The organism is Pseudoclavibacter sp. CFCC 14310 (assembly GCF_008831165.1).
GTDB lineage: Bacteria > Actinomycetota > Actinomycetes > Actinomycetales > Microbacteriaceae > Pseudoclavibacter_A.
Map to the genome: position 1 here is coordinate 57672 of NZ_WBKC01000002.1, position 57671 is coordinate 115342.

The 57671-nt window shown below is 67.0% G+C and carries 47 protein-coding genes (1 of these 47 only partly in view); 24 read left to right on the forward strand and 23 right to left on the reverse strand.

All coding sequences use genetic code 11. The annotated features are described in order from the left end of the window. Together F8O06_RS04035 and F8O06_RS04040 are read right to left on the reverse strand one after the other, a co-directional pair. Positions 1–16: the beginning of a phage holin family protein gene (locus F8O06_RS04035; protein WP_225733387.1), read on the reverse strand. The gene continues 389 nt to the left of window position 1, outside the view; 16 of the gene's 405 nt are visible here — the first part of the coding sequence; its start codon is at positions 14–16; its stop codon lies beyond the left edge, outside the window. A 5-nt stretch (positions 17–21) separates the two neighbouring features. Further along, the gene (locus F8O06_RS04040) at positions 22–363 is read right to left on the reverse strand and encodes a DUF488 domain-containing protein (RefSeq protein WP_158037649.1); all 342 of its coding nucleotides are present in this window, start codon (positions 361–363) and stop codon (positions 22–24) included. Between the two features lie 90 nt (positions 364–453). Here F8O06_RS04040 and F8O06_RS04045 point away from each other — a divergent pair, with 90 nt between their 5' ends. Together F8O06_RS04045 and F8O06_RS04050 are read left to right on the forward strand one after the other, a co-directional pair. Further along, entirely contained in the window at positions 454–1059 is a 606-nt protein-coding gene (locus F8O06_RS04045) for a hypothetical protein (RefSeq protein WP_158037650.1), read from the forward strand. A 2-nt stretch (positions 1060–1061) separates the two neighbouring features. Further along, positions 1062–2276, forward strand: coding sequence for a glycerate kinase (locus tag F8O06_RS04050; RefSeq protein ID WP_225733388.1), 1215 nt, complete (start codon positions 1062–1064; stop codon positions 2274–2276). A gap of 7 nt (positions 2277–2283) precedes the next feature. Here the strand turns inward: F8O06_RS04050 and F8O06_RS04055 are convergent, their stop codons facing one another. After that, on the reverse strand, positions 2284–3180 hold the full coding sequence (locus F8O06_RS04055; RefSeq protein ID WP_158037651.1) for a LysR family transcriptional regulator: 897 nt from the start codon (positions 3178–3180) through the stop codon (positions 2284–2286). 62 nt (positions 3181–3242) lie between these two features. Here F8O06_RS04055 and F8O06_RS04060 point away from each other — a divergent pair, with 62 nt between their 5' ends. From F8O06_RS04060 to F8O06_RS04080, 5 genes are all read left to right on the forward strand, one after another. Then, positions 3243–4373, forward strand: a complete 1131-nt coding sequence (locus F8O06_RS04060) for a YeiH family protein (protein ID WP_225733389.1) — start codon at positions 3243–3245, stop codon at positions 4371–4373. 25 nt (positions 4374–4398) lie between these two features. Further along, positions 4399–5175, forward strand: coding sequence for an HNH endonuclease family protein (locus F8O06_RS04065; protein WP_158037652.1), 777 nt, complete (start codon positions 4399–4401; stop codon positions 5173–5175). Positions 5176–5462: 287 nt separating this feature from the next. Further along, positions 5463–7067, forward strand: coding sequence for a DEAD/DEAH box helicase (locus F8O06_RS04070; protein WP_158037653.1), 1605 nt, complete (start codon positions 5463–5465; stop codon positions 7065–7067). 45 nt (positions 7068–7112) lie between these two features. Beyond that, positions 7113–8423 (forward strand): metallophosphoesterase family protein, encoded by a 1311-nt coding sequence (locus F8O06_RS04075; protein ID WP_158037654.1) that lies wholly within the window; start codon positions 7113–7115, stop codon positions 8421–8423. Beyond that, the gene (locus F8O06_RS04080; protein WP_158037655.1) at positions 8420–11092 is read left to right on the forward strand and encodes an AAA family ATPase; all 2673 of its coding nucleotides are present in this window, start codon (positions 8420–8422) and stop codon (positions 11090–11092) included. The genes F8O06_RS04075 and F8O06_RS04080 overlap by 4 nt, the downstream gene beginning before the upstream one ends. On the opposite strand, the gene F8O06_RS04085 is transcribed toward F8O06_RS04080, so the two are convergent. After that, positions 11061–12239, reverse strand: a complete 1179-nt coding sequence (locus F8O06_RS04085; protein WP_158037656.1) for an LOG family protein — start codon at positions 12237–12239, stop codon at positions 11061–11063. The genes F8O06_RS04080 and F8O06_RS04085 overlap by 32 nt on opposite strands. Before the next feature lie 225 nt (positions 12240–12464). Between F8O06_RS04085 and F8O06_RS04090 the strand changes: the two genes are divergently transcribed. Genes F8O06_RS04090 through F8O06_RS04100 form a run of 3 tightly spaced genes read left to right on the forward strand, consistent with a single transcriptional unit; the run spans position 12465 to position 15480 of the window. Further along, complete coding sequence (locus tag F8O06_RS04090) at positions 12465–13283, forward strand: N-acyl homoserine lactonase family protein (protein ID WP_158037657.1); 819 nt, start codon at positions 12465–12467, stop codon at positions 13281–13283. Next, positions 13283–13711: a zinc ribbon domain-containing protein gene (locus F8O06_RS04095; protein WP_158037658.1), complete on the forward strand. Its 429-nt coding sequence runs from the start codon at positions 13283–13285 to the stop codon at positions 13709–13711. The genes F8O06_RS04090 and F8O06_RS04095 overlap by 1 nt, the downstream gene beginning before the upstream one ends. Before the next feature lie 35 nt (positions 13712–13746). Next, positions 13747–15480 (forward strand): TCP-1/cpn60 chaperonin family protein, encoded by a 1734-nt coding sequence (locus F8O06_RS04100; RefSeq protein WP_158037659.1) that lies wholly within the window; start codon positions 13747–13749, stop codon positions 15478–15480. Between the two features lie 72 nt (positions 15481–15552). On the opposite strand, the gene F8O06_RS04105 is transcribed toward F8O06_RS04100, so the two are convergent. Continuing rightward, positions 15553–16665, reverse strand: a complete 1113-nt coding sequence (locus F8O06_RS04105) for a YcjF family protein (protein ID WP_158037660.1) — start codon at positions 16663–16665, stop codon at positions 15553–15555. Further along, the gene (locus tag F8O06_RS04110; RefSeq protein ID WP_158037661.1) at positions 16662–16955 is read right to left on the reverse strand and encodes a PLDc N-terminal domain-containing protein; all 294 of its coding nucleotides are present in this window, start codon (positions 16953–16955) and stop codon (positions 16662–16664) included. Before F8O06_RS04110 ends, F8O06_RS04105 begins: the two co-directional genes overlap by 4 nt. A 249-nt stretch (positions 16956–17204) precedes the next feature. On the opposite strand from F8O06_RS04110, the gene F8O06_RS04115 reads away from it, so the two are divergent. Continuing rightward, complete coding sequence (locus F8O06_RS04115) at positions 17205–18860, forward strand: TIGR04028 family ABC transporter substrate-binding protein (RefSeq protein ID WP_158037662.1); 1656 nt, start codon at positions 17205–17207, stop codon at positions 18858–18860. A 122-nt stretch (positions 18861–18982) separates the two neighbouring features. Here F8O06_RS04115 and F8O06_RS04120 read toward each other — a convergent pair whose 3' ends face one another. Then, entirely contained in the window at positions 18983–19966 is a 984-nt protein-coding gene (locus tag F8O06_RS04120) for an NAD-dependent epimerase/dehydratase family protein (RefSeq protein WP_158037663.1), read from the reverse strand. A 136-nt stretch (positions 19967–20102) separates the two neighbouring features. Here F8O06_RS04120 and F8O06_RS04125 point away from each other — a divergent pair, with 136 nt between their 5' ends. Beyond that, entirely contained in the window at positions 20103–20933 is an 831-nt protein-coding gene (locus tag F8O06_RS04125; RefSeq protein WP_158037664.1) for a TetR/AcrR family transcriptional regulator, read from the forward strand. Between the two features lie 51 nt (positions 20934–20984). On the opposite strand, the gene F8O06_RS04130 is transcribed toward F8O06_RS04125, so the two are convergent. From F8O06_RS04130 to F8O06_RS04175, 10 genes are all read right to left on the reverse strand, one after another. After that, positions 20985–21617, reverse strand: a complete 633-nt coding sequence (locus F8O06_RS04130) for a YitT family protein (RefSeq protein WP_158037665.1) — start codon at positions 21615–21617, stop codon at positions 20985–20987. A gap of 11 nt (positions 21618–21628) precedes the next feature. Further along, complete coding sequence (locus F8O06_RS04135; RefSeq protein WP_225733390.1) at positions 21629–22360, reverse strand: PadR family transcriptional regulator; 732 nt, start codon at positions 22358–22360, stop codon at positions 21629–21631. Positions 22361–22524: 164 nt separating this feature from the next. After that, complete coding sequence (gene cls / locus F8O06_RS04140) at positions 22525–23991, reverse strand: cardiolipin synthase (protein WP_158037667.1); 1467 nt, start codon at positions 23989–23991, stop codon at positions 22525–22527. Positions 23992–24125: 134 nt separating this feature from the next. Next, the gene (locus F8O06_RS04145) at positions 24126–25745 is read right to left on the reverse strand and encodes an L-lactate permease (RefSeq protein WP_158037668.1); all 1620 of its coding nucleotides are present in this window, start codon (positions 25743–25745) and stop codon (positions 24126–24128) included. Between the two features lie 242 nt (positions 25746–25987). Next, on the reverse strand, positions 25988–26755 hold the full coding sequence (locus F8O06_RS04150; protein WP_158031145.1) for an endonuclease/exonuclease/phosphatase family protein: 768 nt from the start codon (positions 26753–26755) through the stop codon (positions 25988–25990). A 143-nt stretch (positions 26756–26898) separates the two neighbouring features. Continuing rightward, positions 26899–27774: a hypothetical protein gene (locus F8O06_RS04155; protein WP_158037669.1), complete on the reverse strand. Its 876-nt coding sequence runs from the start codon at positions 27772–27774 to the stop codon at positions 26899–26901. Between the two features lie 54 nt (positions 27775–27828). Next, a complete protein-coding gene (locus tag F8O06_RS04160; protein ID WP_158037670.1) occupies positions 27829–28737 on the reverse strand; it encodes a HEAT repeat domain-containing protein in 909 nt (302 codons plus the stop codon). After that, positions 28734–29327 (reverse strand): TetR/AcrR family transcriptional regulator, encoded by a 594-nt coding sequence (locus F8O06_RS04165; protein WP_192496834.1) that lies wholly within the window; start codon positions 29325–29327, stop codon positions 28734–28736. Before F8O06_RS04165 ends, F8O06_RS04160 begins: the two co-directional genes overlap by 4 nt. Before the next feature lie 114 nt (positions 29328–29441). Further along, positions 29442–30731, reverse strand: a complete 1290-nt coding sequence (locus tag F8O06_RS04170; RefSeq protein ID WP_158037672.1) for an arginine deiminase — start codon at positions 30729–30731, stop codon at positions 29442–29444. 67 nt (positions 30732–30798) lie between these two features. Next, positions 30799–32274 (reverse strand): basic amino acid/polyamine antiporter, encoded by a 1476-nt coding sequence (locus F8O06_RS04175; RefSeq protein ID WP_158037673.1) that lies wholly within the window; start codon positions 32272–32274, stop codon positions 30799–30801. Positions 32275–32406: 132 nt separating this feature from the next. Here F8O06_RS04175 and F8O06_RS04180 point away from each other — a divergent pair, with 132 nt between their 5' ends. From F8O06_RS04180 to F8O06_RS04210, 7 genes are all read left to right on the forward strand, one after another. After that, positions 32407–37119 carry an ATP-dependent helicase gene (locus F8O06_RS04180; protein WP_158037674.1) on the forward strand — a complete coding sequence of 1571 codons (4713 nt, stop codon included), beginning with the start codon at positions 32407–32409 and terminating at the stop codon, positions 37117–37119. After that, positions 37119–37910, forward strand: coding sequence for a DNA-formamidopyrimidine glycosylase family protein (locus F8O06_RS04185; RefSeq protein WP_158037675.1), 792 nt, complete (start codon positions 37119–37121; stop codon positions 37908–37910). The genes F8O06_RS04180 and F8O06_RS04185 overlap by 1 nt, the downstream gene beginning before the upstream one ends. Beyond that, entirely contained in the window at positions 37880–39172 is a 1293-nt protein-coding gene (locus F8O06_RS04190; protein WP_225733391.1) for a polysaccharide deacetylase family protein, read from the forward strand. Before F8O06_RS04185 ends, F8O06_RS04190 begins: the two co-directional genes overlap by 31 nt. Positions 39173–39389: 217 nt before the next feature. Then, positions 39390–40559 carry an LLM class flavin-dependent oxidoreductase gene (locus F8O06_RS04195; RefSeq protein ID WP_158037676.1) on the forward strand — a complete coding sequence of 390 codons (1170 nt, stop codon included), beginning with the start codon at positions 39390–39392 and terminating at the stop codon, positions 40557–40559. Then, positions 40546–41088, forward strand: a complete 543-nt coding sequence (locus F8O06_RS04200; RefSeq protein ID WP_225733392.1) for a MarR family winged helix-turn-helix transcriptional regulator — start codon at positions 40546–40548, stop codon at positions 41086–41088. Before F8O06_RS04195 ends, F8O06_RS04200 begins: the two co-directional genes overlap by 14 nt. A 15-nt stretch (positions 41089–41103) precedes the next feature. Next, positions 41104–41895 carry a CE1759 family FMN reductase gene (locus F8O06_RS04205; RefSeq protein WP_225733393.1) on the forward strand — a complete coding sequence of 264 codons (792 nt, stop codon included), beginning with the start codon at positions 41104–41106 and terminating at the stop codon, positions 41893–41895. Positions 41896–42071: 176 nt separating this feature from the next. Further along, on the forward strand, positions 42072–42860 hold the full coding sequence (locus F8O06_RS04210) for an isocitrate lyase/PEP mutase family protein (protein WP_158037677.1): 789 nt from the start codon (positions 42072–42074) through the stop codon (positions 42858–42860). Positions 42861–42941: 81 nt separating this feature from the next. Here F8O06_RS04210 and F8O06_RS04215 read toward each other — a convergent pair whose 3' ends face one another. The 6 genes from F8O06_RS04215 to F8O06_RS04240 all read right to left on the reverse strand — a co-directional run bounded on the left by F8O06_RS04215 (position 42942) and on the right by F8O06_RS04240 (position 52032). Next, on the reverse strand, positions 42942–43787 hold the full coding sequence (locus F8O06_RS04215; RefSeq protein WP_158037678.1) for a GTP pyrophosphokinase family protein: 846 nt from the start codon (positions 43785–43787) through the stop codon (positions 42942–42944). A gap of 10 nt (positions 43788–43797) precedes the next feature. Next, the gene (gene dnaE / locus F8O06_RS04220; protein ID WP_158037679.1) at positions 43798–47160 is read right to left on the reverse strand and encodes a DNA polymerase III subunit alpha; all 3363 of its coding nucleotides are present in this window, start codon (positions 47158–47160) and stop codon (positions 43798–43800) included. Between the two features lie 5 nt (positions 47161–47165). Beyond that, positions 47166–47507 (reverse strand): DUF6504 family protein, encoded by a 342-nt coding sequence (locus tag F8O06_RS04225; protein ID WP_158037680.1) that lies wholly within the window; start codon positions 47505–47507, stop codon positions 47166–47168. Positions 47508–47550: 43 nt separating this feature from the next. Then, positions 47551–48270 (reverse strand): DUF6226 family protein, encoded by a 720-nt coding sequence (locus F8O06_RS04230; protein ID WP_158037681.1) that lies wholly within the window; start codon positions 48268–48270, stop codon positions 47551–47553. A gap of 89 nt (positions 48271–48359) precedes the next feature. Next, positions 48360–49214 carry an aldo/keto reductase gene (locus tag F8O06_RS04235; protein WP_158037682.1) on the reverse strand — a complete coding sequence of 285 codons (855 nt, stop codon included), beginning with the start codon at positions 49212–49214 and terminating at the stop codon, positions 48360–48362. Positions 49215–49224: 10 nt separating this feature from the next. Next, a complete protein-coding gene (locus tag F8O06_RS04240) occupies positions 49225–52032 on the reverse strand; it encodes an ATP-dependent Clp protease ATP-binding subunit (RefSeq protein ID WP_225733394.1) in 2808 nt (935 codons plus the stop codon). A 172-nt stretch (positions 52033–52204) separates the two neighbouring features. Here F8O06_RS04240 and F8O06_RS04245 point away from each other — a divergent pair, with 172 nt between their 5' ends. The 5 genes from F8O06_RS04245 to F8O06_RS04265 all read left to right on the forward strand — a co-directional run bounded on the left by F8O06_RS04245 (position 52205) and on the right by F8O06_RS04265 (position 57561). Further along, positions 52205–53413: a glycosyltransferase gene (locus F8O06_RS04245; RefSeq protein WP_158037684.1), complete on the forward strand. Its 1209-nt coding sequence runs from the start codon at positions 52205–52207 to the stop codon at positions 53411–53413. After that, positions 53410–54366, forward strand: coding sequence for an exopolyphosphatase (locus F8O06_RS04250; protein WP_158037685.1), 957 nt, complete (start codon positions 53410–53412; stop codon positions 54364–54366). Before F8O06_RS04245 ends, F8O06_RS04250 begins: the two co-directional genes overlap by 4 nt. 95 nt (positions 54367–54461) lie before the next feature. Next, on the forward strand, positions 54462–55826 hold the full coding sequence (locus tag F8O06_RS04255; RefSeq protein ID WP_263970002.1) for a sugar porter family MFS transporter: 1365 nt from the start codon (positions 54462–54464) through the stop codon (positions 55824–55826). Between the two features lie 26 nt (positions 55827–55852). Then, on the forward strand, positions 55853–56878 hold the full coding sequence (locus F8O06_RS04260) for a magnesium transporter CorA family protein (protein ID WP_158037687.1): 1026 nt from the start codon (positions 55853–55855) through the stop codon (positions 56876–56878). Continuing rightward, the gene (locus F8O06_RS04265; RefSeq protein WP_158042597.1) at positions 56875–57561 is read left to right on the forward strand and encodes a LysE family transporter; all 687 of its coding nucleotides are present in this window, start codon (positions 56875–56877) and stop codon (positions 57559–57561) included. Before F8O06_RS04260 ends, F8O06_RS04265 begins: the two co-directional genes overlap by 4 nt. Positions 57562–57671 lie beyond the last annotated feature (110 nt).

Here is a 57671-nt window from a genome sequence, read left to right on the forward strand (position 1 = left end):
TCACGAAGCGGATCATCGCCGTCACCCCTGCAGAAAGTCGCGAAGCACGAGGGCGTGGTTCACCTTCGGGTCACGGGCTGCGTAGAGCAGGGTCACCGTCGGGTGCTCGCGCTCGACGGAGCGCAGCTGGTCGACGGCCGGGTTCGCTTCGAGCTCCTGCCGGTACCGCTCGGCGAACTCGTCGAGTCGAGCCGGGTCATGGTTCCACCAGGTGCGCAGCTCAGGCGACGGTGCGGCGTCTTTGAGCCACAGGTCGAGGTGTGCACGCGCCTTCGAGACTCCTCGGGGCCACAGACGATCGACCAGAACCCGGAACCCGTCGCTCTCGGTGGGCTGTTCGTAGATGCGCTTGATCTGAAACATCAGGGAGCGTCCTCTCTCGGCTTTCGCAGCCTGATTCCACCGTAGCCCGTTCGACCCGCGGGGCACATGATCCGGCTAGGCTGAGCAGACATGAGCGATGAATCAGCATCCCCAGCCACAGCGGGCAGATCTTCGACGCGAGCGACCGGAGCCCCAACGCCAGCGAGTGAATCTCCAGCGACGGCCGAGTCGTCCCTGCAGCAGCAGGACGAGCAGCGGGCAGCGGCCGCATCGCGACTCAAAGAGCGTATCTACATCACCTTCACGGCACTCGCCGTCGTGCTCACGCTGGCATCTCACGCCGACGTCACCCCGCAGCAGGCGGTCACCACGCTGATCGTCACCGTCATCGGCTCGGTGCTGGCCATGTTCCTCGCCGAGATTCTCGCCCACTTCGTGACGCATCAGCGCATGTTCACCGCGAGCGAGGCTCGTCACGCCGCATCGACCTCGATCGGGGCAACCACGGCCATCGCCCTGCCGATTCTGATGCTTCTGGGGGCTTGGGGCGGCATCTGGACACTTGAGATCGCGCTGCGCTCTTCGACCGTCCTGTTGATCCTCTGGCTGGTGGGCATTGGCTTCGCCGCCGTGCGACGCCTGAAGCTGCCGGGCTGGCAGAAGCTCCTGGTGCTGGTGGCCGAAGCCGCACTGGGGCTGCTGGTGGTCGGTCTCGAACTGATGGCGCACCACTGATCATGACGACTCGATCTGATTCCGCCGACCGGGCGCTGCGCGTGCTGGTCGCCCCAGACAAATTCAAAGGGTCGCTCAGCGCGGCCGAGGCGGCGCAGCTGATCGGCCGAGGCATCAGCATGGCGCTGCCCGATGCTCAGATCACGCTCAAGCCGATCGCCGACGGCGGCGAGGGTACGGTCGATGCCTTTCTCGAAGCCGGAGCGACCGAGCACACCGCCCAGGTGCACGGGCCGCTGCCCGATCAGGGGCGCGTGAGTGCACGGTGGGCGACGATGGGCGACACCGCGGTCATCGAACTGGCGCAGGCCAGCGGCCTGCATCTCGTACCGGCAGAACTCGACCGAAGCGACGGAGGTCACCCCACACCGGAGCAGGCTCTCGCAGCGAACACGCGCGGTGTCGGCGAGCTGATCAGGCTGGCCCTCGACGAAGGCTACCGATCACTCGTGATCGGCATCGGCGGTTCGGCGAGCACCGACGGAGGCTTCGGATGCATCACCGAGCTCGGTCTGCGCGTCGTCGACGCACAGGATCACGTAATCAGCGACGTGCGCGATCTGGACCGTATCAGCCGGGAGCGCACCTCAGTCGGGGTGCGCTTCGACACGGCCGAGCTCGATCCGAGGCTTGCCGAGACGGCGATCGTGATCGCGAGCGACGTCACCGCGCCGCTGGTCGGGTCGCACGGTGCGGCTCAGGTGTTCGGCCCGCAGAAGGGGGCCGACGCGGATGCCGTGGTCACGCTGGAGGACCGCCTCGCGTTTTGGGGCTCGCTGCTGGAACACGAGACCGGCACCGAGGTGCGAAACGTCGAGGGCGCAGGTGCCGCCGGCGGGTTCAGCGCGCCGCTGATCGCCCTGCGCCTCGCCGAAGTGCGCTCCGGTGGTGACGAGATCGCCGATCTGTTGGGCATCTCTGATGCGTTCGCGCACACCGACGTGGTGGTCGTCGGCGAGGGGTCGCTCGACGAGCAGTCGCTGCAGGGCAAGGGGCCAGTGCAACTGGCTCGCAGCGCAGCCGCCGCAGGGGCAACCGTCGTGGCGATCGCGGGACGCAGCACGCTCGACGAGGCGCAGCAGGCACAAGTGGGCATCCGCCGTCTGGCGACGCTCGTCGACCGCGCCGGCTCACCGGAGCGGGCCATGCGCGACGCGGCCGCTCTGCTGCCGCAGGTCGCCGAAGAGGTCTTCGCGACGCTCGACGCTCAGCGGTGATCGATGCTCAGTGCTGATCGTCGCAGGCGATGGCGACCAGTCGACGGGCGACCGGCGAGACGAGGTCGTCGCGCCAGACCGCGCGAATCTCGCGATGCAGATCGACGCCGGTCACCGGCACGGCGACGAGCTCGCCGCGCTCTATCCAGCGTGCGACGGCGAGTCGGCTGAGCACCGCCGGCTCTGAACCCGCTGCGGCCGTGGCCAGCCCGGCCGCGTTGCTGCCCGCTTCGAGGGCCGGGGCGACAGGGGAGTGCTCAGCGAGAGCCCGCTCGACGGTGGCACGCGTGCCGGAACCCGGCTCGCGCAGGATGAGCGGCGTGCGCGCGAGCTCTTCGGCGGTGACCGGATCGGCCCGACGAGCCCACGGGTGCGTCGGGGCCGCCACGACCACGAGCTCATCCGTCGTGACCACCCGGGTGTGCAGCTCGACGGGCTGATCGGGGGTCTCGACGAAGCCGAGAAGACAGTCGCCAGAGCGCACCAAGTCGAACACGTCGGCCGAGTTGTGCACCTGCAGGTGCACGTCGGCGTCGGGCAGCGCCTCACGCAGCCGACCGAGCCAGCGGGGCACCAGCTGTTCGGCGACGGTCAGACTGGCGCCGAGGTCGAGGCGGACGCGCTCGCCGCTGACGACCTCGTCGATGCGGTCACCGAACGCATCGGCCGCCTGCAGCAGGCTTCGTGCGCCTGAGGCAACACGCAGCCCGGCACGGGTCAGCGACGAGCCGCGGGGGTGTCGCCGCAGCAGCGTCACGCCGAGGTCGCGCTCGAGCGCGCTGATCGCGCGTGAGGCGTTCGGCTGTGCGATTCCCGCTTCGCGCGCTGCCGCGCTGAGGCTGCCGAAGTCGTCGACGCCCATGACGAGCGCCAGCACCGACAGATCAGGCCATCTGTGAGTCATATCACGATGATATGTGATCGATGCAATTCCGGGACTACTGGCCGCGCCGTGCGAAGAGGATCATGAGACAGGTGAACGACGATCAGAGCAACGACCAGAGCAACGACCAAGCCAGAGCGGCCACTATCGAGCCGCGCCAGGGAGGCTCCCTCGCGCAGGCGCAGGCGCAGATGGCACCCGTGTCGTGGGCGAGCCGCGTCGGCGCGGTCGTACCGGGACTCGCCGTCAGTGCCGTCGGAATGGGACTCGCCCTGCTGGTGAGCTCCTGGCTGCCTGTGCTCAGCCCCATGCTCGTGGCGATCGTGCTCGGCGTGCTGCTGCGCAACCTGGGCGGCGTGCACCGCATTCTCGAACCCGGCATCGCCAGCGCCGCGAAGCGGGTGCTGCGCATCGGCGTCGTGCTGCTCGGCCTGCAGCTCGTCTTCGGTGACGTCCTGGCTCTCGGGCCGGGCATGATCGTGGTCGTCGTCGCCGTGGTCGGCGTGGGCATCGGCTCTAGCCTGCTCGTCGGACGCTGGCTCGGGATGACGCCGAATCAGGTGCTGCTGATCGGCGGCGGCTTCTCGATCTGCGGCGCGGCAGCCGTGGCCGCGATCGACGGTGTGCTCGACGACGACCGAGACGAAGAGGTGGTCACGGCGGTCGCGCTCGTGGTGATCTACGGCACGGTGATGATTCCACTGCTGCCGCTGATGGCCTCCGGACTCGGCCTGACCGAGCAGCAGACCGGTCTCTGGGCGGGAGCCTCCGTGCACGAGGTGGCGCAGGTCGTCGCCGTCGGCGGGGCCGTCGGATCCGGCGCGCTGGCAGCGGCCGTGATCGTGAAGCTCGCACGCGTTCTGCTGCTGGCTCCGGTGCTGACCGTGATCGGTCTGCAGCGCCGCCTGTCTGCGAGCGGGAAGGCTTCTGCGATCGACGGCACGCACACACACCGCCCGCCGATCATGCCGCTCTTCGTCGCAGGGTTCATCGCAATGGTCGTGATCCGCTCACTCGGCATCGTTCCACAGCCCGTCGTCGATGTGGCGCACACGGCTCAGACGCTGCTGCTGACCGCCGCGATGTTCGCGCTCGGGGCCGGAGTGAAGCTCAGCATGATCCGCCGTCTGGGCGCACGGCCCTTCGTGCTCGCCCTGTCGACCACTGTCGTCGTCGCCGCGATCGGTCTCGGCGGCGTGCTGCTCTTCGGATGAGCGTCCACACGCGTACGCTGCACGGATGACCCATTCGTCTCGCCGTCTGCAGCGGCTGCTCGGCGTGCTTGCGGCCCTCGGCGTCTGCCTCGGCCTCTGCGTCGGCTGCTCGACGACAGCCCCCGACGCTCCCGCTCCGGCGACCGATTCGCCCAGCACCGCACCGTCGGATGATGTCTTACCGACAGATGAGGCCCCCGGCTCGACCGGTGATGCGGCGATTGCATCCGCTGAACCGCAGCCGAGCGCTGCAGACGCGCAGGCGGCGCTGCAGACGCTGGCATCGCTGCCGGTGAAGGGTCGCGCGCCGAAGACCGGCTATGCGCGATCCGAGTTCGGCAAGGGGTGGCGTGATCCCGACCGCAACGGCTGCGACGCGCGCAACGACGTGCTGGCCCGTGACCTCGTGGACGTGCAGCTTCGGGGGCCGTGCACGGTGCTCTCGGGCACGCTTCACGACCCGTACACCGGGGGGACAATCGCCTTCGTGCGCGGAGACAAGACCTCGCAGGCGGTGCAGATCGACCATGTCGTCGCACTCTCAGACGCCTGGCAGAAGGGCGCGCAGCAGCTGAGTGCCGATCAGCGGCTCGAGCTCGCCAACGACCCGCGCAACCTGTTGGCGGTCGACGGCCCGACGAACACGCGCAAGGGCGACGGAGACGCCGCGACCTGGCTGCCACCGAACAGATCGTTCCGCTGCTCGTACGTCTCGCGGCAAATCGTGGTGAAGTCGGCCTATTCGCTGTGGGTGACGCAGGCAGAGGCCGAGGCCATGCGGCACGTGCTGTCGAGCTGCTGAGGTCGGGCGGTCGCGTTCTTCGCGCTGATGAGGTAGTGTGGTGCACTTGGTGAGCATTCGTGCTCGCTCGCGTCGTAGAACGCCTCTTGAGCTCTGTACGAGCCCGCGCTGACCTCGCCCCGAGCTGGGACCCAGCGCAGAGATCTCTTTCATACGGCGAACGGATGCGCCGACCGGCGCCTTCGCCAATCAGTCACCAGGACGGTGCGCCATGCATGTGCATGGCGGTCTCATCGTGCCCCGGGTGACGCAAGCGGTCGTGCAGACCGCGGAAAGTCACACACATCATGACGACTCAGAAGACCTTCGCCGAACTCGGCGTTCCCGCACCGCTCGTCTCGGTGCTCGAGGCTGACGGCAAGACCGAGGCCTTTCCCATCCAGGCAGACACGCTGCCCGACACGCTGCGCGGCCGCGACGTGCTCGGCCGCGGCAAGACCGGCTCGGGCAAGACCCTCGCCTTCTCGCTGCCTCTGGTCTCACGCCTGGCCGGCGAGCTTGCCGGCGGCAAACGCCGCCCCGGGCAGCCCGTCGCGCTCGTACTCGCCCCCACACGCGAGCTCGCGACGCAGATCGAGACGGTGATCGAGCCGCTCGCCAGCGCCTACGATCTGCGTGCGACCACGATTTTCGGCGGGGTGAAGCAGCAGCGCCAGGTCAGCGCTCTGAAAGCAGGCGTCGACATCGTCGTGGCCTGCCCGGGTCGCCTCGAAGACCTCATGAAGCAGGGCTTCGTGAGTCTCGACGCCGTGGAGATCACCGTGCTCGACGAGGCCGACCACATGGCCGACCTGGGATTCCTGCCGGCGGTCACCCGCATCCTCAACGCGACCCCCAAGAACGGTCAGCGTCTGCTCTTCTCGGCCACGCTCGACAACGGCATCGACAAGCTCGCCAACCGCTTTCTGCACGACCCGATTCTGCACTCGGTCGACGAGGCGAACTCGCCGGTCGCCAAGATGACGCACCACGTCTTCGAGGTCAGCTCGCCTGACGTCAAGAAGGCGGTCGTCGAGCGCCTCGCCTCCGGAACCGGCCGACGCATCCTCTTCATGCGAACCAAGCACCATGCCAAGCGTCTCGCGCGCCAGCTCACGGCCAACGGCATTCCCGCCGTCGACCTGCAGGGCAACCTCTCGCAGAACGCCCGTGAGCGAAATCTGGCGAAGTTCGAGTCGGGCGAAGTCAAAGTCATGGTCGCCACCGACGTCGCCGCGCGCGGCATCGACGTGCCTGAAGTCGAGTTGGTGATCCACGTCGATCCGCCGGCAGAGCACAAGGCCTACCTGCACCGTTCGGGTCGTACCGCGCGCGCCGGCCACCAGGGCGACGTCGTGACGATCTGCCTGCCCGAGCAGCGCCGCGACCTCAAAGGGATGCTGCGCCAGGCCAAGATCTCGGTCGAACCGATCAAGGTGACCGCCGAGTCGCCTGAGGTCGTCGAACTGGTCGGCGAAGCGGCGCCGTATGTCGCCCCGAAGCCCCCGGAGACGCCCGAGGGCAACCGTCGGCAGGGACGCGGCAAGTCGCGTCGTCGTCGCGGTGAGGGGCAGGGCACGGGTCAGCGTGACGGCTCGCATGAGTCGCGCGGTGGGCGCGGCGGCCACAGCTCGCACAGCCGAGACTCACGCGGCGACTGGAACGGCTCGGACTCACGCGGACGCCGTGACGGCGCCCGTCGTGACGGCGGTCGTGCGGCGGAATCACGCGGCGGTCGCTCGCGTCGCTCGGGCGACGGCATCGCCTCGACGCACGACTCGCGCCCGCGCAGCGGCTCGTCGTCGAAGCAGGGCGGTCAGCGCTCCGGCGGCGCCGCTCGGTTCTCGAGCAAATCGGGAGTCGGCCAGCTCGCCGGTTCGCGCGGCAAGGGCGGTCAGCGCCACGGGCGGTAGACGCTGCTCTGCGGTCGGGACGGGCACAGTCGTTAAACTGCCAGCATGAGATTCCTCGCCACGGCAGACTGGCAGCTCGGCATGACCGCAGGCTTTCTCGAGCCCGAGGCGCGGCCCAGATTCGCCCAGGCGCGTTTCGACGTGCTGCAGCGCATCACCCGCCTCGCGGCCGAGCGAAAGGCGCAGTTCGTCGTGGTGTGCGGCGACGTCTTCGAGACGAACCAGCTCGATCGGTCGGTGATCGCGCGCACCTTCGAGGCGCTGCGCGACTCCACCGTGCCGATCTACCTGCTTCCGGGCAACCATGACCCGCTCGACTCCGCTTCCATCTACGACGCGGAGGAGTTCACGGCACGGCGGCCCGAACATGTGCACGTCATTCGCGACAGCGCTCCGGTGGCCGTGGCGGCCGACGTCGAGCTCGTCGGAGCGCCCTGGTTCTCGAAACGCCCCGATGCCGACCTCGTCGCGGCAGCCTGCGCCGATCTGGTGCCCCCGGCATCCGGCGTGACCCGGGTCGTGGCCGGGCACGGGGCGGTCGCGACGCTGAACCCGGATGCGACCGACCCGGCGACGATCGACGACGGTGCCCTCGGCGCGCTCATCACCGCGGGGATGGTGCACGTCGCCGTCTTGGGCGACCGACATGCCACCGCAGAGGTCGGCACGGGCATCTGGTATCCGGGCACGCCTGAGGTGACGGCTCGTCGCGAGGTCGATCCGGGGAACGTCTTGGTCGTCGACGTCGACCCAGACGCAGATCTGTCGGAACGCGTGCAGGTCGAACGCGTGCACGTGGGCGCGTGGCGGTTTGAGACGGTCGCCGAGACGCTGCAGGATGCCGACGATCTCGCACGGCTGCGCGGGCGCCTCGAACGGATTCCGGACAAGGCTCGAACCGGCGTCTGGCTGATGCTGCAGGGCACGCTCTCGACCTCGTTGCGCGCTCGTCTTGACGCACTGATCGACGAGTTCTGCGATCTGTTCGCGCTGATCAAGATCTGGGAGAGCCACAGCGATCTGGTCGTACGACCGGACGACGGCGACTTCTCAGACCTGCATCTGACCGGCTTCGCCTCGGCGGCGCTGACCGAGCTGATCGGTCGGGCCGAGGACACTTCTGCCGCAGACGCGCGCACCAGCGTGGCGGTCGAGCGCGACGTCGAGCGCGAGAACGATGGTGAGACGGCGAACGGGAACGTGGCAGAAGAGTCCGATCCCGAATTCGACCAGGCCGTGCGGGCAGCGCTCGAAGCTGCCGACGGAGAGAACGTCGGCGGGGAGCAGGCATCGGGGGCCAGGACCGCACAGGACGCGCTCTCACTGCTGTATCGGCTGACCGGAGGCGCGCGATGAGACTCACCCAGATCGAACTCACCGACTTTCGCGGCATCAGTCATCGCACGATCGCGTTCGGGGCAGGCGTCACTGTGGTGGAGGGGCCGAACGAGGTCGGCAAGTCGTCGGTGCTCGAGGCCTTGCACCTGGTGCGCGAGTACAAATCGAGCTCGAGGCATCGCTCGATCAGGAACGTGCAGCCCGTGGGGCGCGATGCCGGGCCCGAAGTCGCCATCGATATGCAGACCGGCCCGTACACGCTGACGATGCGCAAACGGTGGCTGGTGCAGCCGATCACCGAGCTGGCCGTGACCGCGCCCAAAGGCGAGTCGCTCTCGGGCGATGACGCGCACGATCGTTTCGTGCAGATTCTGCGAGAGACCGTCGACATGGGGCTGCTGCACGCCCTGGAAGTGCAGCAGGGCGACTCGCTCGACCAGCCGGAACTGGCACAGCTGCCGGCTCTGCAGACGGCGCTTGAGACCTCGGCAGACGACTTCGACGGGTATGACGAGCTGCTCGCTCGGGTCGAAAGCGAGTACACACAGTACTTCACCGCCACCGGGCGCCCGGTCAGAGCGGTCAGAGACGCTCGCCAGCAGCTGGCCGACCTGGCCCGGCAGTACAGAGATCTGCGGGATCGCAGCCGCGAGATGGACGAGGCCGCTGATGCCCATGCCGTCTGCCGGCGTCTGGCCGCCGACACCGCAGAGCGTCTGGAGCAGGCACGCACAGACGTCGCCGCTCTGACCCGCAGCAGCGCCGAGCTGCGTGTGCTGCAAGAAGGGCTGGCCTCGGCAGAGCGGGAGCACGAGAGCGCACAGCAGCGGCTGGGCGCACTGCGCGACCAGCTGCAGGCAAGACGTGCGCTGAACGATGAGCTCGAGGATCTGAAACAGCAGGCAGAGACACAGCGAGTCGAGGCGGAACGACTGGAGCTGAGTCAGACCGATGCGCAGACGCATGCCCGGCAGACGGCCGAACGGGTCGCCTCGGCGACGACGGCTCTGGCAGACGCCCGCGAACGGGCACGCCGCTGCGAACACGAACTGAGCCGGCGGCGCGACCATGACGAGCTGAATCGGCTCGGCGCTCAGCTGGAGCGCGCCACCGCGTCAGAGGCACAGCTCCGTGCGGCCGAAGCCGTGCTGCGGGTGCAGCATATCGATGACAAGAAGCTCAGACGCCTGACGAAACTGCAGACCGAAGTGCACGTGGCGACGCGAATGCGAGACGCGGCTGCTGCGCAGGTCACGGCCACGCGTCTCGGCGGCGATGCGGTTGTGCTTGACGGCAGCGCCCTCGACGCCGGCGCTGTTCGTGAGGTCGCCGTGCACGACCACGTGCGCATCGAGGTCGAGGGAGTCGTGCGCGTCGACGTCGCACCTGCGGCCAAGACCAGCGAACTCGATGCCGACGTGCAGCACGCGCAGTCAGCCCTCGAACGTGCGTTGAGCAGAGACGGAGTCGCCACCTTCGAAGACGCCGAGCAGTCTGCCGAACTGCGTCGCACGGCGGACGCTGAGCGGCAGCGGGCCGAGACCGAGCTGCGGGCGCTGCTCGAGGTCGACGACGACGTTCCGGAAGCGATCGCCGAACTGCGAGCCCGCGTCGAAACCCTGCGAGCTCGCCTGCACAGCGATGACGAGCCGCGCGAGCCAGACGAAGCTGCAGAGCCGGGCCGACGCGACTCGGCCGGTCTGTCCGTGCTCGAATCGCGATCGTCGGATGCCCGTGATCGACTCGACGACACCGAGCATGAGGTCGCCCTCGCGCAGCAGGCGAACGAACGTGCGCGCGAGCGGCTGACGGAGGCCGCCACTGCGGCGGTGCGAGCGGCCGAGGCCTACAAGGCGGCGCTTGCCGAATGCGAACGGCTGACCGTCAGAATCGACAACGACCGACAGTCACTCGGCGACGTCGCTCTCAAAGAGCTCGTGGATCAGGCAGAGGGCTCTCTGCAGTCGGCTGCCGAAGGCGTCGAACAGGCGAAACGACGCCTGCAGAATGCCGACGCAGAGAAGATCGAGCTGCAGGTCGAGAATGCGCGGCGGCTGGTGCAGAGCACCACCGCCGAGCTCGAAGACGTGCGCACTCAGCGCGACGAGCTGCAGGGGCGGCTCAAACTGCTGGCGGGGGAGGGCATCTACGATCGCCTGCAGGTGGTGTGCACCGATCTCGTGACGGCGCACGAGCAAGTGGCGCGAACCAACCGCGCCGCACAGGCGGTGTCGACACTGCGCGAGACGCTGCTGCGGCACCGCGACGAGGCCCAGCAGCGCTACGTGGCTCCGTTCCGACGTCAGATCGAACGGCTGGGGCGCAGCGTCTTCGGACGCGACTTCGCCGTCGAGGTCAGCCCGACGCTGCAGATCGCATCGAGAACCCTCAACGGGCGCACCATCCCGTTCGACTCGCTGTCAGCCGGCGCTCGAGAGCAGCTGGCACTCATCGGCAGACTCGCCTGCGCTCAGCTGGTCTCGTCAGACGACGGCGCACCCGTCGTGCTTGACGACACGCTCGGCTTCGCCGATCCGGAGCGACTGGAGATGCTGAACGCGGTGCTCAGCCAGCTCGGCGGTACGGCGCAGGTGATCGTGCTGACGTGCCAGCCGCGACGCTTCGCTCGCATCGGGGGAGCCAAACAGGTTCATCTCACTCGCGCGGAGCACTGGGCAGGTCGTTGATCGCTCGTATCAGCTGGAACAGATGGCCGATCTGACGTGAGTCCGGCGTGAGCATGAGACGAGGCAGATCGACCTTGTCGTGATCGCGCGTTTCGGGCCGCAGCGGTTCGGTGCGGCAGATGGCCGCATCGGGGGTCAGATACGAGAATCGCCGGTTGAGGTCGGCGATCTCGTCGTCTGTCGGAGCGTTGCGCAGCCGGAGGATCAGGCGGCTGCCCACCCAGCGCAGCGAGTCGTAGTTGTTCCAGAAATGTGCGATCTCGTGCACGGCCTCGTCGACCGAGTCGGTGATCATCACGCGGTCGAGATCGTCTGGCGAAACCACTCCAGACGGAATGAGCTGATCGTCGACGAAACGGCGAAGGCCGCTCCAGAAGCCGCCGATCGGGCGTGGAGGAGCCTCGTCGGCGGCAGGATCATAGCCGGCTCGATTTCGGGCGCGGCTCGCGTGCGCAGACACGGCTTCCGTCGGAACGCCCTCGGCAGGACGGTCGAGCAGCACGATCGGGGTGGGCACCGACTTGCCTGTCTGCTGCAGAGTCAACAGCTCGAAGAGCTCGTCGAGCGTGCCGAACCCGCCAGGGATGCACACGAACCCCTGCGACTCTTTGACCAGCATGAGCTTTCGCGTGAAGAAGTACTTCATGCTGACCAGATTGGTCTCGTCGGTGAAAGTCGGGTTGGGCGATTCGAACGGCAGCCGGATGGCCACACCGATCGAGCTCTCCGGTCCGGCTCCCTCGGTGGCCGCCTGCATGATGCCAGGGCCTGCTCCGGTGACGACGAGCCAGTTCATCGCCGCCAGCCGTTCTGCGACGTCACGAGCCATCTGGTAGACGACGTCGTCGGGTTTGGTGCGCGCAGACCCGAAGACTGTGACCTTGGGGCGCCCGTCGAAGCGCGCGAACAGCTGAAACGCCTGCCTCATCTCTGAGATCGCACTCGAAGCGATCTTCAGATTCAGTCGATCGGCGCCGTCTTCACCGAGACCGAGGCCCTCAATGACGATGCGTTCGACCAGATCGGCATCATCGGTGATGCCGCACTCCTCGATGAGCTCGCGCACCTGACCCAGCTGGCGCTCCGGAGTCGACGGCAGGTCGACGGAGGCAGGATCTGGGCTGTGGGAAATCGACTGTGTGGACATATCTCCAGCATGTCACAGGGGAGTGACCAGAACGTGAACGTCGCTCCGATCATCGGTGAGCAGCCCGAACGACAGTCGGGAAGGGAAGCAGAGACCGACGGCCCCTGCGACATGCAGACGCCCGGATTATGTCAGCTCGCACATTGCTGGCTGTCTCTGGGGTGCGTGACAATGTTTCGAAGTTCGAGCTGATCGAGCTCGTCACAACAGGCAAAGGCGGTTGTTATGACTCAAGAGATGAAGGTGCACATTCTCTCCACCGGAGTGATGGAATGTGACTACACCTGGCTGCTGCTCAAAGCAGGCAGCACCATCGTCGATCGACATCACAAAGACCAGAAGCCCCGGTGGGATGACTGCCCCACGCATGCGGTGCTGGTCGAGCATCCAGAGGGGCGACTGCTCTGGGACACCGGTGTTCCTCGTGACTGGGAGACACGGTGGAAGCCCACCGGCTTCGAGGAGTTCTTCCCGGTGAAGGAAGATCCCGAGGGCCCCGGCTACCTCGACAGCGCGCTCGCCGACCTCGGTCTGACCCCGGACGACATCGACGTGCTGGTTCTCTCACACCTGCACTTCGACCACGCATCCAACACGAAGCTCTTCAACCCGGAGCGCACGCGGATCATCGCGAACTCCGACGAGATCGCCGGTGCCTTCGCAATCGACGGCGTCTTCGCCGGGGCGCACCTGGTCTCTGACTACGACGGCGTCAAGATGGAGGCCGTCTCAGGAGACCAGGAGATCTGGCCGGGTGTCTCGGTCATCTTCACCCCCGGTCACACATGGGGCACGATGTCCCTGCGCGTCGATCTGCCGAATGACGGCACGAAGATCTTCACGTCGGACGCCGTGTACCTCGGCGAGAGCTACGGGCCGCCCGCCATCGGTGCCGGTATCGTCTGGGACAGCGTGAAGTGGCTGGAGTCGGTCGAGAAGCTGCGCGGCATCGCCGATCGCACACAGGCTGAGCTGATCTTCGGCCACGACCCGGAGCAGCGCAAGCAGCTGCGGCTCGCCCCCGAGGGCGGCTTCTACAGCTGATGATTCTGTACGACTTTCGCTGCGCGAACGGGCACGGCTTCGAGGCGGTCGTCGACGAACAGACGGCCACCGACCCGCTGTGCCCGACGTGCGGCGCTGCCGGCGCCCGGCTGATCTCGACGCCGACGGTCGGCGGCAGCTGTTCGGCCGGTCTGGGCGAGGGTGAGCTGCCGCAGACGTGGACGGCCGCAGACCGCGGTGACCGCGAGACCGTCGATCGGTGGCGCGCACAGGCACTGCGCCGCGAGCGTCTGACCGAACGCTTTCCCGAGATCGCGGGCGACCGCCGGCCCGTGGTCGCTCATGAAGGCGTCTTCGAGCAGCGTCCGCTGCGGGCCGGCGAAGACGTCGACCATGCGCTGCGAGAGGCGCAAGAGATCAGTCTCGATCATGCCGACCGGCAGGCGTTCGAGCGCCGCAACGGCTGATTCCGAGCCGAGACTGCGAGCAGAAGAAGGGCACCATGACGGTCACGATCGATGAGGGCGGCATTCTGCATGGCGACGCAGCTCGTGACCGCATGCTGGTCGGTGTGCGTACGCTCAGCCGTCTGGTCGGCGTCACGCTCGGCCCTGCCGGACGCAACGTCGTGATCGGTCTGCCAGACGGCCGTGTCATCACGACCAACGACGGTGCGACAATCGCCCGCAGCATCCGCCTCGACGACCCGATCGCAGACATGGGCGCCCAGCTGATCTGCACCGCCTCGAGCGCGGCCGATTCGGCGGCGGGAGACGGCACCACCACTGCGACCGTTCTCGCCGAGGCGTTCATCGCCTTGGGCCTGCGCCACATCGCGAGCGGAGATGATCGTCAGACGGTGGCTGCGCGTCTTCGAGGCCTGGCGGATCGCGCTGCCGGCCTCGTCGCCCGTCATGCGGACACGGTTCGTTCGACGGACGCCGTGGCCGAGATCGCGGCGCTGGCCGCCGGAGACCGGGAGGTCGGCGCGACCATCGCGGCAGCGGTCGACCGCGCGGGGAAGCTCGGCGTGGTGACGGTGCAGGAAGGGACATTGGGCGGAAGCGGCGGAGCCTCGTCGCTCATCGATGTCGAAGAGTCTTCGGCGATGGCTCTGGACGCCCGTCTCGTCGATGAGCGATTTTCGTCGCCGGCGGGCTCGGCCCGATCACCGCACGGTCTGCTGATCGCCGATGAACCGCTCATCGTGGTGGTCGACGCCGAGATCACGAGCGGCGAGGAGCTGATCGCCCCGGCCCGCGTGGCCCACGAGTCAGGTCGGGCGCTGGTCGTCGTAGCGCACGAGTTCAGCGCGGACGCCCGGGCCATGCTGCTGACGAACAGCAGGCAGGCGGGGCTGTTCGCTCTGCCTCTGATCGCGCCGAGCAGCGGGATCCGACGTTCGGACCTGCTTGAGGACCTCGCCGTGTCGGTCGGCGCCACGCTGCTCGGCGGGCCTGAGCTCCCTGTGCGCCGGTGTCGTGCCGACGACTTGGGCAGCGCCCGACAGGTCGTCGTCCGCGATGCGGCGCGACAGGTGCAGCTCGGTGCGACGAGCGCTTCGGCCGGCACGACGACGTTCTCAGGGGGAGCGGCAGATCCACAGCTTCTGCTCGCCCGAGTCGACCGGCTGCGCAGGGCGCTTGCGCTGGCGGTCGATCCGTTCGACGCCGAGCAGCTGCACCTGCGGCTGGCTCGACTCGCTGGACGAACCATCACGCTGCGGGTCGGCGGGCAGACGCAGTGGGAGCGCTCAGAGCGTCGGCTCCGAGTCGACGACGCACTGCACTCGGCGCTCTCAGCTCTGCGCAGCGGTTGCGTGGCCGGTGGCGGAGCCACGCTCGCTGCGGCCGCAGAGGCCCTGCAGGCATGCGAAGTCGATGCGTTCGCCCAGGAGTTCGCCGATGTGCTGCTCGTGCCGCTGCGCACGATCGCAGAGAACGCCGGGCGAGACGGAGCCTCGATCGCTCGGCGGCAGATGGAGCTGCTGCGGGAGGCAAGGCACAGCTCGACTGAAGACTCGGGTGACTCGTGGCGACTCGGGTACGAGGCCTCTGCCGGACGCTGGTGCGACCTCTTCGAGGCGGGCGTCATCGACTCGGCCGTGACGGTCGAACGGGCGCTGACCTCGGCTGCCTCGGCTGCTGCTGTCTACCTGACCTCAGAGGCCGTCGTACCGAGGAACCAACAAGTGGTCTCTTTCACCGAGACCACCACCGGACACCACCGTCACTGACGGGCTGATTCCACGGTCAGTGCGTGCCTGCGCGCGATGCCCGGCAGCGGAGGGCGACGGGGTCAGTGCACCTCATCGGCGTCGGTGGACGCGCCCCTGGAGGTTCTGGGCGGCCAGCTCGAGCAGCAGCGCCGCAAGTCGGTTCGACTGCAGATAGTCGAAGATGTCGAGGTCGCCGGCCAGATGATTCTCGCAGAGCCTGAGCCATGCGTAGCCAAGCGCAGTCGTGACGCCGCCGGCGACCGCGCCGGTGATCACCCACCCGGCGCCCGGCACGAGCTTCAGCAGGCTCGTGGCGAGTGTCTTGCCGGCAAGGGCACTGGTCAGCTGAGCGACCAGCGCGACCGTCGCCTGCTTGGTCAGCGAGATGCCGTAGATCGAGGCGATCCTGCGCAGCATACCCACCTGCACGGCCATCAGCGGCACCGCATCTGCGACGGGAATGGGAATCGCACCGATCCCCGTGGCGGTCGTCGACGCCAGAGCGATGACCTTACGCGCGGCGCCGTGCTTGACGGCGATGCTGACGCTTTGTGCCGCGGCCAGCGCCGCGCTCACGCCTTTTGGGGCCGCTTCGAGGGACACCTCCACAAGATGCTCGAGGCCGAAGGCCTGTGTGCCGGAGAACGGGTCGTCCACTGCGGCGATCGGCACCGGCCTGCCCGTTTCGATGGGCAGCCGCAGCGACGTGAGATAGTCGACGAAATGCTGCACGTCGGGAGGAAAGCCGATGCCGGCCTTCCATGGTGTCTGCGTGATCACGAGGAACACGGGGACGTCGAGAGCCGCAAGATCTTCGACGAGGCGTCGCTGAGTCTGATCGAAGCGTCGATCGGCCGCCTTGATGCAGAACCAGATGCCGTGGATGGGCTCGCCGGCCTTCGCACGCTCGGCATAGGTCTTCTTGAACGAACGCACCACATCGCGCAGCTGATCGAAGCTCTCGACTCCTTTGAAGTCGTAGAGGCCGAGAGTGCCTTCGTCGTTCGTGTACAGCGAGACCTGCTGCGTGACCGGAGCGCCGACGCCGGTAGCCGCCAGGTCCTCGCCGAAGACGGCGTTGATCAGCGTGCTCTTGCCGGCACCGGTCGCCCCGATCACCGCGAGGTTGTATCGCGGCAGCTGCGCCTCATCCCACGCCTCGTCCAGGCGCCCCTGAGGGTCACGACCCAGCTGTTCGGTCATGCCCGCTTCTGCAGCCCGTCGACGAAGCCCTTGACCTGGTCGAAGGTCTCTTTGCGGCCCAGCAGCAGATAAGCGGTCGGACCGACCCAGTTGATCGCGAGCGCACCGGCCCAGAGTGCCTTCGGGCCGTTGATCTGCGACTCGGGACGCTTCACGAGATCCGAGCCGGCATAGGCGGCCAGTGCGAGCTGTGCGGCGCCGGCCACGAAGCCGAAGACCTTCGAACCGCCCTTGACTCTGCCTTTGACTTCGCCTTTGGTCTCGAGCGCCTGATCTTTGAGCTTTGCCATTGATGCCTCCTCGATTGCCGTGACCACATCGGACGATGCCGTCGTGTGCCCAGCCTAGTGCGTTCGTGCGACAGGGGCCGGATGGTGCGCCGGCGTCTCGTGCCTCGGCTCGCCATACCGGCCGGCCGAGTCCCATGCGAGCCGGTGCACCTGAGCGATCGTTACCTCCAGTGACGCCGAAAGATGTGCCCGAGCGGGATGAGATGGCTTACTGATGCAGTCATGTCAGCGACCTCAGGAGGATCAATCATGCGACCACAACGGAGGAATCGACTGCTTGCCGTGGTTCTCTCGGCGGCCACGGCATCCACACTGCTCGCAGGATGCTCTGCCGCCGACCAATCAGCACAGGCAGTGGGCGAGCCCAAGTCAGGCGGCACGGTCACCTATCTCGAGCCGCAGGCCTTCAGCGGGCTCTACCCGCCCGCAGCCGGCTTCTACCCGAACGGCAGCATCGTCAACAACCTCACCGACCGGCTGCTTTATCAGAACCCCGAGACGCTGGAGCTCGAGCCCTGGATCGCGAGTGCACTGCCCGCTGTGAACGCGGACGCAACCGAGTACACGTTCAGGCTGCGCGAAGGGGTGACCTACTCGGACGGCACGCCGCTCGACGCCGCCAACGTCGTCAAGAACTTCGACCTCTACGGCAAGGGGGACAAGCAGCGCAAGCTGACCGTCTCGGAGGCATTGAACAACTATGACCATGCCGAGGCCGTCGACGAACACACCGTTCGCTTCCACTTCTCGGCACCTGCCCCGGGGTTCGCTCAGGCGACGTCGACCATCAACTCCGGCCTGCTGTCGAACGCCACCCTCGATCGCGACTCCGAGGGCTTCGCGCCCGGGCAGGCGAAGCAGATCGTCGGCAGCGGCCCGTTCGTCGTCACCGACGAGCAGCTGAACACGGAGTACACGCTCACGGCTCGTGAAGGGTACGACTGGGCGCCGCCGTCGCTCGCGCATCAGGGCAGAGCTCGCATCGATGCGGTGAAGGTGGTCGTGACACCTGAGAGCAGCATTCGGGTGGGCACGCTCGTCGCCGGTCAGGCTGACGTTGCCCGCCAGATCGATCCGCCGGATGAGGCGCAGGTCACCGGCGCAGGACAGAGTCTGCACGTCGCCAGCACGAACGGCATCGACAACGCGCTGCAGTTCCGGTTCAGAGATCGACGGCTCAGCGACATCCGAGTGCGGCAGGCGCTCATCGCGGGTGTCGACCGGCAGCAGATACTCGATCAGCTCTACACGGCGAGCTATCCGCTGGCCACCTCGCCGCTGGCGAAGAGCGCACTCGGCTACAAAGACGAATCGGCCGCCTACCGCTACGACCGACAGCGGGCACGTGATCTGCTGGACGAAGCCGGATGGCACGTCGGTGATGACGGCATTCGCACCAAGGACGGTGAACGGCTGACCCTCACCGTCAATCACGCCATCCCGCTGCCGAGATCGAAGGAGCTGGTCACGATCCTGCAGGAGCAGCTCAAAGAGGTGGGCGTCGAGGTGAGGCTCTTCCAAGGCGATCAGGCGGCGCAGAACGCCGCCGCTCTCGACCAGGACACGGTGCAGGTCTATCACCAGATGGTCGGGCGAGCCGACTACGACGTCATCAAGAGCCAGTACTCGGGCGACAATCGCAACGTCTTTCTGAACCTGGACAAGACCGACGGATCGTACGGCGACCCGCATCTCGAGGAGCTGCTGCACGCCGTGGCCAGCCGGCCGAGCGCCGAAGAGCGTCAGCGTGCGAGCGAAGCCGTGCAGGACTATGTCACCGAGCAGGCATATGTGCTGCCCATCTACGAAGAGCCCCTGGTCTATGGGACGAGCTCTGCGGTACAGGGGTTCGACACGGAATCGGTGGGGCGGCCGTCGTTCTACAGCCTCTGGCTGAACCGGTGAGGAGCTGAATCGCTGAATCGCTCAGCCATCATCGTGTCAGTCGTGCGCGTCATCAGCCCGACGTAGCAGACATGTTCGTCTCCAAGCGCGCGGTGGCGCCCGATCGTGCGGACGGATTGCGATCAGCGGAGTGAGACTGACCGCCGGGTGTGGAAGTCGCGGACCATGTCCTCGATGGTCTCAGCCCACGGGGTCTCCTGCTCGCCGAGCTCGTTCCGTGCCGCAGAGTCATCGAGGACGAACGGCTCGGTGAACTGATAGGCGACTGTGCCCAGCTGACGCATCATCGGTGAGAAGAGACCGAGAGCGGTCAGCAGCCAGCCTGGAATCGGCTGGAGTCTCGGGTGCGTCTGTGCTGCCTGACCGTTCAGACGCACATCTGCGTCGAGCAGCGCCTGAGCGACGTCTCTGATTGCGCAGGCCGGAGCGCTGGGCACATGCCAGACGCGGCCCCACATGTGTTCGTCTTGCACCGCCCGCGCCAGCAGGCGCCCGAAGTCCCTGATCGCGGTCCACGTGTGTGGCTGGTCAGGATCTCCGATTGGATGTGCGGCCGCCCCGGAGAGCACCGGAACGACCAGCCGGTCGCCGGCGTGGGCCCCAGCTCCGGCTCCTGCTCCGAGGTAGTCGGAGCCGCGGATCTCCGTCGCCCGTATCCTGCCCTGCTTATGAGCGTCGAAGAGCGTCTCCCAGACTTCTGCACGCACTCGTCCCAGCGCAGACGGTGGGTCGATCTTTGAGGTCTCGCCGAGCGGAGAGGAGCCGAGTGCATAAGGGTACAGGTTGCCTGCGACTGTCAGCGATGCGTCATGCTGTGCCGCGATCGCGATGAGCTGCTGGGTGGCCCTCGGCCACATCCGCGACCATTGCGGGTACGGCCAGTTGCAACAGGCCACGATCGCCGACAGCCGCAGGGTGCGTACGGCTGCCAGCGCCTCGGGAGTCGTAATGTCGCAGGCGATCGACCGTGCCCCGCCAATGACGAGTGGATCAGTGTCGGGCAGTGGGCGACGTGTGGCCACGACGACGTCGTGACCCGCGTTCAGCAGGTGCTCGGCGGTGGAGCGGCCAAGTGCTCCGGCGCCGATGATGAGAGAAGTTGACATGGGTGGCTCCCGTCTGGGGCACGGCTCACCAGGGTGAGAGAACCTGCACCGTGAACAGTGTTCACTCATAGTGATGACTATAGTGAACACTGTTCACAAGCGCAACGGCAAATCACTGTTCTGAGAATGGAGACCCATGATGACTGTGCGGCGGGGTGAAGAAGCCTCGAGAATCGGAGACGCCCCGGAGCGACGAGTGCAGAGCAATGAGCACGACGCTGTTCGGCTGAGAATCCTTCGCGTTGCGGAGCATCAGCTTGCCACGGTAAGCCCGTCTCAGCTGTCGATGCGTGGCATCGCGCGAGAGCTGCGCGTCACGGTGGGGGCTCTGTATCGATACTTCGACGGGCGCGATGATCTGCTCACCGAGCTCATCGAGCGTGCCTACAGTGATCTGGCGCAGAGTATGAACGACGCTGACGCCGAAGTGCAGCATTCGGGCGGGTCTGCACGACAGCGCTGGATCGCGGTTTGGGAGGCAGCCTCTGCATGGTCGCAGAGACATATCCAGCGGTTCTACCTGATATACGGCACGCCAGTCATTGGATACGCCGCGCCGGATTCGACGGTCGAGCCAGCAGGGCAGGTGGTGCGCGTGCTGTTGAATGTCTATCTCGATGGCCACAGCAGCACGGGGATGAGCGAGACGCCCCTGGGGTGGACTTCCGCCGCGAACAGTGGCACAGTCGGGCCGCTGATCGCAGAGGAAGACCTGGAGCGTATTCGGGGCTGGGTGCGGCAGCACGTCGGTGGAGCGAGGGGCGGTGCTGACATCGCCGACGGACTCTCTGCCGCTGAGGTGTTTGCGGTCATCAGCGCATGGACGGCCTTGATCGGCACGATTGCTTTCAGTCTTGGCAGTCACTATCGCGGCTCGATCGAGGACGTGCAGGTCTACCTGCGGTCTCTTGCCCTCGATCACGCGACGCGCCTTGGGCTGACGGACGTGACGCCGAATCTGGAGTGAGGCCGGTCTTGTGACATACCGCGCAGATGCCAGGCTTCGCCGGCTCGAAGGTCAGAACCCGAGGTAGCGTCCTGGGCGATGGTTGAGCGCGATGACCAGGTTCATGATCACCGCACCGATGGCCGAGAGCAGCACGTTCATCGGCGAGGTGACGGAGAACGAGGCGGCCACGATGATCACGTCCAACGCCATCTGCACGTAGCCGGCGCGCCATCCCCATCGATCCTGAATGATCAGGGCCATGATGTTGAACCCGCCGAGACTCGCGTGATGCCGAAAGAGGATCAGCAGGCCGATGCCGGCGAGCAGGTTTCCGGCGACCGCCCCGTAGACGGGATTCTCTGCCAGCGTTCCGAGCATCGCCGGGTGCAGGGGAGTGAGCGCCGACACGGCAGCGACCGCGATGACCGTGCGGATGGTGAAGTTCCATCCGCGCTGTCGCACCGCCAGCACGAAGAACGGCAGGTTGACCACCATGAACAGCACACCGAAGGGAACCGGCGTGGCGTAGGCCAGCAGCAGCGAGAGCCCCGCCGTGCCGCCGGTGACCACGCCCGCCGAGTGCAGCAGGTACAGCCCGAGCGACGCGGCGAACACACCACTGCCGATGCCGACGACGTCATCGAGGATACTGTGGTGCTGTGCCGGATATCGGCGGTCGCTGGAGTCGCTGGCAGAGGTCATAGCACCGAATTCTACTTCGTGTCGGTGTTCTCCTCGGCCTGCCCATGCGCCTCGTCGTCAGAGGCCAGGATGCGGAAGAGCGCTTTGCGAGTGCGCTTGAGCTCGTCGATCGCCGCGTCTCGCTGCTGCTGCGTCGAGTGACGGAAGTCGCCGATGACGGTCATGAGCGCATGGGCCGCTTCGCGCAGTCCTCCGTGCTCGCCGCGCTGAGGCCGGGCGTCCCAGATGTGCGCGATCTGCTCGGCGTGTTCGCCGACGTATTTGGCGCCTGCGGCGGTGAGTTCGTGGGCGCCGTTCTCTCCGCTTGCGGTGATGAGCCCCTCTTCGGTCAGCTGCTGCAGCGTGGGGTAGATCGACCCGGGGCTGGGGCGCCAGCTGTCGTCAGTGCGCTCGGCGATGCGTTTGATGATGCCGTAGCCGTTCGCCGGCTCGTCGTTCAGCAGCGACAGAATCGCCAGTCGGGTGTCGCCCCGGCGTGCACGGCCGCGCCCGCCGTGTCCGAAGCCGCCACGCGGGTCGAAGCCTGGACCTCCGAAGCCCGGTCCACCGAAGCCCGGTCCACCGAAGTCCGGTCCACCAAAGCCGGGACCGCCAGCGCCTGGACCTCTGTCGTGTGACCGTCTGTGGCCGCGGTCGCCGAAGCCGCCGTCATGGCCGCATCCGTCGAAGCCGGGGCCGCCGAAGCCGGGGCCACCGAAGCCGGGCTCGTGATGGTGATGATGATTGTGATGTTCGTGTCTCACGATGTTCTCCTTTATGACTATCGCGATATATCGCGATCTAGATGATCAGAAATATATACCGATATATCGAAAAGTGCAAGAGTGGGACGGTCGATCTGATGCGAGGCGCACGGCGACGGTCGACAGGCCGAGGGGCCGTCCGGCGTCGCGATCACGACCGCAGGCTACTGGAGCTGGGCCGTGAGCCGGGCAATGCCCTCTTTCGCCTTCTCGCGTGTGGGGCGACGCCGCCAGTCGGAGACATTGAGACGGATGCTGTTGGTGCGACAGTCGGCTTCGACTGCGCGCAGCTGATCAACGAAGTCGGCGTCTCGCACCAGCACTGAGATCTCCATATTCAGACTGAAAGAGCGGATGTCCATGTTGCTGGAGCCGATCACGGCGACCTCGTCGTCGATGGAGAAGTGCTTGGAATGCAGGACCGTCGGCGAGCGGTACAGATAGATCGAGACGCCGACGTTGAGCAGGGCCTCGTAGTACGAGCGCTGTGCGTAGTACACGAACGCCTGATCACCGATCTCAGAGACGAAGAGCTCGACGTCCACCCCGCGCGCGGCAGCGGTGAGCAGCGCGAGCAGGGTCGCCTCGTCAGGCACGAAGTAGGGGCTGGTGATGCTGATGCGATGCCGGGCGTTCTGAATGAGCAGCACGAACAGCTTGAGCGAGTTGTCGCTGGCGAAGCTGGGCCCGCTGGGCACGACCTGCGCATCGGCTCCGAACACCGTCGGTATGCCTGTGCGAGGCTCGGCGGCGGGCGAAGGAGCCATCGGGGTGAGCCGTTCGCCTGATTCGCTGAACCAGTCGGACATGAAGACGGCGTCGAGCTCGCCGACGAGCGGACCCTCGACACGGACCATCAGCTCCTGCCAGTGCAGCCCTCGTCGCAGGTTCTTCGGCTTCAGATAGCTGTCGTCGATCAGGTTCTGCGAACCGGTGTAGGCCACCTTGCCGTCAATGGTGACGATCTTGCGATGGTTGCGCATGTCTGGCCGCTGCCACTGCCCGCGCCAGGGCCGCAGCGGCAGCATCGCGTGCCACTGCGCGCCCATCTCTGAGAGCATCCGCTTCGTCGCGCGACGACCCGGATAGCCGAGACCCGAGAGGTGATCTGAGAGGGCGCGCACGGTCACGCCGCGATGTCGAGCACGTCGCAGCGCCTCGAAGAAGGGCGCTGTCGATGCGTCGTGCACCAAGATGTAGAACTCCACGTGCACGTACTCGGTCGCCGCATCGATGTCGTCGATCATGGCCTGCAGCGACCCCTGGTACGAATCGATCAGCTGCAGCGTGTTGTCACCCACCATGGGCAGCGCGGTCAGCCGTTCGTTGAGGCGAACCGCAGAGGGCATCCACTCTGGCGACTCCGGGACGGTGCGGTGTGCGGTGACCTCGTCACGCGCGGCGAGCGCCGAGTTGATCTCGATCTGACGACGCTGCCGCCAGCGAGGCAGGCGCCCGATACCGATCGTGAGGAATGCGATCACTCCGACCACGGGAATGAACATGATCGCGAGCACCCATGCGATGGCCGTCTGCGGCGGCCGACGCAGCGAGATGACGATGGCCGAGACGAGCACGATGAGGGTGTGTGCGAGCGTCGCCAGCAGACTGGCAAGCGGCGCGGTGAACATGGCAGTCCTCGATCATGGGATCCGTGCTCGGAGCCCCGAACACGGATCCCATCCTAAATCAGTGCGGAATCTGCAGCACCACTCGCGCTGGCAGACCGCGCAGCCAGACCTCAGCCGTCGCGAGCGGAGCGAGATCAGCCAAGCATCGCCGAGAGGGCGAAGACCCACAGTGACAGCACGACGAGCAGTCCGAGGCTGTAGGGGAGAGCGGCGCGCATGATCGCCGACTCCTTGCCGGCCAGGCCGACGGCCGCCGACGAGACGGCGATCGACTGCGGCGAGACGATTTTGCCGATGCCACCACCGGCCACGTTGGCCGAGACCAGCAGGGTGGGATTGGTGCCGATCTCGGTCGCGGTCACCGACTGCAGGTGGGCGAAGAGCGTGTTGTTGTTGACGACCGAGCCCGTGATGAACACGCCCAGCCAGCCGATGACCGGTGAGAGCAGCGGGAACAGCGCGCCGACGCTCGCCAGCGCATGGCCGATGGTCGTCGAGCCGCCAGAGAAGTTCGCGATGTAGGCGACGATCATGATGAGCAGGATCAAGAGGATCGGCTGCCAGAGCATCTTGACCGAGGCGACGAACTCTTCGCCGACCTGCTTCCATGTGAGTGCGCTGCTGGTCAGCGCGGTGAGCAGCACCGACACCAGGATGGCGGTGCCGGCGGCGCCGATCGGCGACCACGTCCACACCGCTGTCATCGGGGCATCCGCACCCGCAGCCGTGACCTGGCCGTCGAGACCGGGAATCGAAACCAGCAGGCTCAGCGCGGAGAGCGCACCGCCCTTCGAACGATCGAAGAGGTTTGCGAAGAAGGGGGCGCTCCAGATCAGGATGAGCACGGTCAGAAACAGGAAGGGCGACCAGGCGCTGACCAGCTGACGCGGGGTGTAGTGCTCGCTGACCGGTTCGGGAGCACCGGGCATGCGGAAGGTGCGCTTCGGCTTCCAGAAGCGCGACAGCACGGCGAGGGCGGCGAGAGCCACGATCGACGGGATGATGTCGGCCAGGTCGGGCTGTCCGAGCACGAGCAGCAGTACAGCCTGAGAACCGCTGAACGCGACGACCACGGTGATCAGGGCGGGCAGCACCTCGCGGATGCCGCGGAAGCCGTCGAGAATGGCGACCAGCAGGAACGGGATGATGATCGTCGGCAGCTGACCGACCAGCACCATCATGCCCGACAGCTCGGGGATCGGGACGTCGCCCTGGCGTGCGGCGATGATCACGGGGATGCCGATGGCGCCGAAGGCACCTGCTGCGGCGTTCGAGATGAGGGCGAGCACCGCAGCCTTCAGCCCGGGAAAGCCCAGCGTCAGCAGCAGGGCGGCACAGATGGTGATCGGCACGCCGAAGCCGGCCGCACCTTCGAGGAACGCACCGAAGCAGAAGGCGATCAGCAGCACCTGGATGCGCTGGTCGGCAGCGATGCCCGAGATGCTGTTGCGAATCACATCGAACTTGCCGCTGCGCACGGCGAGCTTGTACAGCCACACCGCCATCAGAATGATGTAGCCGATCGGCCACAGGCCGTTGAGCACACCGTCAAGCGCGGCACCGCCGATGGCCGACGCCGGCATGCCGAAGCCGATGAAGGCGACGATGACGGCGAGCACAGCGGCGATGGCCGCAGCTGTCGTGCCCTTCATCTTGAAACCGACCAGTGCGACCAGGAAGAAGATCACCGGAACGGCGGCGAGCCCCGCTGAGAGAGCGAGGTTGCCAGTCGGATCAAGCGGTTGCGTCCACATGACAGAGTGCCTTTCGTGCATGCCGGAACAGCACACACGAGCGCCGTTCAGTCGGGAAATGAGCGACGTCGTCGTCAGAATCGGTCGGGCGCCAGAGGGCAGCGATTGTGGTCAGACCACATCAGGACCACATGACACAATACCGCTCGTGACGGCGTGATGGCGAGAGGCCAGCCTCAAACGACCGTGCACGCATCACGAGAGGCTCCCGAAACGCGCGGCAGAACCGGTGAGTTCAGGCTTCAGACGAGACCGGGAACGAAGGTGGTCGGCGTGTTGCTCTTGGGGCCGTGGCCGTGCTTCGGCGCGACGCTGGAGAGCGTCGCAGCGGCGCTCATAGAGTCGTCGTACGAGGCGTTCACCAGAATCGGGTGGTGGTCGGAGAGCCCCTGCGGCAGCGAGGTGACTCGATTGACCGTGAAGCCGGTCGACGTCGCCATGTCATAGCGTCCACGGAAGATGCGATAGCGCTGATACGTGCGCTGCTCCGTCGCGGTCAGCTCATAACCGTGCGTGCGCACGCGCTCCTGCAGGTGACGCTGGAAGAACGGGTAGTTGTAGTCGCCGACCATCAATGAGGGCAGACCCGCACCGAACTGTGCGAGTCGCTCGAACGAGGTGCGAATCTGATTGCGGCGCAGCGAGTTGAGCGCGGTGAGCGGGGCCCCGTGAAACGAGGCGACCATCAGCTCGCGATCTCGGGTGAGATCCATCAGTCGGGTCGCGACCAGACGCTCGTGAGCGGGTGCGGCGACACGGTCGTGCAGAGACTTCTTGAGCTGGTAGGTCTGCGATCCGATCAGGCGAAACCGGTCGGCGCGGTAGAAGACTGAGATGCCGAGACGATTGCCTCGGGTGGCCTCTGCAAGCCGCAGCGAACCGATCTCGGTCGGCAGGGAGTCGATGTCGCACTCCTGCAGACAGAGCACGTCGGGATCGGTTCGACGGGTGAGATCATCGAGCTCGCACAGAGCACGGTTCTTGCGCAGGTTGTAGCTGACGACATTCATCACGACAGTTTGCCTCCAAAGGGTAGAACCGCTTTCAGGCTACCGTTCTGATCGCCCGAGCGGGGCATGTTTCGGCCAGAAACAGCTGTGAATTCACCAGATCGTCACAGAGGGTCGGTAATTTCGCCCGCATTCGACGACGCTCAGCCCAGCAGAGCGACACAGCGCCCCAGCAGGGCCGCACCGGCGTCGTCGTCGGTGAGAAGCTGACCCGGAGCCAGCGGGTCGGCGATGGTCGTGACCTCATATGGTTTGTGCAGCGTGCCGTCGGCGGCGGCGCCCGGTGAGCTCGGCGAGCCCGGCTGCACGTCGACGTGGGTGACGTCGTAGCCCTGCGCGTGCAGCCAGTCGGCCATGGTGTAGTCACTGCGGGAGTCGCCGACGGTGAACCAGCGCTTCGGCAGCGCGGAATGCTCGCCCAACAGCTCGAGCGAGCGACGGGCACCCAGCGCCTTGCCGCTGCGAGAGACCTCGACGTCGCAGCTGATCACGGTGGGGTCGATGCGCAGCTGCACGGCTCCGAGGCGGGCGCGCAGCTCGATCAGATCCCGCACCAGGGCATCCCTCGCCGAAAGGAATGCCTCATGGTCGCTGCCGGCGATCATCTCGAGCGTCATCATGGTGCGCTTCGTATCGTCGAAGAACATGGTGTCGGCGAACTTCTCGGCCGCTGCCTCGCGGCCGAAGTCGACGACCTCCTGAGGCACTCGCATGTCGACGTCGATCTGCTCGTCGTCGAGGCCTGCGGCCGTGAGCTGCGCCCAGACTCCGCCCTTCTCGCCGACAACCGCGAGGCCGGTCGCGTCGGCAGCGAGACCGGCGGATACCAGAGCCGGGACGATCTGCCGGCTCACGAAGGCGGTCGAGCGGCCGGTGTTGAACGAGAGCGGCACGCCCGCTTCGGCGAGGGTGACGAGGCTGTCGGAGATCTCGGGCAGGCGCACGGTGCGGGTGACGGGGCTGGCGATCGGGCCGTCGACATCGAGGAGCAGGCCGAACGGTGCTGGCGCAGTGGACATAGCCCCATTGTGCCCGATGGCGGGCATCCGGTCTGTGCCTGACGCGCTTCTGCGTCACTCCTCCCCGGAGTCGGTCGCGCGACGATCGGCCTGTTTGGCGGCGCGAAGCCGGCGCAGCCGATCGGCTGGGGTGGGCTTCGGCGGATGCTGCAGCAGGTGCCGTGCGACCGCGCTGACCTGATCGGCGGCGCGGGTGTCTGATCGTTCCCCTGCCGGCTTCGCACGCTGTGAGACATCGATCAAGAGCTGCTGGGCTGCCGGGCCGTGCAGGTGCGCGGCTGTGACGAGTGCCGCAGTGGCGAGCTCGACGTCGGCGTCGGAAACCGGATCTGCCGCTGCGGTGAGTTCGGCTGGGCGTTCGGCCAGACGGCGCAGATCGGGGAGTGCCCCATCGGCATCGGGAGATCCGATGGAGGTCAGCACCTCGACGGCCTGTTCGCGCTGTTCGGGACGGCCGGTGCGCAGCACGGTCGTGAGCAGTGGCGTGGCCTCGGCACCGTAACCGGTGATGAGCTGGTCGACCATATCGCGCTCACGAGGATCGTGCGAGCCGAGACCGGCCATCAGGCGGGGCAGCAGCCGAAGATCGTGCAGCTGCGCCAGCATCCACCGGGCCTTCACGGCCACTGCAGGATCCGGGTCGTCCAAGAGGGCCAGCACCGCGTCGGCGTACTCGGGCGCACCGACTTTGCTCAGCAGATGCACGGCCTGGGCGCGAACCGGCGCGCGGCTGTCAGTGAGCTTTGCGGCTGCCTGCGGCAGAAAGCCCCGTCCCATGCGCACGAGGGCCCAGACGATCGACTCTCGAACGAAGAACTCGGGCTCGTCCCAGAGCAGCCGCACCAGCAGACGGGCAGTCTCAGGATCGGCGAGACGGCCGACTTCCAAGGCCGCACGCTGACGGGATTCGGGCGGGGCGGCGTGATCGGCCAGAGTCGCGAGGAGGGCCTGGACGTCGCTCATCGGCAGCAGCCCTCCGCTGAGAACTGCGGCATGTCGCGCAGCCCGGCGATGATGCGCTCGGCGTCGTAGCCCTGCGGATGCCGCACGAGCTCGACTCCCGCACCCTGGATCGCCGCGAGCATCGCATCGGTGATGCTGCGGGAGTCGAGGCCGTGCAGCGCGGCGAAGCGCGCGATCACCGGCTGCAGCCGCCGACCGTACTCGTGGAGCCCGGCATTGACCTCTGACCGGAACTCTTCGTCACGTCGCACGAAGAAGAACTGAAAGAGCAGCTCGATGTCATCGCGCTGCCTCTTCAGATCGCGGATCTCGCTGGCGACCATGCTCTGGAGCGCCTCGTGCGGTTCGAGGTCGGCGCCATAGTCTGTGGCGGGCCCGTCGAGAGCACGTCCGATGACGTCGTGGAGCAGGGCGTGCAAGAGACCGAGCTTTGTCGAGAAATAGAAGTAGACGAGCCCGCTCGACAGCTCTGCCTCGGCGGCGACGGAACGCCCGCTGACCATCGCGAGCCCGTCGCGCACCGCAATGCGGTGGGCAGCACGGACGATGGCCGAACGGCGTTCGGACTCGGACAACCTGACACCGACCATGGCCTCCACCATAGCCGTCGTCGCCCGCACAAGTGCTGACCGGATGATCAATACCGCGAGTGGAGCGTTCGGACAGGAGCACCTGAAGCAGTGTTCCTGCCCGAACGCCTGCGATCACCAGTCGACGGCGTCGCGGATGATGGGGCACGTCATGCAGTGGCCCCCACCGCGCCCGCGCCCGAGCTCGGCACCGGCGATGGTGATGACCTCGACGCCGGCCTTGCGCAGGGCCGCGTTCGTCTGGGTGTTGCGGTCGTAGGTGAAGACCACACCCGGCTCGACGGCCACGGCGTTGTTGCCGCTGTCCCACTGCTGACGCTCTGAGGCGTAGAAGTCGCCCGCCGTCTCGACCAGACGCAGCTTGGGCAGCCCCAGACCTCGTGCGACGACGTCGGTGAAACGGGCGTCGCCCTCGTCGACGATCTCTAAGCCGGGCGCTTTGTCGCTCTGGTGGATGCTGAACGTGTGCACGCCGTCGACGATCGCCGGGTGCACGGTCGCGAGATCTCGATCAGCGAAGGTGAAGACGGTGTCGAGGTGCATCGCGGCGCGCAGCTTCGGCATGCCTGCGACGATCACCTGTGTTGCCGCGCCTTCGTCGAAGAGCGCCTTCGCCACCTGCGTGATGGCCTGCCGTGACGAGCGCTCGCTCATGCCGATCAGCACGATGCCGTTGCCCACTGGCATGACGTCGCCGCCTTCGAGCGACGCCTGTGCCCAATCCTGTTCGGGGTCGCCCCACCAGACCTTCGAGCCGACGAAGTCGGGGTGAAAGAGGTAGATAGCCTTCATGAGCAGGGTCTCGCCGTGGCGTGCCGGCCAGTAGAGCGGATTGAGCGTCAGGCCGCCGTAGATCCAGCAGGTGGTGTCGCGGGTGAACAGCGTGTTCGGCAGCGGCGGCAGCAGATACTCGCGAGCGCCCTTGGTGTACTGGGCGAGGCTTCCGAGCATGGGGTGCAGATCGGTGGGGAGGTCGTGCAGGCCGAGCCCGCCGATGAGGTATCGGGCGAGGGATGCGCTGTCGAGCTCGTCGAGGAACTCGCGGGTCGCAGCGACCAGACCGATGCCGACGGTGTTCGCGATCACGAGCCGGTCGAGCAGCCATGCACGGGCGCCGGGCACGTCGATCGTCTCGGCGAGCACTTCGTGCAGCTCGACCACCTCGACGCCGCGATTCGCGAGTTTGTTCCTGAAATCGAGGTGATCGCGCTGAGCCTTCTCGACCCAGAGCACGTCGTCGAAGAGCAGGTCGTCGGAGTTGGACGGTGTGAGCCTCTCGTGGGCGAGTCCCGGTGCGGCGACGAGCACTTTGCGCAGTCGTCCGACCTCGGAGTGCACTCCGTATGCTTCGGAGCGGCCGCTGCCGACCGCAGTCTGTGCGGCGCCCTCTGATGAGTCTGTCATGATGTCGGTTCCTTTCAGAAGTTGCGTGGATCGGATGGAACGAGAAGGGGCCTGCCAGGTCGCTGCGTCAGAGCTGGATCAGCCCGTGCGCCAGGCCGACGACGCCGACGATCGCTCCGATGACCACGACCGCGAAGAGCACGAGCTCGCCGGTCGAGAAGACGCGTCGATGCTGCTCTCGTCTGGTGATCGCGAAGAGGATCGTGGCCGGCGCATAGAAGATCATCGAGATGAGGAGGAACTGCAGGCCCGCCGCGTAGATCAGGAACAGCGTGTAGACGACAGCGAGCACGGCGATCACCGCATCGGCAGCAAGACGGCGCGGCTGCTCGTGCAGATACGTCTCTCGTGTGACCACGAGCTTCAGTGCGTAGGCCGCGGCCAGGAAGTACGGGATGAGCGACAGCGCCGCAGTCAGGTCCAGGGCGAAGTCGAATGCCTCCTCAGAGAAGTAGGTGATCACGAGCACCACCTGGGCGAGCAGGGTGCTCAGCAGCAGGGCGTTGACGGGAACGTCGTCGCCGGTCTGTTTGGCGAGGAACTTGGGGAGATCTCTGTCTTTGGCCGCGACGAAGAGCACCTCGGCGGCCATCAGGCTCCAGGCCAGGTAGGCTCCGAGCACAGAGACGATCAGTCCGATGCTGACGAAGACCGTGCCCCACTGACCGACCGCGGCTTCGAGCACTCCGGCCATCGACGGCTGTCGCAGCGCGGCGATCTCGCCCATCGGCAGGATGCCGTACGAGACGACGGTCACCGAGGCGAAGATGGCGAAGACGCTGAGGAAGCCGAGCACCGTGGCGCGCCCGACGTGTTCGCGCTTCTGTGCGTGGCGGGAGTAGACGCTGGCGCCTTCGACGCCCATGAAGACGAACACCGTCACCAGCATGGTGTCACGCACCTGGGTCATGAGCGAGCCGGCGTAGTCAGCACCCATCAGGTTGTCGACGAACACGTCGGGGTGAAAGCAGAAGATCGCGATCAGCACGAACACGATGATGGGAACCAGCTTCGCGATCGTGACGATGCGGTTGATGGCGGTCGCCTCTTTGACGCCCTGTTTGATGAGCAGGAAGAACAGCCAGAGCCCGATCGAGCTGAGCAGGATCGCCACCCAGGTGTCGCCCGCGCCGAGCGCCGGCCACAGCGCGCCGAGCGTCGACATGATGAGCACCCAGTACGTCACGTTGCCCACGCATGCGCTTGCCCAGTATCCGATCGCCGAGAAGAAGCCGACGAACTGGCCGAACCCGGCCTTCGCGTAGGCGTACACCCCGGCGTCGAGTGCGGGTTTGCGGTTCGCCAGCCGCTGGAACACGAAGGCGAGCATGAGCATGCCGAAGCCGGCGACGACCCAGGCGATCAGTGCGCCGAGCACACCCGTCTCTTGGGCGAACCGACGTGGCAGAGAGAACACGCCTGCACCGACCATCGAGCCGATGACCATCATGGTCAGGGTGGCGACGGTGACTTTGGTGCCGGTGCCTGACGCGGGCTTCTGCGCCACACCGGCCTGCGGTGACCCGTTCTCTGTCGCGTGCATGCTGCACTCCTGTCGCACTGATCGGTTGAACCCGCCTGTTCGGCGTCGGTTTCACCTTACATTGAGCAACTGGTCAATTCAGGCGGACAGCCGTCGCCACACCGTGTCAGCGGTCGCACCTAGGATGACTGCATGACATCGGACGCACAGATCGGGGCAGTCGCGCCGTTCTCCGAGCCCACCCGAGCCTGGTTCGACTCGGCCTTCGCGGCGCCGACCGATGCTCAGGTGGGGGCCTGGCAGGCGATCGAACGAGGCAGGCACACACTGGTCGTGGCGCCGACCGGGTCGGGTAAGACGCTCGCGGCGTTTCTCTGGTCGATCGACCGGCTCGTGCGCGAGCGCCGATCTGCCCGTGCCGATGCCGACCCGCCTGAGTTCGCAACCGCAGCGGCGCCAGGCGTGCGCATTCTCTATGTCTCACCCATGAAGGCGCTGGGCGTCGACGTCGAGCGAAACCTGCGCGCACCTCTGATCGGCATCGGCCAGGCCGCCGAGCGTCTGGGTGAGACACTGCCGCCGATCACGGTCGGCGTGCGCTCGGGCGACACGACGCCCAAAGAGCGGCGCCGTCTCGTGACACACCCGCCCGATGTGCTGATCACCACGCCTGAGTCGCTCTATCTGATGCTCACCAGCAAGGCGGCCGAGACGCTGCGCACAGTGCACACGGTCATCGTCGATGAGATCCATGCGCTCGCCGATGACAAACGTGGTGCGCATCTCGCACTCTCACTCGAACGTCTCGAGGGGCTGCTCGAGACGTCGCCGCAGCGCATCGGCCTGAGCGCGACGGTGCGTCCGATCGATGCCGTCGCAAGATTCCTGGGCGGCTCGCGGCCGGTGCAGGTGGTTGCGCCCGATCGCCGTCGGCGATTCGATCTGACGGTCGAGGTGCCTGTCGACGATATGTCGAACCCGCCGATGCCCGAAAGCGTGGCGCCGGCCGGCGACCGGGGCGAGGGAGCCGCTTCGAGCGGCCCCGACGCCGTTGCGAACGACGACGGCGAGCACAGAGTGGGGTCGATGTGGCCGGCGATCGAGGCGTCACTGCTGAAACGCATCCGGAGCGTGCGCTCGGCGATCGTGTTCGCCAACTCCCGACGGCTCGCCGAGCGTGTCACCGCCCGGCTCAACGAGCTGGACGCCCAGCTGCAGAGCGCCGAAGACGAGGTCGAACCGCTGGCACGGGTGCATCATGGGTCGGTTTCGAAAGACCAGCGAGCCGAAGTCGAAGAGGCGCTCAAGAGCGGGCGGCTGCGGTGCGTGGTGGCCACGTCGAGCCTCGAACTCGGCATCGACATGGGGCTCGTCGACCTCGTCGTGCAGATCGACGCCCCGCCGTCAGTGGCCAGCGGACTCCAACGGGTCGGACGAGCGGGGCACCAGGTCGACGGCATCTCGCGTGCGGTGTTCTATCCGACGCATCGCCAGCAGCTGCTTGAGACCGCGATCGTCACCGAGCGTATGCTCGCCGGCGAGATCGAACACCTGCACATGCCGGCGAACCCGCTCGACGTGCTCGCTCAGCAGACGGTGGCCGCGGCCTCGGTCGAGACGCTTGACGTCGAAGCCTGGTTCGAGACCGTGCGACGTGCGGCGCCGTTCGCATCGCTGCCGCGCAGCGCATACGTGGCCACTCTTGACCTGCTCTCCGGGCGGTATCCGTCCAGCGAGTTCGCAGAGCTGCGCCCACGCGTGCTGTGGGATCGTGACGCCCAGACGCTCGAAGCGCGACCAGGCGCCAAACGGCTGGCGATCACCAGTGGGGGAACGATTCCCGATCGCGGACTGTTCCGGGTCGTGGCGGTGACCGGCGACGAGGGCGGCGGCACCAGAGTGGGCGAGCTCGACGAAGAGATGGTCTATGAGTCGCGTGTCGGCGACGTCTTCACACTGGGCACGACCTCGTGGCGCATTCGCGAGATCACGCATGACCGCGTCAACGTCGTGCCCGCTTTCGGGCAGCCAGGTCGCATGCCGTTCTGGCGCGGTGACAGCGCCGCTCGGCCGGCCGAACTCGGAGAGGCTCTCGGCGAGATGCTGCGCGGGCTCGAAGACGATGGAGCCGCCGAACGGCTGCAGCAAGCCGGGCTCGATCGACGAGCGGTGCAGAACGCGCTGGCCTATCTGTCCGAACAGCGCGAGGCGACCGGTATGGTGCCGACTGATCGGGCGCTCACGGTCGAACGCACCCGCGACGACGTGGGCGACTGGCGACTGGTGCTCGAATCTCCCTATGGCCAGGCGGTGCATGCACCGTGGGCGCTGGCCGTCACCGCACGGGTGAGAGAGCAGCTCGGCATCGAAGGCAGCGCCATCGCGAGCAACGACGGCATCATCGTTCGCATCCCTGACACCGAGAGCACGCCGCCGGGGGCGGAGCTCTTCGTGTTCGACCCCGACGAGATCCGCTCGATCGTCACCGCCGAGGTGAGCGGGTCTGCGCTCTTCGCAGCTCGCTTTCGCGAGTGCGCCGCGAGAGCGCTGCTGCTCGGGGCGTCCAAACCCGGCAGCCGGTCACCGCTGTGGCAGCAGCGCCAGCGTTCGGCCCGACTGCTCGAGATCGCCGCACGGCATCCGCAGTTTCCGATCGTGCTCGAGACTGTGCGCGAGTGTCTGCAAGACGTCTATGACATCGACGCGCTCGTCGGTCTGATGCAGCGTGTCGACTCGCGTCGCGTGCGTCTGCGCGAGGTCGCCTGCGAGCTGCCCTCGCCCTTCGCGAGGTCGATGCTCTTCGGCTATGTCGGCGAGTTCATGTACGAGGGCGATCAGCCCCTGGGCGAGCGCCGCATCGCTGCGCTGACGGTCGACCCGCAGCTGCTGCGCGAGCTGTTGGGCGAGGTGGAGCTGCGCGAACTGCTCGACCCAGAGGCGGTGACCGACGTCGAGGCCGAGCTGCAGCGCACGGCTCCTGCCTTCCGTGTGCACGGTGTCGAGGGCGTCGCCGACCTGCTGCGGATGCTCGGGCCGCTGAGCACGGCAGAGGTGCACGCCCGTCTCGCCGAGGCGTCGCCTGCGGCAGCCGAGCTGTTGGGCGAACTCGAGAATGCGCGACGGGTGATCCGTGTGCGCATCGCCGGCGCCGAGGTCTGGGCGGCCGTCGAAGACGCCGGCCTGCTGCGCGACGCACTGGGCACAGCGCTGCCGGTCGGCGTGGCCGATGCCCACACGAAGCCTGTCTCCGATCCGCTGCGCGAACTGGTCGTGCGGTGGGCCGCCACCAACGGACCGTTCACCGCACCAGCGGTGGCCACGCATTTCGGGCTGGGCACGGCGGTGGTGCGGGGTGCTCTGGAGCGTCTCGTCGTCGAAGGGCTGCTCCTGCGCGGCCGATTCCGCCCGCAGCACGCGGCCGCCGCCGACCTCGATGACGACGTCGAGTGGGTGCATCGCGACGTGCTGCGTCGGCTGCGGTCGCGCACCCTGGCGAAGCTGCGCGGCAGTATCGAACCGGTGCCGCAGCACGCCTTCGCGATGTTCCTGAGCGACTGGCAGGGCTGCTCGAACCAGCAGCGAGGTCTCGACGGTCTGCTCTCGGTGATCGAACAGCTCGCCGGTCTGCCGTTGGCTGCCTCGACACTTGAGACGATGGTGCTGCCGCAGCGTGTCGCCGACTACACACCCGCGATGCTCGACGAGCTGATCGCCTCCGGTCAGGTGCTGTGGGTGGGGGAGGGCGAGCTGCCGGGTCATGACGGGCGCGTCAGCCTGCATCTGGCCGACACCCTCGATCTCACACGGCAGACCTCCGATGACTCCGACGGCAGCGACAAGCCATCGGGGCTGTCACAGCTGATCGCCGACGTGCTCGGCGACGACGGCGCGCTCTTCGCCCACCAACTGCGTGAGCGTCTGATCGCACGGGGTGCACAATTCTCGACCGGGCAGCTGACCGCCGCCGTCTGGGAGCTCGCATGGGCCGGAGCGATCACGACCGACAGCCTCGGTCCGCTGCGGGCGACGGTCAGCGGAACCCATGCCGCGCAGAAGACGCGCACTCGCCCGAGTGCCGGCCGCAGCATCCGCCGGGGCGCGTTCGCGCGCGTGCGCGAGGCCAGAGCCCACGACCAGACCGTCGGCGGGGGCGATTCGAGCATGCGCACCGGAGCCGCACACGCCGCTGCGACCGAACCGAGACTGGCCGGTCGCTGGGCGCTGGTGCCGCACAGCACGGCCGAGCGGGCAGAGCGTCTCTCGGCGCAGGCGGGGCTGCTGCTCGATCGCTACGGGGTGGTGACGCGCGGGTCTGTCGTGGCCGAGGGATTTCCGGGCGGCTTCGCCCAGGTGTATCAGCTGCTTGCCGAGTTCGAGCGCGGCGGCTACTGCCGTCGCGGCTACCTGATCGACGGCCTCGGCGGAGCCCAGTTCGCGGCATCGGGCACCGTCGATCGACTGCGGGAGTTCGCAGATCTGCACGTCTCGTCATCGGGGCAGGCGCTGACGCTGTCGGCGACCGATCCGGCGAACCCGTTCGGGGCGGCACTGCCCTGGCCAGAAGCGGAATCGGCAGACTCGGGGCGTCCGAAGCGCAACCCTGGCGCGCTGGTCACCATCGTCGACGGCGAGCCTGTGCTCTACCTTGAGCGGGGCGGTCGCACCGCCGTCTCGTTCGTCTCAGCAGAAGCGGCCTCGGCCGACGACCCGGCGCAGCGACAGACGCGCCGCGAGTCCGCAGCACGCTCCCTGGTCGAAACCGTGCAGAGCCGACACCTGGCGACGTTCACCGTGCTGAAGATCGACGGCGAGCCCGTCGGCGGCTCGGCCTGGCGGCGACCGCTGATCGACGCCGGGTTCGAAGAGACGCCACGGGGCCTGATACTACGCAGGCGGGTGCGCTGATGCCAGAAGGAGACACTGTCTACCGCACCGCACGTGCGCTCGACGAGGCGCTGCACGGGCAGACGCTCACCCGGTTCGATGTGCGGGTGCCGCGGGCGGCGACGGTCGATCTGGCCGGGTGCCGGGTCGACCGTGTGACCTGCTACGGCAAGCACATCCTGCATCACATCGGCGACTACACGCTGCATTCGCATCTGCGCATGGAGGGGCGTTGGGATCGATACCGGCCCGGACAGCGCTGGCGCTCGCCCGGCTATCAGGCACGAGCCGTGCTGGCCACTGAGACGATCGTGACGGTCGGCTTCGAACTCGCCGAGGTTCGCGTCGTGCCGCGCGCCGAAGAGCACCTGCTGATCGACCATCTCGGGCCCGACCCGCTGAAGCGGCAGTGGGATCACGGCGGCCTCGAGGTCGCCGCCGAGAGGCTGTCAGCCGATGTGCGCCCGGTGCACGTCGCTCTGCTCGACCAGCGCAACGTCGCCGGGTTCGGCAACGAGTACGGCAATGAGATCTGCTTTCTGCGTGGCGTCGACCCGCACACCCCGGCGAATCAGGTGGACGCCATGGCTGTGCTGCGCCTCGGTGCACGGATGATCCGTGCGAACCGCGACCGCGTCGAACGCACGACGACGGGCAACCGCCGGCGCGGCGAACGACTCTATGTCTGCTTTCGCGCCGGCCTGCCCTGTCGCCGATGCGGCGAGGAGATCCGCTTCGACCGTCTCGGTGCCGATGCGACGCGCCTGCGCGATGTGTACTGGTGCCCGAGCTGTCAGCCGAGTCGGGGCTGACCGGGCCGTCGGCCGCCGAGCCGGTTGCTACCATTTCGCGCTGGTCTCAGGCAGACTTGGGGCGGCCCGGCTGCACGGCGGCATTCGGGCGGAGGGGAACCAGAATGGGCGAGGTGCAGCGTCGCAGACAGTACCGACATGCCAGAGGTCGGCATCGTCTCGCCGAGATCCGTCTGCTGACGGCGGCTCTCGTCACGCTCACTGCGGTGCTCCTCGTCGTGGGCGCACTGATTCCGAGCGTCGGCTCGGAGCCTTCGTCGCTGGCCCAGGGAGGCGTGTCTGGGGGCGCCAGAGCTGATGGAGCTGATGCGCCGAACTCGGTGGCGACACGGGGCTGCAGCGCTGCTGGTGCCGATCGCTGCGAGATCTCATTCGTCGGCGACGATGTGCAGGAGCCTGTGGTCACCGAGGTCGCCGGCGAGCTCTATCGTGATCTGCCGGTGCCGGATCGAACCGGCTGGGTGTTCGCCGGCTGGTATGCAGATGCCGCGAGCGCCGCATCCGCCGATCAGCGCGCCCGAATCAACGGAGCGCATCTGGTCGACTGCGCTGACGGCGAGCGCACGCTGCATGCGGCGTGGCAGACGCCGGATGCGGTGCGTGCGGCCGACGTGCGGGTGCCGATTCTGATGTATCACCAGTTCACGGCGAAGCCGGAGGGGGAGCGCGGTTGGCTGCGCCTGAACTATGCGTACATCGGAGACTTCGAGGATCACATCCGCTATATCGCCGAGAACGAGTACTACCTGCCGACCTGGGATGAGCTCGAGGCGTTCATCGACGGGCGTCTGGCGCTGCCGCGCAAGTCGGTGATCGTCACCGATGACGACGCAGACTCATCGTGGCTCGAACTCGCCGCGCCGATCGTCGAGCGGTATCAGGTTCTGGCGACGTCGTTCGTGATCACGAGCGCGCGCACCGAGGCGACGCCGAACCGCTTCGTGCTGCAGCGCTCGCACACGCACGATATGCACCGTGCCGGGGCGAACGGCAAGGGTCGCATGGTGAACGAGTCGGCTCAAGCCGTGGCACAGGATCTGCAGACCTCGGCCGACATCCTCGGTGCGAAGGAGGTCATCGCCTATCCGTTCGGCCATCACAATGCCGTCGCCGAGCAGGGTGTACGGCAGGCAGGATTCGATCTTGCAGTCACCGTCGCCGGGGGAACGGTGCACCAGGGCAGTGACAAGCTCGCACTGCCGCGTGTGCGCATCGACTACGGCATGAAGCTCGCGACCGTGAAGGCGGTGCTGGCCCAGTGATGCCTGTGCCGGTCGGAGTGACGCACGCGTGCATCTGCAACCGAGGATCGGCACCTGCTTTCGCCGGGAATATCTATTCACTTGCATAGGTTGCTGATACAAGTAGAATGGCACCAAGCAGATACCCCGAGACATGCCACCCAGACATGCCGCACCGATCACCGAGATCGCTGCTGCACCGCGGCATCCCTCGGCCACACGATGAGAGGCGGCAGTCATGCAGTTCGGAATCTTCTCGGTCAGCGACATCACTCGCGACCCGGTCAGCGGTGAGACTCCCAGCGAGGCGCAGCGCATCAAAGCGGCGGTCGCCATTGCGAAGAAGACCGAAGAGGTCGGCATGGACGTCTTCGCCATCGGCGAGCACCACAACCCGCCGTTCTTCTCGTCGGCGCCGACCACGCTGCTCGCCAGCATCGCCGCACAGACCGAGCGCATCGTGCTGAGCACGTCGACCACGCTGATCACCACGAACGATCCGGTGCGACTGGCCGAAGAGTACGCCATGCTGCAGCATCTCTCAGACGGACGCATGGATCTGATGCTCGGACGCGGCAACACCGCGCCGGTCTACCCCTGGTTCGGCAAAGACATTCGCGAGTCGCTGCCGATGGCCCTCGAAAACTACAACCTGCTGCACAGGCTGTGGCGAGAGGACGTCGTCGACTGGCAGGGCAGGTACCGCACGCCGCTGCAGGGATTCACCTCGACGCCGCGACCGCTCGACGACGTGCCGCCCTTCGTCTGGCACGGCTCGATCCGCACACCTGAGATCGCCGAGCAGGCGGCCTACTACGGTGACGGCTTCTTCGCCAACAACATCTTCTGGCCCAAAGAGCACTACATGCGGCTGATCCGCATGTACCGGCAGCGCTTCGAGCACTACGGGCACGGCACGGCGGCCCAGGCGATCGTCGGCCTCGGCGGGCAGGCCTACATCGCGAAGCGCTCGCAGGACGCCGTGCGCGAATTCCGCCCGTACTTCGACAATGCGCCGGTCTACGGCAACGGGCCGACGATGGAGGACTTCACCCGCCAGACGCCGCTCAGCGTGGGCAGCCCGCAGGAGGTCATCGACAAGACGCTCACCTTCCGGGAGTCGTTCGGCGACTACCAGCGGCAGATGTTCCTGATGGATCACGCCGGCCTGCCCCTGACGACGGTGCTCGACCAGATCGAGCTGTTGGGCAGCGAGGTCGTGCCGGTCCTGCGGCGCGAGCTGGCCGCACGTCGGGCGCCCGACGTGCCTGATGCCCCGACGCACGCCTCGCTGGTGCGGGCGAAGTACGGCGACGCCGAACCGCGCCAGCCTCGCCCGAACGCCAACCGCGGCGACAACGTCACCGGCGGCTCGCCCTACCTGGACACCGAAGATGCGCGCCGCTGAGCCGCTCGCGACCGGCGCCGATGTGATGGCCGACGCCGGGGCATCCACCGACAGTCGAGATGACGGCCGAAGCACAGCGCACGGGTCGGCGCGCATCGCGAACGAGGCGTGGGAGGCGCTGTTCCGCGCACAGGGCCGGCTGTTGCGCGTCTTCGAGGCCGACGACATCTGGCAGCAGGCGTCGCTGAACGAATACGACGTGCTCTACACCCTCGCGAAGCAGCCGCACGGGCTCAGCATGGGCAGGCTGAACGCCAGCGTGATGCTCACACAGCCGACGCTCTCACGTCTCGTCGACCGTCTGGTCGGTCGTGGTCTGGTGAGTCGGCAGCGGATGCCGGACGACAGCCGGCGGGTCTGCGTCACGCTGACCGAGGAGGGCCGCCGCGTGCAGCGGGCGGTCGGCCGGAGACATGGGCGGCTGGTGGCCGAACGCCTGAGTGCGGCGCTGAGCGACGCGGAGCTGGAGCAGCTGCGCGATCTGACGCGGCGGCTGATTCGATCGGTCGACGAAGACGATGAGAGATGAGTCGAGGCGAGTGAGGTGACTGCAGTGGACGAGACGAGCGAGCAGAGCGATGCAGGGCAGATGAGAACGACGGGTCGGCACGAGGACGCGGTCGCCGATCAGACACGGAAGATCGTGGTGATCAGCGCAGGGGTGTCGCAGCCGTCGTCGACGCACCTGCTGGCCGATCAGTTCGTGCGGCGTGTGCTGCAGCGTGCCGAGGCGGCGCAGGTGACCGTCGAGGTGCGTCAGGTGGAGCTGCGCCCGCTGGCGCAGCAGATCGTGCAGACGATGATCAGCGGCCTGCAGAGCGCCGAGATCGCACAGGCGATCGATCACCTGGCCCCAGCAGACGCGATCGTGGTCGCGACGCCGATTTACAAAGCGGGCATGAGCGGGCTGCTCAAGAGCTTTCTCGACATTCTCGATCAGGATCTGCTGCTGGCGAAGCCGACCGCGCTGCTGGCCACGGCCGGCACCGCACGGCACGCACTCGTGGTCGACGAGCAGCTGCGCTCGACGATGGCGTTCTTCCGCGCGCTGACGATTCCGACCTCGGTGTTCAGCACGTCAGAGGATTGGGGCTCGGCGAGCCTCGGCGGCAGACTCGACCGTGCGGCCAACGAACTGGTCGCACTGCTGGCCAGCGACGTCGCGCGTGCGATCACCGGCGGCGCCTGGCCGCACTATCAGCACGAGTTCGGATCGGTCGCCGAGCAGGCGGCGGCCGAGAAGGCAAGAGACCCAGATGCAGGTGCGGCGAGTGACGCGTCTGCCGGGCTCGACTTCGACTCGGACATGATGCGGCTGGCCGCCGGCGGCCAGTGACCACGGCCAGGTCGGTCGACTGACTGCTCGCTGTATACGGTGTTCGCGCAGAGAGGACACCCTGTGAGGATGCGCATCGGTGGGGCTAGCCTCGTGGCACATGAGTCGACGGCGAGACGTCGGCTCACAACCGGCTGACTCAACCGGATCGGCCGCCTGGACGAGAGGTGCAGACCATGAGCGAGACGACGAGAGACGAGACCGCACGCCGAGCCGAGACGCTCAGGGCGCTGCATCGTGACCCGAGCATTCTGCGGGTCGTCAATGTGTGGGATGCGATCACGGCCAAAGTGGTCTCAGACCTGCCCGGCACTCAGGCCCTGGCCACAGCGGGGCACTCCATCGCGGCCAGTCATGGTTTCTCTGACGGTGAGATTCCGCTCGACCTGCTGCTCGCTGCGACGGCCCGTATCGTGGCCGCGACCGACCTGCCCGTCAGCGCAGATCTCGACGACGGGCATGGCGATGCCGCAGAGACGGTTCGTCGTGCCATCGACATCGGCGTGGTGGGGGCCAATATCGAAGATCGGCTGCGACCCGTGGACGAATCAGCAGAGACGGTGCGTCGTGTGGTCGCCGCGGGGGAGAGCGCGGGAGTCGACTTTCAGCTGAACGCACGAACCGACGCGTTCGTGCTCGGCGGTGAACGACCGATCGATGTCGTGATCGACGATGCGATCTCACGCGGCCGGGCCTACCTCGACGCCGGAGCGGCGTTGGTCTTCGTGCCCGGTGTGCTCGACCGTGAGACGACCGAGCGGCTGGTGGACGGCATCGGAGAAGGCCGCCTCAGCGTCATCGGGCTGCCAGGTGCGCTGAGTGCCCGGGAATACGAACAGCTGGGTGTGGCACGCATCTCGTACGGGCCGATGACGCAGCGGCATGCGCTGCGCGCACTGCGTGATCTGGGCAACAGCCTCTATGACGACGGCGTGATCCCAGAAGACACCCCCGAACTCAACTGACCGCGCCTGAGCGTGTGGCGGCAGGGCTTCTGCGGCGCCACGATGCCGAGCAGGGTCAGGCAGGCGAGTCTCGGGTGAGGCTCACGTGGCGTCGCGGCCGTACCTCTGACGCAGGTCTGCGAGACGGCTGATGAGATGGCTGCGCAGCGGCAGGCCGGGGGTCTCGGTGTTGGTCGCCGCGTGGCTGTCTCGCGGATGCGAGTGGAACAGATCGAGGTCGTCGTCGATCGTCTCTGCAGCGTCGAGATCGTGCACCTGCTGGTGCAGGTCGGCCATGAGCTCGTCGAGGGCCGTGGCCTGCTGAGCTGACTCGTGCAGCTGCCGCTCGATCTGTTCGGGAACGTCGTGGCGGTATTTGTAGTAGATCTTGTGCTCGAGCGATGCCCAGAAGTCCATTGCGATGGTGCGGATCTGAATCTCGACGGTCACCGGCACCGTGCCTGACGAGAGGAACACCGGCACCGAGACGATCATATGCAGGCTTCGGTAGCCGTTGGGCTTGGGCTGATGCACATAGTCTTTGACCTGGATCACGGTGAGGTCGTCTTGGCGCAGCAGAGCGCGGTAGATCTGTTCGATGTCAGAGACGAAGCTGCACGTGATGCGCACGCCGGCGATGTCGGTGATCTCGGCGCGAATGGAGTCGAAGTCGGGAGCGATGCCTTTGCGCTCGATTTTGTCGAGCAGACTCTCTGGCGATTTGAGCCGGGACTTCACGTGCTCGATCGGGTTCTCGCTGTGCAGGTGGGCGAACTCGTCACGAAGGATGTTCACTTTGGTGAGCACCTCGTCGATGGCGAACTTGTACTGCAGCAGAAAGCCGGTGAACTGCTTTCTGAGATGACGCCAGTGAGCGACGTCGTCGTCGCCCAGCAGCGTCAGATCCTGGGTGGCGATGCGAGGTACGAGCTCGTAGTCAGCGGTCATGAGATACACGTTAGCCTGCCGTTCTCAGCAGAGACTGTGGATCGCGCTGCTGCAGGGTTCTTGAGCCCCGGTCGTCGGTCTGCTGCTGCGCCTGCACGTCGACGAGATTCCACGCCATCGACCCCGTGACGCTGATGCCTCTTGCTCCGCTGCGGCGGGTGACTCCTCGTACGAGCATCAATTGGGTGCGAAAGACTCCGCTGCGGATGCGCTCTTGGGCCTCAGCGAAGAAGACGATGTTGCTCACCCCGGTGCCGTCGTCGAGTGATACGAACACCACTCGGCGGCCTCCGCGCATCGGAGGAGTGTTCGTCGCACGGCGCACCCCGGCTACCAGCACCTCGCTGCCACCGGGCAGGCCGACGAGATCACGCGCCGGGGTCACGCCCAAACGCCGGAACAGCGGGTGGAAGCGCGAGACCACGTGGTGCTCGACGCCGATGCCGAGATGCTCGATCTCAAGATCGGTCTGGGTGCGCGCGTGCAGGTCGGTCACGGGCGCCGCTGCATGATGAATGGTCGGCAGATCAAGGTCGAAGGCCAGCTGCCGAGGCGGAATGCGTATGGGTGTGGCGGTGATCGACCTGATCAGAGCGAGCAGCTCATGACGTCGTCTGGGATCATGCCCGATGAACGCGTCGAGCGCGCCGACTCTGGCCAGTGCCTCGAACGTGCTGCGACGAGGGCGCACGCGATCGCGAAAGTCCTGCAGATTCGCAAAAGGCTGATGCGCGACCAGTCGCTCCTGCTCGGCTCGAGTGCTGCCGACCAGCTCGGCCACCGACACCCGGATGCCCAGACTCGGGGCCTGGCGGTCGGGCAGCCGCTCGACCCGGTAGTCGAGCCCGGAACGCTGCACGTCGAGCGGCAGCAGCGGGACGCCCAGGCGACGTGCCTCGGAGAGCAGCAGGTCTTTGGGCCACATGCCCGGGTCGTGGGTCAGCAGACCGGCGAGGAACTCGGCCGGATGATGGGTCTTCAGCCAGGCGGACTGATAGGTGGGCAGGGCGAAGGCCGCACCATGCGCCTTCGCGAAGCCGAAGCTGGCGAATCCCCGCAGCATCCGCCAGCAACGATCGGTCACCGACGACGGGATGCCTCGCAGCGACGCATTGCGAAAGACCATCTGCTCGATCTGGTCGAGCTGCTGATCGTCGGCCATTGCACGGCGGAGCACATCGGCCTTCGCCAGACCGCAGCCGGTGAGCTCGTCGAGCAGACGCATCACCTGCTCGTGGAAGACCACGACTCCCATCGTCTCTCGCAGAATCGGATCGATGCGCGGGTGAATGACCGCCGGAGACACTTCGCCGTGACGAGCCTGCAGATACTGCAGCGGCATGTTGTTCTTCATCGGGCCGGGCCGGAACAGGCTGATGTCGACAGTGAGGTCGTTGAACTGCTCGGGCTGCAGCTTGCCGACCAGCTCCATCTGCCCTGGTGACTCGATCTGGAAGATGCCCAAGGTGTGCGTCGAGCGAATCGTCTCGAAGGTCGCCGGGTCGTCGAGCGGCAGGGCGTCGAGATCGAGCGGCGTCTCGTGCAGCCGGTTCACCTCGCTCACCGCATAGGCCATCGCTGACTGCATTCGCACGCCGAGCACGTCGAGCTTGATGAGCCCCATCGGGTCGACACTGTGCTTGTCGAACTGCGACATGGGCAGCCCGATGCCCGAGGGCTGCACCGGGGTGCGGTCGAGCAGCGAGAGATCGGAGACAATGACCCCGCAGGGATGCATGGAGATGTGTCTCGGCAGTGCGTCGAGACGCTCGGTGGCGTCGACGAGCAGATCAAGCTGCGGGCTGGTGCGCACCTGCTCGGCGAAGTCGGCGAGTTCGGGCTTCTCGGCCAGCGCCCGCCGAAAGCCGCCGGCGCTGAACCTCCACAGTTCTTTGGCGATCGCGTCGATGCGCTCGGCCTCGATGCCCAGAGCGAGCCCGGCATCGCGCACCGCGCCACGGGAGCGATAGGTGTTCGTCATCGACATCAGCGTCACCCGCTGGTCGCCGAACTCGGCGAAGATGCGCCGGTAGACGTCATGGCGCCGGGCAGACTCGACGTCGAGATCGATGTCGGGCAGCGTGCGGCGCTCGGGCGAGAGAAAACGTTCCCAGAGCAGCCCATTGTCGAGCGGTTCGACGCCTGAGATGCGCAGCAGATAATTCAGCATCGAGCCGACCCCAGACCCACGGGCCTGCACCCGCACCCCCATCTCGCGAATCAGGTCGACGACTTTGGCGACGGTCAGAAAGTACGGGGCGAACCCCAACGTCTCGATGTCGGCGAGCTCATGATCGAGACGATCGTGCACCGCATGCAGGCGGGCGGGGTCTGCCTGGGCGTACCGATCGGGGACAGCAGCTCTGGCGCGCATGGTCAGCGCGCGCATCGGGTCTCCTTCGATTCCGATCACACCGGCCTCTGGCATGCGCGGATGCCCCCAGCCGAGATCGACTTCGGGGTCGAGCGTGCACCGTTCGGCGAGACGCTCGGTGGCGGCGAGCAGATCTGTCGCGGTGGTCGTGTGGTCGCTCACGTCGACGACCATGCGGGCAATGCGCCGCATGGCGGAGGCCGGCTTCAGCCAGGCCTGTCCGGTGGCGGTGAGGCGACGGTCGCGGTCGAGGTCGTCGAGCGGCAGCAGCGTACGCGCAGAGTCTGAGATGTCTGCAGTGGCTGCCTCATCTGGCTCGCCGTATCGAACCTGATTGGTGAGCACGGCCGTGAGCCCATGCGCCTCGGCCAGCGAGAGCATCCGTGTGGCCGGTGTGACGCTGCCGGGCTGTCCCGGCTCGGCCAGCCAGCACACCACCTCGACGGCCAGCAGCTCGCGCGGCACCAGTCGGCACCAGGCGCGCAGCGCCGCACGAGCCTCGGGCAGCCGGCGCGCCTCGACCAGTCGGCCGACGTCGCTGGACGGGCCGAGCAGCACGCTCAGGTGCGGCCGTTCGCGCAGCAGCTCGCTGAGCGCGTCACGGCTGAGCGAAGGGGCCGAAGAACGGCGCGCTCTCGGGCCGGGATCGTGTGCAGCGGTCACCATGCGGCACAGCGCGGCATAGCCTTGGCCATGCCCGGCCTGTGCCCACTGCGTGGAGTCGCTGCGGCCGACTGCGCCATGGGCGAGCAGCACGACACGGCCAAGCGGTTCGGCCAGACTGCCATGCACGGCGAGATCTGCGCCCAGGATCGGCGCGAGCGCCGCATCTCGGCAGGCCTGCACATGGGCCACCGCACCATAGACCCCGTCTCGGTCGGTGAGGGCGAGACGTTCGGCGTCGGCGCTCGACGCCAGCTCGGCGAGGCGTCTCGGGGTGGTGCAGCCGTAGTGCGTGGAGAAGCCCGAATGCACGTGCAGGTGTGTGAACGGAGGCATGCCGGTCACTCCCAGACGAGCTGGAGTCGCCAGCCGTCGTCAGGCAGGCGCAGCAGGTCGTAGGTGTGAAAGTCGTCGCCCGTGCACGAGGCATCGACGCGCCAGAGCTCCTGATCGACGCGCTGGCGGGGTGCGCAGGCTGTTGCCGCTGCGCTCGTCGTCGGATGAGCGCTCACCGCGCTCGCAGCGGGGGAGGACTGGGGCGCACACCACCAGCGCCTTCGGTGAAAGAAGCTCTGCGGCACCCCGACGATCTCGTACTCGAAACGGCGCCAGACGAAACTGCGCGGCTCGCCCTCGTGCGAGAGCTCGACGGTGATCGCCTCATCGATCTTGCGTGGCATCATGGCCTCCTGCTGTGCTCACTGGTTCGAACATATGTTCGAATGATCACAGCGTAGAGGTGCCCTCCGACATCGGCAACGACGACTGATGGTCGCACGCCTGCGCGCGCCGATCACGCCTCGGCCATGGCATCCACCGGCCGTTCGGGCTGGCCGCACCGAGCACGTCAAGTCGGGTGCGGGCTCGTGCCAGCAGATCGTCAGGAACGTCTTCTGCACGAGACTGCTGACTGCTCTCGGCTGACCCGTCAGCAGCGCGAAGCTGCCAGGAGACAGTCTGGCCCATACCTTTCTCGATGCCGCGACTCAGGCTGAAGCTCCATCTGGCGCGACGCGGTTCGCTTACGTTCTCGGCGAGGCCGCCCTCTGCGATTGCGAGCGTCTGCCACCTGAGCTCGTCTGCGCAGCCCTCCCACGTCTCGGCGCAGGCGTCGCACCCGCACGAGGGATAGAACTCGTCGAAAAGCGCGCCGGCGTATACCCGAACACCTGGGAAGTCCGTGAGGACGATCACCATCGGTGCGCAGGCGTCGTCATTCGGTGTCAGCCGCACCGCTCGCACGGTCTCGGCTGCGGTCGGTGCGTTCAGCAGTTCGGCGGTGACCGCGAATCCGTCTTCACGACGCACGTCGTAGACCGACGTCAAATGCTCGATGAGCTCTGTCGCCACCGTGTGCAGCGGAGCGAATCGATCCGGGTCGCTGAAGACGCTGAGACCGACGGCTGGTGACGCCGCGGTGCGGTCAGAGCGTGAGAGCCGGAACATAGGGCCATTCTTCCGTTTTTCCGCCGGCCGCAACAGCTTCAGCGCCCGCATCCGTCAGGCGGGCTCGATTCCTCTCAAATCGCGAGAGTTCAGAACTCCTCGTATGTGGCGGGATCCTGACCGTTGAGTCGACCGTCTTCGCGAGCCAGCCCGTCGATCGCGGCGAGATCCTCGTCGCTCAGGTCGAAGTCGAACACATCGAGGTTGCTGATCTGCCGATCGGAGTGCGTCGCCTTCGGAATCGGGACCACGCCGTTCTGCAGGTGCCACCGCAGGACGACCTGAGCCACGGTGCGCTCGTGCGCGTGAGCGATCTGCTCAAGCGTCTCGTTCTGCAGAATCTCGCTGGCTCGGCCGAGCGGACTCCACGCCTCGGTGACGATGCCGTGCTCTGTGTTCCAGCGCACCGCCTCGTGCTGCGGAAATCTCGGGTGCAGCTCGATCTGGTTCACGCTCGGCAGCACACCGGTCTCGCGCTCGAGACGTTCGAGGTGCTCGGGCAGAAAGTTGCTCACGCCGATGCGACGCGTCAGCCCGCGCTCGCGCGCCTCGATCAGCGCCTGCCATGCCTCGACGTAGCGGTCGGTCAGCGGGTTCGGCCAGTGGATCAGCAGCAGATCGAGATGATCGAGACCGGTGCGATAGACCGACTCTTCGATCGTGGGAACGGCCTGGTCGAACGCATGGTGGCGGCCGGGCAGCTTCGAAGTGACGACGATCTCGTCACGCGGCACGCTGCTGAGGCGCACCCCGGCGCCGACCGCGCCCTCGTTCTCATAGTTGAAGGCGGTGTCGATCAGGCGGTAGCCGTTGTCGATCGCCTGGGCGACCGTTTCGGCACCCGCACGCCCGTTCAGGCGGTAGGTGCCGAAACCGATCGCCGGCAGGGTGGTGCCGTCGTTCAGGGTGTGCGAGGTCTGCGTGTTCTCGGGGGAAGTGCTCATGCCAACGACCTTAGGCCGCGGCCTCGTCTCCTGCCACCTCCTCATGCACGCCGGCCGCGTTGGTCTCGACCGATGCCGAACCCGCACGACCCGTGTGGTCGTCTGCGTCTTCGAAGCGCACCTGCAGACGGGCGTCGGCCGAAGTGCCTGCCGCGTCGGCATCCGCCGTCGTCTCTGCAGACGCCAGATCGACCGTCACCACCGTGCCGCTCGCCTCCGAGACCAGCAGGTCGGCGATGCGATCGTCGACCTCGCGCTGTACCGTGCGGCGCAGCGGACGAGCCCCGTACTCGGGCTCGAAGCCGTGTTCGGCGAGCCAGTCGACCGCCTGGTCGCTGATCTGCAGGCGGATGCCCTGGTCGGCCAGCCGCTCGGCCGTCGCCGCGATCATGGTGCGTGCGATCAGCCTCACCTGCTCACGCGAGAGACGACGGAACAGCACGATCTCGTCGATGCGGTTGAGGAACTCCGGTCGCATCGCCTCACGAAGCCGGCCCATCACCCGATCGCGCAGCGCCCGCTCCGAACCGAAGCCCGTCGCGTCGTCGCCGGTGTTCGCGACGAAGCCGAGCGCTCCCGACCGTGAGGCCAGAAACTCGGAGCCGATGTTCGAGGTCATGATGACCACGGTGTTGCGAAAGTCGACGGTGCGCCCCTGGCCGTCGGTCAGCCGCCCGTCGTCGAGCACCTGCAGCAACAGGTTGAACACGTCGGGGTGCGCCTTCTCGATCTCGTCGAGCAGCAGCACCGAGTACGGCCTGCGCCGCACGGCCTCGGTGAGCTCGCCGGCCTCGTCATAGCCGACGTAGCCCGGGGGAGCGCCCACCAGCCGCGCTGCGGTGTGCTTCTCGCCGAACTCCGACATGTCGAAGCGCAGCAGCGCGTGCTCGTCGCCGAACAGACTGGCCGCGAGCGTCTTGGCCAGCTCGGTCTTGCCGACCCCGGTCGGGCCGAGGAACAGAAAGCTGCCCACGGGCCGGTTCGGGTCGCCCAGACCGGTGCGGCCACGACGCACGGCCCGAGCCACCGCGGCGACCGCGTCATGCTGACCGATCACGCGCTCGTGCAGTTCGCTCTCGAGGTGCGCGAGCCGTGTGCGCTCGCCCTCGCTGATGCGATCGACGGGAACACCTGTTCGGCGCGCGACCACCTCGGCGATCTGTCGCTCGTCGACCACCGCCTCGGTCGGTGCCGGCGCCGAACTCGTCGTCGCGGCGTGCTGATGCTCGATGCGGGCATTGTGCGCGCTCGCCGCGTCAAGAGCCGCCTGCACCTGTTCGATGCGGTCGCGAATCTGGCCGGCCTGCTCATACTGCTCGGTCGACGCTGCGGCGTTCTTCTCGGCCTCCAACTCCATGAGCTGGCGCATCAGCGCCTGCGTGTCGATGCGATCGCCGAGCCGCAGACGCAGCCTGGCTCCGGCCTGGTCGATCAGGTCGATCGCTTTGTCGGGCAGACGACGATCGGGCAGGTAACGGGCCGACAGACGCACGGCGGCGTCGAGCGCGGCATCCGTGTACCGCACGTCGTGATGCTCGGCGAAGGCGGGCGCGACGCCGTGCAGAATGCGCACGGCGACGTCCTCCGACGGCTCGTCGACGGCGACCGGCTGGAACCGGCGCTCCAAGGCGGGATCCTTCTCGATCCTGCGATATTCGTCGAGCGTGGTCGCGCCGATCATATGCAGCTCGCCTCGAGCCAGCCTTGGCTTGAGCATGTTGGCCGCGTCGAGGCCGTCGCCCATGCCGCTGCCGCCGGCACCGACGACCGTGTGCAGCTCGTCGATGAAGACGATGAGCTCATCGCGATGCGCGGTGATCTCGTCGAGCAGCTTGGTCAGGCGCTCTTCGAAGTCGCCGCGAAAGCGCGTGCCGGCCACCATCGACGCCAGGTCGAGAGAGACCAGGCGACGCCCGGCGATCGCGTGCGGAACCTCGTCGTCGACGATCGCCTGCGCGAGGCCCTCGACGACGGCGGTCTTGCCGACGCCGGCCTCGCCGACGAGCACGGGGTTGTTCTTGGTGCGGCGCGAGAGGATCTCGACGGTCTGCTCGATCTCGTCGGCACGACCGATCACCGGATCGAGTCGGCCGTCGCGTGCCTGTGCCGTCAGATCGGTGCCGAAGCGATCGAGCATCGGGGTCTGCGATGTGGCGGATGCATCAGTCTGCTCCGCATCGCCGCCTGCGTCCGCCTCCGATGAGCCGGAGTTCGCAGCCGCAGCGTCGTCGACGGGTGCCACGTCATCGGGCTGCCGGGCAGACTGCCGCATCGAATCGATCAGCGACTGCGCGGTCACGCCGAACCCTGCCAGGATCTGTGCGGAAGGCGCATCCTGTGCGAGCACGAGTGCGAAGAAGAGATGCTCCAGATCGACATAGGTCGAACCCGAGGCGCGGGCGACCTGGAAGGCATGGAAGAGGGCGCGCTGCAGCGAGGGCGTGACGTCGGGGGCCTCGGTGACGGTCGCGCCGTCACGAGCGACGGGCAGCCGAGCTTCGACCTCGTGAGCGAGCTGCTGAACGCTCACGCCCATGCGGGTGAGCACGTCGTGCACTGGGGCGTTCTCGGCGAGCACGCGCAGCATGTGCAGGGCGTCGACCTCGGTCTGACCTCTTCTGACCGCGTACGATCCGGCCTCGGCCAGAGCCTGCTGTGTGCGCTGGGTCAGAAACCTGCTGATGTCGATGGTGCGCTGGCCTTCGGCAGCCTGCTGCCGTGCCTGCTGTGCGTTCAGGTAGCGTGCGAGAAACTCGTCGAATGATCCCTGCCCGCTCGGTTCGCGTTCGCTCCCGTTCTGGGGGTTGTTCTCTGGCACAGTACCTCCTCGTCGGTGTCTGCGAGGGCGATACCGATCTGACAGTCGTTCAGACGTCGCCACCCTCAAAGTTGAGTGCCGTACGCTCAACCTAACGTCCGGGTGTCGCAGGTATTCCCCTGCGTCGCTTCCGTTCGCGGCATCACGAGCGCCATGCCTTAAACTGAACGGCATGCCCTCCGCCAGCCCGCTGCGCATCGCCATGATCTCGCTGCACACGAATCCCTATGGCGACCCCGGCACGGGCGACGTCGGCGGCATGAACATCGTGATCCAGCACCTTGCGGCCGAACTGGCCGCGCTCGGTCACCAGGTCGATGTGATCACACGCCGCAGCGCTCCCGAGCAGCCCGACGCCATCGAGCTCGCCCCCAGACTCATGCTGCGCACGATCACGGCCGGGCCCGAGCATCCGCTGCCCAAAGCCGAGCATGAGGCGTACATCGACGCCTTCGCCGGGCAGCTGCGGGCACTCGGCGACTACGACGTGATCCACGCGCATCACTGGTACTCCGGTCTGGCGGCCCTGCCCGTCGCTCGGGAATGCGGCGCGGCGATGCTGCAGAGCTTTCACAGCATCGCGGCAGACGCCGACACCGCACTCGACAACGGCGAGCCTCCCGAGGCGCCCGGGCGTCTCTCGGCAGAGCGCACTCTCGCACGCGAGGCCGATGCAGTGATCACGGTCAGTCATGCCGAGCAGCGCACCGTGGTCGAGCGGCTGGGCGGCGAGCCATCGCGGGTGCACGTGGTGTCTCCCGGTGTGGATGCTCGGTGCTTCCACCCGGGAGAGGCCGCAGTTCCGAGATACGTCGCCGCCGCAGCCCGCATCGAGCCGCTCAAAGGGCTCGACCTCGCCGTCGCCACGATTGCGTCGACTGACGACTCGCTGCGCCCTGATCTGCGCATCGCGGGCGGGCCGAGCAGCCAGGACGGCGGCTGTCTGACGGCTCTGCGCCGACAGACCGCCGACGCGGGCATCGGCGACCGGGTGCACTTCGACGGCGCGATGTCGCACGCCGAGCTGGCCGATCTGATGCGCGGTGCCTCGGTGTTCCTGGTTCCGTCGCACTCTGAGACCTATGGTCTGGTCGCACTCGAGGCAGCCGCAAGCGGGGTGCCGGTGATCGCGATGGCCACGGGAGGCCTTCCCGAGGCGGTGCACGACGGCGAGACCGGTCTGCTCATGCGCGATCGCTCGCCCGAGACCTGGGCGCGCGCGCTGACCCGGCTGCTCGACGACGCCGAGCTGCGCGAGCGCATGGGGCGTGCAGGCCGTGCACTCGCTCTGCAGCGCAGCTGGGCGAAGAGCGCCCGACGGCTCGTGCAGATCTACTGTCAGCAGCGTCGGATGACGCGCTCGACGGTGCAGCCGGTATGACCGCTCGCGAACGCGTCGCCGCTATCGACTGCGGCACGAACACCGTGCGCCTGCTCGTGATCGAGGGGCCCGCACCGACGCGGGAGCTCGTGCGCCGCACACGCACGATCCGTCTCGGCGAGGGCGTCGACCGCACGCATGCCTTCGCACCGGCGGCGCTCGACCGCCTTGGCGTCGCCTTGGCAGACTACCGCCGCGATCTGACGCGTCTCGGCGTCGCAGACGACCGGCTGCGCTTCGTGGCGACGTCGGCGAGCCGCGACGTGCATGACGCGACACCGCTGCGCGACGTCGTCGAATCGACTCTCGGCGTGCGGCCCGAGATCATCAGCGGTGTCGAAGAGGCCGACCTCTCGTACGCCGGCGCACTCACAGGAATGCCGACACAGCCCATGACGCTGGTCGTCGACCTCGGCGGCGGCTCGACCGAGCTCGTCGTCGGACGCAACGGCCGACCGACCGCCGCGTGGTCGATGAACGTGGGCGGCGTGCGCCTCACCGAGCGACACCTCGATGCGCACCGGCCGATGTCGGCGGCACAGCACGCGGCGATGGTCGCCGACGTCGACTGCGCCCTCGACGAAGCCGAGGCTCATGTTTCGCTGGCTGGCGTCGAACGGATCATCGGCGTCTCTGACTCGGTCGGCATGATCGCAGCGGTGACCGCCGGCGTTCGTGCCGAGCGCTTCGGCGAACTGTCGGGCGGATGCTGGAGTCTCGACGCGCTGCAGGCCGCCTGCACTCGTCTGATCGCCGCCGACCCGCATGCGCTTGCCGAGATGGGCGTCGACCGCACACGCACTGACCTGGTCTCCGCAGCTGCGGTGATCTGGTCACGGGTGAGCGCGCGCATCGCCGCCCGCTCACACTGCGACCACGCCGTCTACAGCGAGCATGACATCCTCGACGGCGCCGCTGAGACGTTGCTGGCAGGCGGTCGAGATCGGCGATGAGCAGTTCACGGGGAAGGACGAGTGAGGAGCACCGCAGGTCGACGAAGCCGACATCTCGATCATCGCGCGGCAGGAGCGGATCGCCCGACCGACGCGTGACGACCATCGTGCTGATCGCGACGATGGGAGCCGTCGCCTTCGGCTATGACACGGGCGTGCTCGCGGGCGCGCTGCCGTTTCTCAGTCAGCCGCGAGACGCCGGCGGCCTGGGACTCGACGCCCTGGCCGAAGGCGTCGTCACGTCGGCGCTCGTCTTCGCCGCGAGTCTCGGCGCCCTTGTCGGCGGGCGGCTCGCAGATCGCCTCGGACGCCGCCGAACCCTGCTCTTCGTCTCGCTCGTCTTCGCCGTCGGCGCACTGGGCACCGGGCTTGCGCCGAGCGTCGAGGCGCTGGTGGGGTGTCGGGTGGTGCTGGGCCTCGCCGTCGGAGCCAGCTCGACGATCGTGCCCATCTTCATCGGCGAGATCGCCCCGGCGCGGCGGCGCGCTGGGCTGGTCACCCGAAACCAACTGATGATCGTCACCGGGCAGCTGCTCGCGGCGGTGGCGAACGCTGCGATCGCGCAGGCGTCGTCTGACGGCGAAGCGTGGCGACACATGCTGCTGGTCAGTGCGACCCCGGCCCTGCTGCTGTTCGCCGGGCTCTGGTTCGTCCCGGAGTCGCCGCGCTGGCTGGCGACGCACGGTCGCCCCGAGGCTGCGCGCCGTGTGCTCGAATCGATTCGCAGCACCGGCGAGAGCGAGCGCGAGCTGCAGACGATCACGGCGCTTCACCCCCGGGCGAATGAGCCTGCAGGTGCGACGCAGAGAACGGATCGGCATCCGATGCGGGCCCGCTGGGTGCGCCGTCTCGTGCTGATCGGTGCCGGTCTGGGCATGGTCTCCCAGCTGACGGGCGTGAACTCCGTGATGTACTTCGCACCGAGCATCCTCGCGACCAGCGGGCTCGGCACGCAGGCGGCGCTCACCGCGACCATCGCCACGGGAGTGGTCTCGGTGCTCGCGACGCTCGTCGGCATCCGCGTGCTGCGTCGTCTCGGCCGACGCCCGATCATGATCACCGGGCTGATCGGCGTCGCCTCGTCGCATCTGCTGCTGGGCCTCGCCTTCGCCCTGCCGTTGGGGCCGGCCCAGCCTTGGCTCGTGCTCGCCCTCATGCTGGTGCTGCTCTGCTTCGTGCAGTCGATGGTGTCAGTGGTGTTCTGGCTGATGACGGCCGAGCTGTTCCCGCTGCAGGTGCGGGGACTGGCCGCCGGTGTGGCGGTCTGCGTGCAGTGGCTGTCGAACGGCGTCGTCGCGCTGCTCTTTCCACTGGCCTTCGCGCACCTGGGCGGCGACGTCTACTTCGTCTTCGCCGCGGTCAACGTGCTGAGCGCATGGTTCGTCTGGCGTGCGCTGCCCGAGACGCGAGGGCTGGCGCTCGAAGAGGTCGAGAGGATGCTGCGCCGACGTCTCAGCTGAAGCGATCGACTGCGTAGACTCGGTTCATGCGCTCTGAGACCGACCCTGAGAAGACCGGTGCGAGTTCGACCGTCTGCACACCTGAGATCCGCGTCTACCGCGGTGGCCGACTCGAACGGGAGACCACCTCTCTGACCGAGCTCGAGCAGCTGCAGCACGACGCCGAGCGCACCACGTGGGTCGATCTGCCGACGGCCGATCATGAGGCGCTCGTGCAGATCGCGCAGACGCTGCATCTGCATCCGCTCGCGATCGAAGACGTCGAAGAGAGCCATGAGCGCGCGAAGCTCGTTCGCTACGAGACGCATCTGTTTCTGACGCTGTATGCGATGGCTGCGCCGAACGATGTCGAGTCCGAGCTCGAACGGCATCAGATAGACATCTTTCTGACCAGAAACGTCGTGGTGACCGTGCGACACGGCGACGGCTTCGATCTCGGCGGTGCACGACTGGCCTGGGAAGCGCATCCGACGCTGCTGGCGATCGGCGGCATCACGGTGCTCTGGGCGATCGTCGATCAGATCGTCGACACCCATTTCGACACCGTGCAGCAGCTTGACGAGAGCATCGACGCTCTCGAAGACGAGCTCTTCGGCGACACACCGGACTCCCGCGGCATCCAGCTCAACGCCTATCATCTGCACAAGCGTCTGGTCACCCTGCGTCGGCTGGCGCTGCCGACCAGAGAGATTCTCAGCAGCGTGATCAATCGTGCCGAGCCGCCGCTGCCCGATGCGCTGCGGCCATACTTTCTCGATGTCTATGATCACGTGCTGCGCGTGAGCGACTGGACTGACTCGCTGCGAGACCTGGCCAGCACCATCATCGACACGAACCTCTCGAGCCAGAGCAACCGGATGAACCTGGTGATGAAGAAGCTCACATCGTGGGCGGCCATCATCGCCGTGCCGACGCTGATCACCGGCTTCTTCGGCATGAACGTGAACTTTCCCTATTTTCAGACCGATGTCGGTGCGGTGATCGCCGTGACGCTGATCGCGCTGACCTCGGTTGGGCTCTACGCCTGGTTCAAACGCCTGGACTGGCTGTGAGCCCGGCGGTCTGGGGAGCACTGCTTGCCGCGTCGATCATGGTGAGCCTCACCCCGGGCGCCGGAGCCATCTCGACGATGACGAATGCGCTGAACGTCGGGTGGCGCCGGTCGATCTGGGGCGTGCTCGGCCAGCAGATCGGTCTGCTCATTCTGCTGGTGATCGTGGCCTGCGGGCTGGGTGCGCTGCTCGCACACGCGCCGGGAGTCACCACGGCGATCCGCTACGCCGGCGCCGCCTACCTCGGCTACCTCGGGGTTCGGCAGCTGCTGCTCGCGCGCGCCGTCGGTCGGGTCGCCCAAGACGAGGACACCGACACCGGCGCGGCTGCCGAGAACCAGGCCGCCGATTCGGGGGATGCTGCCGGCGTCAGCCGATACCTGAGACCCGGCGCGATGGTGATGCGCGGAACCTGGGTGAACCTCAGCAACCCCAAGGCGATCATCTTCTTTCTGGCCTTCATGCCGCAGTTCATCGATGCGTCGAAACCGGTCGTGCTGCAGTATGCGGCGGTGATCGTCACCATGATCGTCGTCGACATCTGTGTGATGTGGGGCTTCTTCGCTCCTGCCGCACGCGCGGTCGGGCGATTCGCGCGAAACGCGCATGGTCAGCGTGTGATGAATGCGGTGTTCGGGGTGCTGTATCTTGCGGTCGGCGTGCTGCTGATCTTTCTGCACTGAGGCCTGCCTCAGCGCGACGTAATGCGCGATTCGTCGTGCGGGTGATCGGGCGATGTCGGTGCGACGAAGTACCATGGGCGGCATGAGGCCGATGCGAACGACCCAAAACT

Bases quoted from the DNA above. Each gene is read 5' to 3' on its own strand.
- F8O06_RS04110 (WP_158037661.1), bottom strand. From the start codon at position 16,955: ATGGCAAAGCTCAAAGATCAGGCGCTCGAGACCAAAGGCGAAGTCAAA.
- F8O06_RS04070 (WP_158037653.1), top strand. From the start codon at position 5,463: ATGACGACTCAGAAGACCTTCGCCGAACTCGGCGTTCCCGCACCGCTC.
- F8O06_RS04155 (WP_158037669.1), bottom strand. From the start codon at position 27,774: ATGTCCACTGCGCCAGCACCGTTCGGCCTGCTCCTCGATGTCGACGGC.
- F8O06_RS04075 (WP_158037654.1), top strand. From the start codon at position 7,113: ATGAGATTCCTCGCCACGGCAGACTGGCAGCTCGGCATGACCGCAGGC.
- F8O06_RS04095 (WP_158037658.1), top strand. From the start codon at position 13,283: ATGATTCTGTACGACTTTCGCTGCGCGAACGGGCACGGCTTCGAGGCG.
- F8O06_RS04215 (WP_158037678.1), bottom strand. From the start codon at position 43,787: ATGACCGCTGACTACGAGCTCGTACCTCGCATCGCCACCCAGGATCTG.
- F8O06_RS04100 (WP_158037659.1), top strand. From the start codon at position 13,747: ATGACGGTCACGATCGATGAGGGCGGCATTCTGCATGGCGACGCAGCT.
- F8O06_RS04060 (WP_225733389.1), top strand. From the start codon at position 3,243: ATGAGACAGGTGAACGACGATCAGAGCAACGACCAGAGCAACGACCAA.
- F8O06_RS04125 (WP_158037664.1), top strand. From the start codon at position 20,103: ATGATGACTGTGCGGCGGGGTGAAGAAGCCTCGAGAATCGGAGACGCC.
- F8O06_RS04145 (WP_158037668.1), bottom strand. From the start codon at position 25,745: ATGTGGACGCAACCGCTTGATCCGACTGGCAACCTCGCTCTCTCAGCG.
- F8O06_RS04130 (WP_158037665.1), bottom strand. From the start codon at position 21,617: ATGACCTCTGCCAGCGACTCCAGCGACCGCCGATATCCGGCACAGCAC.
- F8O06_RS04230 (WP_158037681.1), bottom strand. From the start codon at position 48,270: ATGTTCCGGCTCTCACGCTCTGACCGCACCGCGGCGTCACCAGCCGTC.
- F8O06_RS04260 (WP_158037687.1), top strand. From the start codon at position 55,853: ATGCGCTCTGAGACCGACCCTGAGAAGACCGGTGCGAGTTCGACCGTC.
- F8O06_RS04160 (WP_158037670.1), bottom strand. From the start codon at position 28,737: ATGAGCGACGTCCAGGCCCTCCTCGCGACTCTGGCCGATCACGCCGCC.
- F8O06_RS04165 (WP_192496834.1), bottom strand. From the start codon at position 29,327: ATGGTCGGTGTCAGGTTGTCCGAGTCCGAACGCCGTTCGGCCATCGTC.
- F8O06_RS04200 (WP_225733392.1), top strand. From the start codon at position 40,546: ATGCGCGCCGCTGAGCCGCTCGCGACCGGCGCCGATGTGATGGCCGAC.
- cls (WP_158037667.1), bottom strand. From the start codon at position 23,991: ATGTTCACCGCGCCGCTTGCCAGTCTGCTGGCGACGCTCGCACACACC.
- F8O06_RS04080 (WP_158037655.1), top strand. From the start codon at position 8,420: ATGAGACTCACCCAGATCGAACTCACCGACTTTCGCGGCATCAGTCAT.
- F8O06_RS04195 (WP_158037676.1), top strand. From the start codon at position 39,390: ATGCAGTTCGGAATCTTCTCGGTCAGCGACATCACTCGCGACCCGGTC.
- F8O06_RS04085 (WP_158037656.1), bottom strand. From the start codon at position 12,239: ATGTCCACACAGTCGATTTCCCACAGCCCAGATCCTGCCTCCGTCGAC.
- F8O06_RS04170 (WP_158037672.1), bottom strand. From the start codon at position 30,731: ATGACAGACTCATCAGAGGGCGCCGCACAGACTGCGGTCGGCAGCGGC.
- F8O06_RS04090 (WP_158037657.1), top strand. From the start codon at position 12,465: ATGACTCAAGAGATGAAGGTGCACATTCTCTCCACCGGAGTGATGGAA.
- dnaE (WP_158037679.1), bottom strand. From the start codon at position 47,160: ATGCCTCCGTTCACACACCTGCACGTGCATTCGGGCTTCTCCACGCAC.
- F8O06_RS04105 (WP_158037660.1), bottom strand. From the start codon at position 16,665: ATGACCGAACAGCTGGGTCGTGACCCTCAGGGGCGCCTGGACGAGGCG.
- F8O06_RS04045 (WP_158037650.1), top strand. From the start codon at position 454: ATGAGCGATGAATCAGCATCCCCAGCCACAGCGGGCAGATCTTCGACG.
- F8O06_RS04065 (WP_158037652.1), top strand. From the start codon at position 4,399: ATGACCCATTCGTCTCGCCGTCTGCAGCGGCTGCTCGGCGTGCTTGCG.
- F8O06_RS04055 (WP_158037651.1), bottom strand. From the start codon at position 3,180: ATGACTCACAGATGGCCTGATCTGTCGGTGCTGGCGCTCGTCATGGGC.
- F8O06_RS04250 (WP_158037685.1), top strand. From the start codon at position 53,410: ATGACCGCTCGCGAACGCGTCGCCGCTATCGACTGCGGCACGAACACC.
- F8O06_RS04120 (WP_158037663.1), bottom strand. From the start codon at position 19,966: ATGTCAACTTCTCTCATCATCGGCGCCGGAGCACTTGGCCGCTCCACC.
- F8O06_RS04175 (WP_158037673.1), bottom strand. From the start codon at position 32,274: ATGCACGCGACAGAGAACGGGTCACCGCAGGCCGGTGTGGCGCAGAAG.
- F8O06_RS04225 (WP_158037680.1), bottom strand. From the start codon at position 47,507: ATGATGCCACGCAAGATCGATGAGGCGATCACCGTCGAGCTCTCGCAC.
- F8O06_RS04115 (WP_158037662.1), top strand. From the start codon at position 17,205: ATGCGACCACAACGGAGGAATCGACTGCTTGCCGTGGTTCTCTCGGCG.
- F8O06_RS04180 (WP_158037674.1), top strand. From the start codon at position 32,407: ATGACATCGGACGCACAGATCGGGGCAGTCGCGCCGTTCTCCGAGCCC.
- F8O06_RS04150 (WP_158031145.1), bottom strand. From the start codon at position 26,755: ATGAATGTCGTCAGCTACAACCTGCGCAAGAACCGTGCTCTGTGCGAG.
- F8O06_RS04235 (WP_158037682.1), bottom strand. From the start codon at position 49,214: ATGAGCACTTCCCCCGAGAACACGCAGACCTCGCACACCCTGAACGAC.
- F8O06_RS04040 (WP_158037649.1), bottom strand. From the start codon at position 363: ATGTTTCAGATCAAGCGCATCTACGAACAGCCCACCGAGAGCGACGGG.
- F8O06_RS04185 (WP_158037675.1), top strand. From the start codon at position 37,119: ATGCCAGAAGGAGACACTGTCTACCGCACCGCACGTGCGCTCGACGAG.
- F8O06_RS04245 (WP_158037684.1), top strand. From the start codon at position 52,205: ATGCCCTCCGCCAGCCCGCTGCGCATCGCCATGATCTCGCTGCACACG.
- F8O06_RS04050 (WP_225733388.1), top strand. From the start codon at position 1,062: ATGACGACTCGATCTGATTCCGCCGACCGGGCGCTGCGCGTGCTGGTC.
- F8O06_RS04210 (WP_158037677.1), top strand. From the start codon at position 42,072: ATGAGCGAGACGACGAGAGACGAGACCGCACGCCGAGCCGAGACGCTC.